Raw genomic sequence first — 49558 nt, 5'->3', positions numbered from 1 at the left:
CCTGGTTGGGGCGATCCGCCCTGAGACGCGGCACCGAGCGCGGTTCCTGCGGCAGCCGTGCACGCCCGCGGCGGTGGCACTGCCCTGCCTGGTGCAGCACCCTATAAAAGCTTGATTCAGAGCCGATAAAGAGGCCCTGATCGGCCAGCGCCGGCACGATCTGTCCCGGCGGCAGCGAGGCGTACTCCGGCTGATTACACGTCAGCAGGATCCGCTGTCGTTCCTCCTCGCTCAGGCGGTGACCCACCAGGCGGTCACTGCCTTTACGGCGATCCACGCCGTCCCCATCACCACCAAAGGCCTTGCGCCAGCGTTTGAGGGTGCGCAGAGAGATCCCGATCTCGCAGCAGGCAGGCACCAGAGCCGCGCCAGCGGCATTGGCCTCGCTGATCAGCTCGATCGCCTTCTGCCGGTGCGCGGCACTGGTCAGCCTTCCGCGTCCTCCGAACAGAAGGCTTCCCACTTTTTTCGCAGCACCAGCAAGGCCGCCATCTCCGCCATGGCCTTCTCCTTGCGCTGTAGCTCTTTCTTGAGAGCCTTGATCTCCCGCTGGTCCTGGGCGCGGAGCTTCTCGAGCTCCTTCTGCTCTTTCAAGGTGAGCACTGGCTTTGCGTTGGCATCCTGGGCAGCCTGCCGCCAACGCTCCACCTGCTCAGGAAACAGCCCCCGCTCCCGGCAGTAGCCACTGAGTTCGGTGGCATTCAGGCCAGCGCTCTCCAGCACCACCGTGAATTTGTCGGCAGCACTCCAGCCCTCTGGTTCCTTCTCGGAAGCCGGCACCACCTCTCCCTGTAACCGCCAAATCTTTCTCCAGTTGTAGAGGGTCACCACGTGAATGCCCAGCTCTTCTGAAATCCGAGCCACGCTCTGGCGGTGCGGCGGGCTCATCCGCCTTCTCACGTCAGCCTTGACGGCCTCGCTGTAACGACGCATTGGTCATGTCCTCAAGCCCCCAGGTGTACTGATCAGAGGGGTGACATCTTTCCTGAAACCGGGGGGTGAAAGCCTTTCTGTGCCGGCCGTTGGACCATGCCCGCTACCCGTACGTCTACCTCGATGCCACCTACCTCCACGGCCGTCTGGGGCAGAACATGCAGGTGGTTTCGCGGGCCGTGGTGGTAGCGATCGGCATCAATGCCCTCGGCTACCGCGAGGTGCTCGGCATTGCCGTGGGTGACAGCGAGGCTGAGGGCTTCTGGCGCCAGTTCCTCAGTTCCCTCAAAGAGCGTGGCCTGACTGGAAATCGGCTGGTGATCTCAGATGCGCACCTGGGGCTGACGGCAGCGATCAGGCGGATGTTCCAGGGCAGTAGCTGGCAGCGCTGCCGGGTGCACTTCTTACGCAACCTGCTGTCTCACGTCCCCAAGGCCGGCCAGGACATGGTGGCCGCCGCCATGAAGGCCGTGTTCGTCATCCAGGCCCCTGAGCAAGTGCGCTCCCACTGGCAGCGGGTCACCGAGATGCTGCGCAAGCAGTTTCCCGGCGCTGTGCCGGTAATGGACGCCGCTCGCGATGACGTGTTGGCCTTCTTGCACTTCCCCCAGGAGCACTGGCGCAAGGTCTGGAGCACCAACCCGCTTGAGCGGCTCAACAAGGAAATCAAACGCCGCACCAACGTGGTCGGGATCTTCCCCAACGACGCTGCGATCGTGCGGTTGGTGGGCAGCCAGCTGCTGGAGCAGCAGGAGGAATGGCAGCTGGAGCGTCGGCGCTTCTTCTCCGAGGCCACCATGGCCAAGATCCCGGAGCCGGAAGAGCCGCTGGAGCTCACCGAAGCTGATCCAGCCAAGAAGGCGGCAGCAACCATCCGCTGAAGCGCACCAGCTCCTCCCTCGATCTACACAGAACACATCGATCGCTGAGTTGCCAATTCAGCGATCAGGGTTCATAGTGGATGAATGGAGCTGCGCAATCAGCTTCCAAGCAGTCATCTCTTGACTGCTCCTGTTCACCCTCCGGAAAGGGTCACAGGACCTCCTGAGTTACACCACTCGGAGGGGCGCTACCCGATCTGGCTTTTTCAGGAGTCCCTAATCATACCTACAGGCAACAACTAAATAATATTGCTGTTACGCCGAAAATTAATTAGCAGAGGCTTCGCTGCAGTTAAACTAGCTGCCATGAGGGCGGAGTCTCAATTTTGAATCCCCATCTCCTGGGAGCCAAGATTTTTTTGTCGGAATTTTTATTAAGGTATGCAGCCCACCAGCTATATGTGCTGTTTGCAAGGATCTGATGGCTGCAGCTGCTCATCAGGAAGAAGTCCTCGCGGTGATCGTCGGTACGTACAACCGTATGATTCAAGCCTGAGAACGGCTCTGGGTTAATGCCCTTAGGGCTATCCGCAAATATCATGTAATGAGCTCCTGAAAAATGGTTATTTAGATATTCAAAGGCTCTCGAGTAATAATCGGCTGGAAGAACATGGCGATAATCTACTGTGCGGAAATGAACAGCAACTGACGTTTTAGAGGAATGAATTTTCTCTAAGATCCTTGCCGATTCAACTGATAGATGTATTGCGTATTCAAGTTCACTTGATAAATGCTTCCATTGGCCTTTAAAGTGATCTTCTGATTGCCAATATCCCCTAAGTTCAATGGCTTTGTTTACATGAACATTCTGTAGGCTCTTGACCTTCTTTTCCAAGAGTACATTCCGATATTGCATTGGCCCGAACTTGTTAATTAGCCTCTTTACTCTTGTATCCTCAAAGTTGCACATTTGGAAGTGCTGAAAATTGACATCAAAAATGTCGAGCGAGTAATTGCGCTGATACCTTAAATCATCTCGAAATCCAGATTCAGTGTCTATGAATAACTTGGTGTTATTTCGATAAGCCAAGGCCTTCCCAGCTGCATACATAAACAGTTGATTGCCAAGACCACCTTCTAGGCAGACATACACCCCCTTTTCAAGCATTCTGTTTCCACTCTGTGAAGAGGCGGGCACCCGCAGACTTATCGACTCTACTATTAATCATATTTATGACATGACCAGCATCAATAGCTGGAATGGAGAAAGACTGGCTGATATCAGCGCAGACTTCGAGGGATCCGATCCCTGCTCCAACAAGACAGATATCTGTCTCTCTGGGGATTTGCAAAAGTATATCATTTTTGTAGTGCTGCCAACTTGTAGCCACATACTCTGAGGGTATGCAAACCGAACTGATCCGCGCTCCGCTGCCACCTTTATTAAACCACTCATTAGCAAGCTTCATGTTAAGGTCAGAGTTCAGTATGCAGATATTCTTGCCTCCACAAGCGCTCAAAAATGTGTTAGAAGTGAGATAAGCATAGATCGCATAAAATGGAACATAATGATCCGGCGTAAGACGAATACCGTGTGAGGACAACAAGCGTATAAAAGAAAGAGCCGAACCAGGCTTTTCTTTAAGCCCCAAAATTTTTTTTAGTGATGGATGGAACTGTAGATTGCCCGGGAAGATTAGCGGAGCTATAAAGCCTTTTGTCTGCACATATTCAAGGGCATGGATGTGTTTCGCCAGCACAGCCTGAATCTCTCGTCGACTTCTGGCTTGCTTGTAGAGACCATTGCAAGCCAGACTTAGCGAATAAAATGCATATTCGCCGTCAGCAAATCTAATAATAGGCAAAGCCTCGCGCATTGCCATCGCCGCGAGGATGCGCTCGTGAAGATATTGAACATTCTCTTGCAGAGATGTCCTTGATGAATGAACAAGACTTATTGTCTCTCGAGCCAACTTGGGCCGTTGTGAGATAATCTTCTGATTAGCCAACCGCTCATCATCAATTGATTCAAAGCAGAAGCCCTCTGAAAGCGCCCTTCTGAGAGCATTGGAGCGGAGGAAACCGCTGAGGATGTCAAGAGCATCCATAGTTTTGTTGGTCATTGATCTGTAGCTAAGAAGGTTTACCGGGACCAATCTTGTGGACTATTTCTCGTAGGATAGATCACTTGGATTTGCCATTAATCCCCGTTTTGTTTGAAATAGTTTTCGTACAACCAATCATTCGCATTGAGGAAAGGCTTTACGCGGTTATAGTTGTCCACAATAGCAGGAAGCCGTCGTTCATATTCTGCAGGTGTGCATAATTGGATGATTTTTTCAATGTCATCCAAGTCAGATGCTTTTAACTGGATGATCCCATCTGGATTGAAAAACTGATCAATCTTGCTGGCTCCTAAATAAATCGGAATTGTCATTGCGGCAAAGCAACTTGTTAGCCGCTCTGTAAAGAATAAAGGCTTAAGATCGTTCTCAATGGCGAATGAAAAACGGTAATCCGTCAACGTTTCACTTAGCTGAACTTGTGTTCCGCCATCAAACGTGCCATAGGTATCAACATGGTCATTCTCCTTGAGCTTTCTGGCGAGTTCAAGCCGAAACTTGTGGAATCTAGTTTGAAATTTTGCAGATGACAGTATAGAAATGCCTTTTGTTTTTCTAAGATAGGCTGTATTTGAAAGCATGCCGCCACCAATCTTGTTGCCATACCAGGCGCTGGCACACCCCGGAAAAAAGCGGGCATTTGGTACAGCCTCAAGAATATCTTCGCTGAACGTAAAAATAAAATTAAACTCTTCCGCTAGGCTCTTGTGGCGGGCAAATAGAGTGTAGTCTTTTGGGACTAAAGCTTCTGATTCCCAAAGTATACCGTAGCGTCTTGCTGGAGTCCCCATTGTCTCCAGCATTGCATTGTGGGTATAGAAGTGGGTATTTAGACCTATATTGTAGCGGTCCCAGATAAAATACTTCGACTGCATGTAGCTTGGGTGGTGTGCCCATTGGGCATCCCGCAGAAAAAAAGTGCGCATTGTCTGGCCTTCTTCATTAAAGATAGAGGGCTCTTCGGAATTAAGATTATGGTTGCTATTGTAGACAGGAAGATATATTCTTTTGTATGGCTTGGAAATGGTCGTTGCCGATGTCCGCTTGCCTCTCAGTCGATCAATTGCGACTTGTCCAAAATTCCATTTCATGGATTATCTCAATTGTTGTTAATTGCAAGAGGCTATCTTAGAGTTCGCTCGCCGCGAACCATGTTGGCGAGTCGGCTACTCCAGTACTTGCGAATGTCCCGCCATGTTTTCCTATTCAGAGTTGCTGGAACACAACTCAGCGCCTGTTTGTAGTAGCTGGGTTGATTTGCTCTCCGCCAAGGCTTTCCTAGTGGGCCTGCATAATGAATAATCTTAGTATTGATCTTGGCACCTTCAAGGTCGTCGATTGAGTAATGATCTGACAGCCATGAGAATTCAGGAGCGCTCCGGACTGACTGCTCCTCGTAAACCGTCTCTAATACGCAATATTCAAATGGCAGCGAATGAATGTGGCTGCAGGTCAGATTTAGTGCGTCTAAGTCGAACATCTTAAGTCTTTTGCCATACCTCTTTGCGGTATTTAAGAGTCTTTCGGTGAGTGTTTCTCTGCGCATCTTGCTCAAGTCCATGAGCAAGAAGCCCGACATGTATACATATTTAGAGTTGTTTTCGGGGAAGTGGTTGTGGCATTTCATCGCAGGGCTATTCACTTCGCCAATGACTGCTCCAATTGGAGCGCCCTTCATGTCTATATCCATCAAAGACGACAAATCGCCCTTGAAGTAGACGTCAATATCTGAATAAATGGCGCGATCGCATTTAGTGAGTAGCTCGGGGATTAAAAATCGATAATAGACGACCTCGGTCCAGCTTCCGCCCCCTGATGGAAGCCCCTTAAACCGGTTATTGTCGATTTTATGAAAAACGACTGTGTGGCGAGTTTCCTTGGCAATGTCAGCGAAAGCTGCGTTTATCTTTGTGCTAAATCCGGGGTGTAATATATGAATCTGATAGGTTGTGTCTTTCTGTGCTGCATCGATAAGACTCCTGATCGCGACAGCGGCTGGACGTAAGACGCGCCTGTCAAATGCAAAGACGATAGGGACTGTTGTTGTGCTCATATCAGACTCTTTAGATTCTCAAGTGACTCAGCATAGATTGACCTGGCTGTTTCGGCAACAGCTTTTTGAAGCGAGTCGTAGTGATCTGGTGTCATCATAATGGCTTTTTCCATTGCGATGAGGAAATCGCTGTTGCCGTCGTAGATGACTGAATTGCTCTCGTTGAGTTTATTGATGGGCGCAAATGACTGTTCTAATATCACTGGCTTGTGAAAGCCAAGTGCCAATTGAAATGTGCCGCTGGTGCCGGTTGTGATGTAGCGTCTGTGGCTTGGGTTGTTCGGGTCAAGCAATGGCAGAAGAAAATCACAGCATTGCATTTGCTCGTAGAGTTCCTGGAATGTTAAGCGGCCTAAGTGGAGGAAATACTGCTGCAAATGTCTGGGAATGGCGCTGGGATTATTTTTGCCGATGACGAGAACGCTAAAGTTGCTGACTCCCTTTTGATGAAGCCCCTCAACGGCGCTGATCAGCAGATCGCTGTTTCTGCGTTTATCTCTGATTGCGCCAACTGTTGCAAAGATTGTGCGCGCTTCTTTTTGATGCTCCCCTAACTCCCCAAAATAGTGAGGATTGACTGGCGTTGTAATTGAGTTCTTGTAGTCTGTTTCCCGCAGTGTGATGATATCACTTGTTAGCGTGCCGAGGTCTGCACCATTTTTGATGTCGTGCTCGACTAGAAGAACCCGTTGGTTTTGGTTGAGTGGAGCAAATAGTCCACTCGCATGATCGTAGTCGGCGTTGGGAGTGAGTTTGCCCACCGTCGTCACGAGGATGCCTGATGAAGAGGCCAACCCATTTTCTTTGAAGAATTTCTGTGTGGCTCTTTTTGATAGCCGGTTGATATGCAGCCTTTCGTGTGTAAAGTTGCAGAAAAGCCCTTCGTCGATCCGCTTAGGCTCAATGAGTACCGATACGTCGTATCCGGTATCGAGCAGGAGTTTGCAGTAGCCCGGAACGACCTCTGCGTGGGATCTCGAGCAAGGTTCCCACACGAAGAATGTGTTTTCGTTGTAATAGGGTTTGGCCGTTTTGCCGCAGAGCAGGTTTAGGAATCGTTGTGCGAACCTTGCCCGGCTGCCTGATTGATTTTTATTCGTTGCTTTTGTTTTCACTGCTGTCTGGGGTTCCCCTTTTTGCTTTTGCCTATGTTGTTGCGACTGTGCATGCACTTTGGTTGAGTGATGTCGGCTGTGATCCACTGCTTGGTCGATCAATAACCATTGCTGATACTCACCCTCCGCTGTTCGCCGCCCTTCTCGATCAAAGCACTGTCGCCACTGGCTGAGCGCAGGCGCCAGCCGCTGCTGCCGATGCTTTCGCCCACGGCGGCGCTGGTGGAGCTACCGCCGAGTTGAAAGATGGCCGACCCGCTCTGGCCGGGCACCTGCACCACGCCCACCAGTTGGGGTGCGCTTCCACCGCCTCCGCCGCTGGAGCTGCTTGCGTCGCCTGTCGCGGCTGGAGCGGGGCTGGTGATCCAGCTGTTGATAGGCACCTGGAGCATGGAGGCCGCGGGGGCGTGGCTCGCGGGCAGGGTGGCCAGTTCTTCCATCCAGGGTTCGCCGCCACCCGGCGGCGGCGGTGGCAGCTCGCCATCCTGGTGCGTTGGCTTTGTGGCTTCTGCCTGGGTGGCAGTTTCAGCGGCGGCCGTGGTGCCGGGTCCTATGGCTCGCAGCCGCTCGATCAGCAGCATGGTGCGTTCCTGGCGGATTGCTTGCTGGCTGTGGTTCCACACTCCCAACACGACTAGGGCCATCCCGGCCATCAGCATCCCCGTGACGCTGGCTCCGGCCAGCAACCAACTCGGCTGGTGGCCGAGCTGGTCGATCCAGCTTCGGAATCGAGGGTTTGCTTGCGTGGTTGGGCCTGGCTTCGGTGGGGTCGTCAGATCCCTTGGCTCGAGGGGGATGTTGGGGGCGTCGCAGACCTTAACCTCGATCGGGTTTTCCGGCTCAAACACGCGGTTAAGCATCTGTTCGGCCTTGAGCTCCCAGTAGGCCCTCGAGGTGGGGATCCCGCGTACCGGACTCACCTAGCGCCCCTGCTCACGTGCTGGCTTTCACGCTACCGAGGCTTTGGGGGCTTGACGAGTCTTGGCGCCTGCGGATCTCCAGCCACAGCATCAGGGCGGTGATATCGGCCGGGCTGACGCCCGGCACCCGTGAGGCCTGGCCCAGGCTGCTCGGCTGCACGGCGGTGAGCTTTTCGCGCGCTTCCTTTGAGAGGGTGCCGATGCTGGCGTAATCGACGCCGGCGGGAATCGGCCGGTGTGCTTGCTTTTTCACCTGGTCGATCTGCTGCTGCTGGCGGGCCAGGTAGCCGCTGTATTTGATGTCGATCTCGGCGCCTTCCCGCACATCGGCCGGCAGCTCGGCATCAGCCAGGCCGTGCTGCACCAGATCGCTGCTGTGGAAGCCGGAGCGGCGGAGCAAGTCGGCCAGGGTGATCGAGCCCCTGATGGACGCGCCGGTGGCGGCTTCCACGGTCGAGGCTGCTGGGTCGCTGCCCTTGAGGCGCACCGTTTCGAGCCGCTGTTTTTCGGCCCCAATGGCCTTCTGTTTGCGGTTGTAGATCTCCCAGCGCCGGTCGTCGATCAGCCCCAGCTCGCGGCCTAGAGGGGTGAGGCGCCGGTCGGCGTTGTCGCCGCGCAGCACCAGCCGGTATTCGCTGCGGCTGGTGAGCACCCGGTAGGGCTCGCGGAGATCCTTGGTGATCAGGTCATCGATCATCGTGCCGATGTAGCTGCCCTCCCGGGGGAAGTGCACCGCGCTCTGGCCGCGCACCTGCCGGGCGGCGTTGAGGCCCGCCACCAGCCCCTGGGCGGCGGCTTCCTCGTAGCCGGTGGTGCCGTTGAGCTGGCCAGCGGCATAGAGCCCCGCCACCCGCTTGGTTTCCAGGCTGGCTTTGAGCTGGGTGGCGGGCAGGTAGTCGTAGTCGACGGCGTAGGCGGGCCGCAGCATCACGCACTGCTCCAGGCCCGGCAGGGTGCGCAGCAGCTCCAGCTGCAGCCGCTCCGGCAGGCCGGTGGAGAAGCCCTGCACGTAGATCTCGGGGGTGTCGCGGCCTTCGGGCTCCAGGAAAATCTGGTGACTCTCCTTGTCGGCAAAGCGCACGATCTTGTCTTCGATCGACGGGCAGTAGCGGGGGCCCTTGCTGTCGATCACACCGCCGTAGATCGGCGTGAGGTGAAGGTTGTCGCGGATCAGCTGGTGGGTGGCGGCGGTGGTGCGGGTGATGTGGCAGCTCATCGGCTCGCCGCTCACCCAGGCCGCCGGATCAAACGAGAAGAAGCGATCGTGGGCATCGCTGGGCTGCTCTTCCAGTTGGTCGAGGGCGATGCTGCGCCGGTCCACCCGAGCGGGGGTGCCGGTCTTGAGGCGGCCCATCTGGAAGCCCAGTGCCTCGAGGGCCTCGGTGAGCCCCTCGGCGGGCTGTTCGCCGGCCCGGCCTGCCGGCATCGACTGGTGCCCTACCCAGATCTGGCCTCCCAGGAAGGTGCCGGTGGTGAGGATCACGGCCGGCGCGGCATAGACGCTGCCGAAATAGGTGCGCACGCCGGTGATCCGGGCGCCACCGTCTGTTCCCCCGTTTTCTGCCCCCTCCACCTCCAGTCCCGTCACCATCGCTTCGCGCAGGGCCAGATTGGGTGTGTGCTGCAGCAGCTGCAGCATCTGGCGGGCGTACTGGCGCTTGTCGGTTTGGGCGCGCAGAGCCCACACGGCTGGGCCGCGGCTGGCGTTGAGCACCCGCTTCTGCAGAGCCGTGGCATCGGCGAGTCGGCCGATCACACCGCCGAGGGCATCCACCTCATGCACCAGCTGGCTCTTGGCCGGCCCGCCCACCGCCGGGTTGCAGGGCTGCCAGGCGATGCGATCGAGATTGAGCGAAAACAGGGCCGTGTTCAGCCCCAGCCGAGCCGCGGTGAGGGCCGCTTCACAGCCGGCGTGGCCGCCGCCCACCACGATCACATCGAAGTGCTCAGTGGGTGTAGCGGTCATGGTCATGCCTTCTATTCAAACCCGGCGTTCGTGCCAGTGCCGTTAGTGCCAGTGGCGGCGCACGTCATCGGCCAGGTAACTCCAGAGCCGAGGATGCAGCGGGTGGCGCAGGATCGTGTGCTGGGGATGGCGCCAGGGGTGCAACACCTCGTCGGGCTTGGGCCTGCCATGGAATTTGAGGATCGTGCTGGCAGCAAGCTCGCGCTGGGCCGCCTCGGGATCGCGCCGGGCCAGTTTGCGCAGCGCCTTGTAGGAGCTCACCAGGCCTTCGGGCCAGTAGGTGAGGGCGGCTGGCGCGGTCTCGCCGAAAACGTGAAAGATGACGTTCTGGTCGCCAGGGAAGACGATGTCGGCGTAGCGCCCCTGCTGCCACGCGTCCCACACTGCCTGGGTGTGGGCGTCGGGCCGGCACCAGAGCACGGAGGAATTGAGGATCGGGTAGTTCCAGTCGCGCACGCCGATCACACTGGCGCTGCTGCTGCGGCCCATCGCGATCAGGGGCTCCAGGCTGGCGCGGATCACCAGGGTGCTGTCGAGAAACAAAAAGGGATCTGTGCCGGTGAGGGTCTGGTCGAACAGGCGCAGTTTGCCGAAAAAGCCCTGCAGGGAGCCGCCCTGCAGATCCCGCACCTCCAGCTGCTGGTGTGCGGCGCCGGGGGGCTCGAAGCGACCTGCTTCCGGACGATCGGTGTAAATGATGAAGCGATGGGCTTCCGGCAGGTGCCGGGCCAGCATCGCGGCCAGCCGGCTCACCCACAGATCGGGGTAGCGGTGGCCGGTTTGCACTGTCAATACCGTGAGCGGCGCCCGGTCTGGTGACATGGATCAGGCAGCCAGGTTGCGGAACCGGGTGAACTGGGGCTCAAACAGCAGTTTCACGGTGCCCACTGGGCCGTTGCGGTGCTTGGTCACGATCACTTCGGTGATGCCCCGGTCGGCGGTTTCGGGGTTGTAGTACTCGTCGCGGTAGATCATCAGCACCAGGTCAGCGTCCTGCTCGATTGAGCCCGATTCGCGTAGGTCACTGAGCATGGGTCGCTTGTTGGTGCGCGATTCGACGCCACGGCTCAGCTGGGAGAGGGCGATCACCGGCACGTTGAGTTCGCGGGCCATGCCCTTGAGGCCCCGGGTGATGCGGGACAGCTCCTGCACCCGGTTGTCGGGGGTGGAGCCCTCCATCAGCTGCAGGTAGTCGATCACGATCAGGCCCAGCTCCTTGCCGGTTTCGGCCATCAGCCGGCGGCAGAGGGAGCGCATCTCCAGCACGCCGGAGTTGGGTTTGTCGTCGAGGAACAGGGGAAGTTGGCCGAGGCTGTTGATGCCCTGGCCCAGCAGGGGCCACTCCTCCTGCTGCAGCCGGCCGGTGCGCAGCCGGCCGCTTTCAATGCCCACCTCCATCGACAGCAGGCGGTAGGTGAGCTGCTCCTTGCTCATCTCCAGCGAGAACACGCACACCGGCAGGGCGTGGATCTGGGCGACGTTCTTGGCGATGTTGAGCACGATCGAGGTTTTGCCCATCGCCGGCCGGCCCGCCACGATGATCAGGTCGCTGCGCTGCAGTCCCTGGGTGATGGCATCGAGGTCGTAGAAGTTGCAGGGGATGCCAGCGACGGCGGTGCCCAGCGAGCGGCTTTCGATCTCGTTGAAGGTGCTGGTGAGGATTTCAGCGGTGGGGGTGAGGCCGGTGCTGGGCTTTTCCTGGCTGATCGCGAAGATCTTTTGCTCGGCCTCATCGAGCACCTGCTCCATCGGCTTGCTCTGGTCGAAGCCCAGGGCGATCACTTCGTTGCCGGAGCGGATCAGCTGGCGCCGCAGAAACTTGTCCATCACCAGGCGGGCCACCTGGTCGATCGAGGCGGTGGAGATCGTGCGCTCCACCAGTTCCACCAGCCTTCCCTGGCCGCCTACCTTCTCGAGGGCACCGGTGTCGGCCAACCAGGCGCACATGGCCGTGAGGTCGGTGGGCTTGCCCTGGCTGTGCAGCATCACCGCTGTGCGGTAGATCTCGCGGTGGGCGGAGAGGTAGAAGGCTTCCGGCTGCAGCACGTCGGCCACGCGGCCGATGGCATCGGGGTCGAGCAGGATTCCGCCCAGCACGGCCTCCTCGGCCTCCAGGTTCTGGGGGGGCACGGAGTCGGGCAGGGCCTCAAAGCGCGCCTCGGCATCGCCGTTGCGCCCGCCCTTGGGACTACCGGCGCGCTCGCGGCCGGGCGGGTTGAGGGGAACGCTCACCATCGGCTTTGGAGGGCAGGAACGCCGGGTTGTCCATCCTGCCGGGTTAGGCGTGGTTTGACCAGCGATTGGGCGCTGCCGCTGGGGTGTTCAGCAAAAAGCCACCCCACGGGTGGGGTGGCTCGGACGCCTAGGAGGCTGGGGGCGTTAGTGGCTGACCACTTCCAGGTTGATCTCGGCGGTGACTTCAGGGTGGAGCTTGACCTGCACCTTGTAGGCGCCGGTGCGGTGGATCTCCGGCACCAGGATGTCGCGGCGATCCACTTCTTTCTTGGTGGCGGCCTCGATGGCTTCTGCCACGTCGCCGTTGGTCACGGTGCCGAACAGCACGTCGTCGCCACCGGTTTGCTTCTTGACGGTGAAGCGGCCGATGGTGTCGAGGGCGGTGCGGAAGGCAACCGCTTCAGCTTTGAGGGCAGCCTGGCGCTCCGCTTCCTTGGCCCGGCGGGCCTCCACCTGGCGCAGCACCGCGGCGGTGACGGGCACGGCCTTGCCGGTGGGCACAAGGAAGTTGCGGGCATAACCCGGGGCCACCTCCACCAGATCCCCGTCCTTACCCAGGCTGAGAACGTCTGCGTTGAGGACCACTTGAACGCGCTTGGCCATGGGGATAACTGACGATTTAACGGGATGCGGCCTCTCAGATTAGATCAGTGTGTGTGGCCCCCCTGTGCCGCCATCTCCCAGCGGTGCCCATGCCCGCTGATGACTGAGGCCGAATCGCTGCGCTGAACAAGCGCTACGCCGATCTCTCCGGCGCTACCGGCGTGAATCCTTCCGTCGTGTCCCCTTGAGCTGCGGGCCCTGGACCTTCAGCTGGAGTGGGGCCACTAGCGCATTAAAGGTGTTCGGGTTTCAGTCCAGTGTGTTTGGCAATCCTGGCGAGCATGCGAGGACCGATTTCCTCCCCATCGTGGAAGGCAAAAACGACGTCGGACCAGCCTTCACGGCACAAGGTTTGATGCGAACCGCTCTGGCGTTTGACCCTCCAGCCAAGGTTCATCAAGGCCGCCAAAACTCTCCTGGCTTTGACCGACGGCCACTGGCTCATGCCGCAGTTGGGACCACGATGCTGATGTCGCGAGGCACAGCTTCCCCATGCTCAAGTTGCTCGGCCAGGGCTCGCAGGGCGAGGGCTTCGGCTTTCGTCATTGCTTCATCTGCTGAGGCCCCGTAAGCGAGCGCGCCTGGCAGCTGAGCAACCTCAGCAAGCCAGCGGCCGTCTGCCTCCCTTTCGACCTCAAGCGTGAACTGCATGGGAATCACCCTTCATCCATGCATTCTATGGAGGTCTCAGCCCCTGCTTCCCGCTCTGGCGGCCGCAGCGGGCAGGCGCACCTGGTGAGCCAGGCCCAGGGCCCGCATCAGCCGGATGTGCTGCCAGGTGAGATCGATCTGTCGGCCGAAGCCGTGGCGGGCCGAATGGGGATAGGCGTGGTGGTTGTTGTGCCAGCCCTCGCCGAAGGTGAGCGCCGCCACCCAGGCGTTGTTGCGGGAGCCGTCGCCGCTGTCGTGGCTCACCTCACCCCAGAGGTGGGTGGCCGAATTCACCAGCCAGGTGCAGTGGTAGACGATCACCAGGCGCAAGGGGATGCCCCACAGCACCAGGCCCCAGCCGCCGGCACCCGTGGCGGTGCCGATCCAGAAGAGCAGGGCGGCCAGGGGGATCTGCAGCAGCAGGAAGTTGTTGTTCAGCCAGCGGTAGTAGGGATCCTTGGCCAGATCGCCGGTGAGGCGGGGCACCGCTCCCATGGCGGGGATGGGGGCAAACATCCAGCCCATGTGGCTCCACCAGAAGCCCTTGAGGCTGGTGTGGTGATCCACGTCGGTATCAGAAAACTTGTGGTGGTGGCGGTGCAGGCCCACCCAGTCGATCGGGCCGTGCTGGCAGCTGAGGGCGCCGCAGGTGGCGAAGAAGCGCTCCAGCCACTGGGGCACCCGGAAGGAGCGGTGGCTCAGCATCCGGTGGTAGCCGATGGTCACGCCCAGGCAGGCGGTAACCCAATAGAGCACCAGGAAGCTGGCCAGGGCGGGCCCACTCCAGAACTGGGGTAGCAGGGCTACCAGGGCCAGCCCGTGGATCACCACCATGAAGCCGATCGTGACCCAGCTGGTGCTTTTCGGCCCCTTGCTGCTGGGCGCTTCGCCGCGGCGGGGCTGGTGCAGGGCCTCGGCCCGCCTTTGCCCGCTGACGCCCTTATTGATGAGGGCAGGCTTGCGGGTGGCCAGGCGATAGGTGGCTGGCTTAACTGGTGCGGCTGGCTTAACTGGCGCGGCCATGCGGACCGACTCCGAACTGATCGCTACAATAGTAGCAATACGGATCCGTATCGCGTGGGATATCGGGAAGATCTCCTCTCCGGCAGGGTTGCGTTCGCCCATCTGATCAAGGTGTGGCACGAGCGCAACGGCTGGTCGCATCGGGTCTTGCCGGCCCTGGCGGAGGCCCTGGATCTGGGCCGGGTCCACAACTCCCAGCTGTCGATGTTGCGCAACGGCAAGTTGGCGTCCCCGGGGCCGGAGGTGTTCCTGGCGCTGGGCCGCATCAACCAGTTGCTCGCCGCTGAGGTGCGGGGGGGCACCCTGGGTGAAGGCCTGCGCCAGCGGCTGGCCGATAGCCCCGAACTGGTGCTGGCTCTGGAAACCTCGGCCCTTCCTGTTCAGGATGAGGGCGCTCCGGTGCTGGGCCCGGGCGAGCTGCTGGAGGTGTTTGTGGGGCTGCGCCAGCCGCCGGTGGCCTTCGACCTGCGCATTACCAGCGACGAGGCAGGGCCGTTGAGTGCGGCGCTGTCCCAGTTGTTCACGGCTGGTCAGCCCTGGCGCCTCTGCCGCGATCAACTGATGGCGGCCTATCCGGTGGAGAAGCGCCAGCGGCGGGAGCGTTTCGCCGAGGTGATGGCCGGCCAGCGAGATTTTTCGGCCGCCGAACTCGACAGCGAACTCCCCGATCTGCGCCGCACCCTGGCCCGGCTCGGGGCGACGGGTGAGGGAGATCTGGGGCCGGATCAGTTTCTGGAGTTGCTGCGCCAGCAGGCGCGGGCCATGGGCGTGGTGGGCGAGACCGGCCGCGGTCAGCTGGATCTGGCGGCGGCGATCCGGCAGCAGTTGCGCGATCCGGGCTGCAGCCTGTTGAGTGGCGGCCTTCAGGACGACCGGTAGCTGGCCACCCGCATCCGCTTGGCCCAGCCCAGAGCCCGCAGCAGCTTGATGTGCTGCCAGGTGATGTCGAATTCAAACCAGCGCAGGCCGTGGCGCGCCGAATGGGGGAAGGCGTGGTGGTTGTTGTGCCAGCCCTCGCCGAAGCTGAGGATCGCCACCCACCAGCAATTGCGGGAGCGGTCGGGGCAGTCGAAGTTGCGGTAGCCGCAGAAGTGGGTGGCGGAATTCACCAGCCAGGTGACGTGATACACGATCACAAGCCGCAGTGGGATCGCCCAGAGCACCAGGCCCAGGCCACCGCCGTGCACCTGGGCAGCGTTGCCATACCAGTAGAGGCCGGCGGCGAGGGGAAGCTGCAGCAGCAGAAACCAGCGGTCGAGCCAGCGGTAGAAGGGGTCGCGCTGCAGGTCGCCGGTGAGCCGCTGCACGTGCTGCAGGGCCGGAATCTCATGCAGCATCCAGGCGCTGTGGGCCCACCACAGGCCGCGGCCGGCGTCGTGGTGGTCGTTGGGTTGGTCGGAATACTTGTGGTGGTGGCGGTGCAGCCCCACCCACTCGATCGGGCCGCTCTGACAGGCCAGGGCTCCCATCAGCACCAGCAGGCGCTCCAGCCATTGGGGGGCGCTGAAGCTGCGGTGGGTCACCAGCCGGTGCAGGCCCAGGGTCACGCCCAGCACGGTCGTCCAATACAGAACGGCCAGCACCACCACGGCCTGCCAGCTCCAGAAGCGCGGCAGCAGGGCAAACACCGCCCCCACGTGCATCGCCAGCATGAAGCCGGTGGTGCCGGTCTTGAATTTGCGTTGCCGCGGCGGCAGGGGATCGCGTGCAGAAACCAGCGACGCACGGATGCGGAGCTCGTCCTGACTGCTGGGGGCTGCGGTGCTGGGGGCTTCGACCTTCAGAACCTGGGCATTCAGGCCTGGCGCTGCACCGTTGGTGTCACGGTTGTGGCGGGCCGGATCAGTACTCAGAACCAACGCATTCTCCGGGTGATGCATGCCCGGTAACGCCTTGGCAATGGCGCCGTGGGACAGCGGCGAGAAATCTAACTGCGCAGTGCCCGGCAACATGGAGCCTGGCCGCATGGCAAGGGGATGACCGACTGGGCTGCAGAACGGGTGGCCGCTGCGGTTGCTGCCACGGCCAGCGCCGCTGCCCGCCACACCGATGCCGTGCAGCCGCGGCTGGCCCGGGTGCTGGAGGCCTTCGCCGCCGAGCGGCTGGGGGTGCAGCACTTTGCGTCGGTGAGCGGCTACGGCCATGGCGACCAGGGCCGGGAGGTGTTGGATCGGGTGGCGGCCCGGGTGCTGCAGGCGGAAGCCGCGGCGGTGCGGCTCCAGTTCGTCAGCGGCACCCACGCCATCGCGGCGGCGCTGTTTGGTGTGCTGCGCCCCGGCGATCGCCTGCTGGCCCTCACCGGCCGCCCCTACGACACCCTTGAGGAAGTGATCGGCATCCGTGGCAGCGGCCAGGGATCCCTGGCGGAGTTCGGCATCACCTACGACGAACTGCCCCTCACCGCGGCGGGCCTTGTGGATGACGCCGGGCTCGAGGCGGCCCTGGCGCCGCCCACCCGCATGGTGCTGATTCAGCGCAGCTGCGGCTACAGCTGGCGGCCGTCGCTGTCGGTGGCGGAGATCGGCAGGCTGTGCGCCCGGGTCAAGGCGCTGCAGCCTGGCTGCGTGGTGTTTGTGGACAACTGCTATGGCGAGCTGGTCGAAGACCAGGAGCCCACGGCGGTGGGTGCCGATCTGATCGCCGGCTCTCTGATCAAAAATCTCGGCGGCACCATCGCCCCCACCGGCGGCTATGTGGCGGGCCGGGCTGAGCTGGTGGAGCAGGCCTGCTGCCGCCTCACCGCCCCGGGCATCGGTGGCGAGGGCGGCACCAGCTTCGACCTCAACCGCCTGTTGTTTCAGGGGCTGTTTCTGGCTCCTCAGATGGTGGCGGAGGCCCTGATCTGCAGTGAGCTGGTGGCCCAGGTGTTCAGCGATCTGGGCTATGCGGTGAACCCCCTGCCCGGTGCACCCCGCAGCGATGTGATCCAGGCGGTGCGGCTGGGCGATCCCGAGCGGCTCAAGGTGGTGTGTCGGGCCTTTCAGGCCGCCTCGCCGGTGGGCGCCTATCTCGATCCGGTGCCGGCGCCGATGCCTGGTTATGCCAGCGATCTGGTGATGGCCGGCGGCACCTTCATCGATGGCAGCACCAGCGAGTGGTCGGCCGATGCACCGCTGCGGGAGCCCTATGTGCTTTTCGCCCAGGGCGGCACCCACCGGGCCCATGCCCAGATCGCCCTGGACCGAGCCCTGCTGGCGCTTCACGGGGTTGGGCTGTTGGATGCACCAACCCTTCGCGAAAGGAGCGTCTGAATTCCGTACAACTTGTACGGAATTGGGGAGCGCTGTGCCAGTGGGTGCAGACCTCGCCGCGCTCGATCGCGCCAGGTCGGACAAACTGGGGCCACTTTCCGTTTCCGCGATGGCGCTCAGCTATCCCGACGATCGCCGCTACGCCGACAGCCACGAAACCGTGTGCCCCGAGGGGGGGCGGCTGCGGCTGGGCCTGAGTGCCTTTGCCATCGACCAGCTCGGCGACATCGTGTTTGTGGAGCTTCCCGAGGTGGGCGCCAGCCTGCAGCAGGGTGTCAGCTTCGGCAGTGTCGAGTCGGTGAAGGCCGTGGAGGATCTGCTGGCGCCGGTGAGCGGCGTTGTGGTGGCCCGCAATGAAGCGGTGTTGGCCAGTCCGGAGGAGTTGCAGAACGACCCCTACGGCGAGGGCTGGCTGCTGATGCTCGAGCCCAGTGATCCCGGCCAGCTCGATGGCTTGATGGATGCGGCCACCTACGCCGCCAAGCTGCAGGGAGCCTGATGGGAGGCACGCTGGACGCAGATCTGTCCTTTGTGGGGCGCCACATCGGCCCCAGTGCCGACGAGCAGCGGCGCATGCTGGCGGAGCTGGGCGCCGCCAGCATCGAAGACCTCTCAGCCCAGGTGGTGCCCGCCGATCTGCTGCTCCCCCCCGAGGTGGCGTTGCAAGGGCTGCCGCAGCCCTGCAGTGAGGCCCAGGCCCTGGCGGAGCTGGCGGCGATTGCCGGCGGCAACACCGTGCTGCGCTCTCTGATCGGTCAGGGTTACTACGCCACCGCCACGCCAGCGGTGATCCAGCGCCAGGTGTTCGAAAATCCCGCCTGGTACACCGCCTACACGCCCTACCAGGCCGAGATCGCGCAGGGGCGCCTTGAGGCCCTGCTCAATTTTCAAACCCTGATCAGCGAGCTCACCGGCTTGCCGATCGCCAATGCCTCCCTGCTGGATGAGGCCACCGCTGCGGCCGAAGCGATGGCGCTGGCGCTGGCGGTGGGACGCCGCAGCCAGGCGCGACGCTTCTGGGTGGATGCCGAGGTGTTTCCCCAAACCCTGGCGGTGCTGCAAACCCGGGCCGAGCCTCTAGGCCTCAGCCTGGAATTGGTGGCGGCCGAGGCCGTGGCCCAGCGGCTGGCTGCCGGTGCCGCTGCGGCCGATGTGGTTCCCGAGGATGTCTTTGGCCTGCTGATCCAGCTGCCGGGCCGGCGCGGTCGCCTCTGGGATCCCCAGCCCCTGTTGTGCGCCGCCGCAGAGCTAGGCGTGATCAGTGCGGTGGGGGTGGATCCCCTGGCCCAAGTGCTGCTGGCGCCGGTGGGCGAGCTGGGGGCCGACATCGCCATTGGCAGCACCCAGCGCCTGGGGGTGCCGATGGGGTTTGGTGGGCCCCATGCCGCGTTCTTCGCCACCCGCGAGGCCTACAAGCGCCAGATCCCCGGACGGCTGGTGGGCCGCTCCGTGGATGCCGAGGGCCGGCCCGCTTTGCGGTTGGCGCTGCAAACCCGCGAGCAGCACATCCGCCGCGACAAAGCCACCAGCAACATCTGCACCGCCCAGGTGTTGCTGGCGGTGATGGCCGGTTTCTACGCCGTGCACCACGGCCCTGAGGGGTTGGAGGCGATCGCCCGCCGCATCCAGGGGCTGCGTCAGGCCCTGGCCGCCGGGCTGGAAGCCCTGGGGCTGCCGTTGCTGGCGGGTGCTGGCTTCGACACGCTGTGGCTGCCGGTGCCGCCAGCCCAGGCCGAGGCGCTGCTGGCGGGCGCCCTGGCGGCGGGCTTCAACCTGCACCAGGCCGAAGGCGGTGTGGGCATCAGCCTCGATGAATGCAGCAACGCTGAGGAGCTGGATCGGCTGCTCGCGGCGCTGGCCTTGGGCGACGGGGGCGCCGCGGCTCAGGCTCGGGTGGACCAGGCCCGGGAGCTGTGCAACAGCACGTTGCACAACCTTGAATGCGCAAACAGCCCTGCATCCGTCTCCGGCATCCCCCTCCGCCAGGGGGCCTGGCTGCAGCAGGAGCCCTTCCAGCGCTACCGCAGCGAAACCGAGCTGCTGCGCTACATCCAGCAATTGGTGGCCCAGGATCTCTCCCTGGTGCACGGGATGATTCCCCTGGGCAGCTGCACCATGAAGCTCAATGCCGCCGCCGAGCTGGCGCCGGTGAGCTGGCCGGCCTTCAGCCAGCTGCACCCCCTGGCGCCGGCTGATCAGACCGCCGGCTATCGGCACCTGGCGGCCGACCTGGAGCGCTGGCTCGCCGCGATCACCGGCTTTGCGGGTGTCTCGCTGCAGCCCAACGCCGGCTCCCAGGGGGAGTACGCCGGCCTGCTGGCGATCCGGGCCTGGCATCGCAGCCGCGGCGACGCCCATCGCACGGTGTGCCTGATCCCCACCAGCGCCCATGGCACCAATCCCGCCAGTGCGGTGATGGCCGGACTGCAGGTGGTGCCGGTGGCCTGCGATGACCAGGGCAACATTGATCTGGCCGACCTGGAGACCAAGGCCGAGGCCCACGCCGAGCGCCTGGCGGCGTTGATGGTCACCTATCCCTCCACCCATGGGGTGTTTGAGCCGGCCATCCGCCGCATCTGCGAGCTGGTGCACGGCCGCGGCGGTCAGGTGTATCTGGATGGCGCCAACCTCAACGCCCAGGTGGGCCTGTGCAAGCCCGGCCTCTACGGGGCTGATGTGTGCCACCTCAACCTGCACAAGACCTTCTGCATTCCCCATGGCGGCGGCGGCCCGGGGGTGGGGCCGATCGCGGTGGCGGAGCATCTGGTGCCCTTTCTGCCCGGAGCTTCAGGCCAGAGCGGGGCTGCGGTGGGTCCGGTGGCGGCGGCACCGCTGGGCAGCGCCAGCATCCTGCCGATCAGCTGGATGTACATCCGCATGATGGGGGGTGCGGGGCTGCGCCAGGCCAGCCAGGTGGCGCTGCTGGCGGCCAACCTGATCGCCGATCGGCTCGAGCCCCACTTTCCGGTGCTCTACCGGGGTGTGGGGGGACGCGTCGCCCACGAGTGCATTCTCGATCTGCGGCCGCTCAAGCGCAGCTGTGGCCTGGAGGTCGATGATCTGGCCAAGCGCCTGATGGACTACGGCTTCCATGCCCCCACCGTGAGTTGGCCCGTGGCGGGCACGGTGATGGTGGAGCCCACCGAAAGTGAGTCGCTGGCTGAGCTCGATCGCTTCTGCGGGGCCATGGTGGCGATTCGCCTGGAGGCGGCAGCGATCGAGGCCGGCGCCGCCGATCCCCTCAACAACCCTCTCAAGCGCGCCCCCCACACCGTGGCCGCCGTGACCGCCGATCACTGGGACCGGCCTTATACGCGCCAGCAGGCGGCGTTTCCCGCTGGAGACGCCCAACGGCAGCGCAAGTTTTGGCCGGCGGCGGCCCGGATTGACAACGCCTTTGGCGACCGTCATCTGGTGTGCACCTGCCCATCAGTTGAGGAACTGGCCCAAGCGGTGCCAACGGCCACTGTTCCGTGATCCCGTTGTGCCTCACACTGTGACAACTTGACGCGGAGTTGGCTGGCGGGGTTGCCAATTTCCGCTTTGCCAACACAATCAGCGCCAGCGCCATTCATTTTGGGGATCATGAAGGGCAGTAACGACGGTTTTGGACCCGGAGGCGACGCCGGTTCGGGCGGGGGCCAAACCCTGAGGGTTGAAGGCACCAACGTGGTGCGGGTTCCGTTCGGTGTGCGCCATGCCCGGCGTGTTCGGCCCCAGCGTCCGGACCACTGGGCCACGCTGGTGCTGCCCTTCCAGGGTCACAGCGACCCCACGCCCCCGCCCCAGGCTGCCTGACTCTGCTCTGGCGTTCAGGCCACGTCGCCCAGGCGCCAATCGATCAGGGCTTTGACATCCTCCAGGGAGCTGGCCGGCGCCCGGAAGGGAAGCACGGGCATGGGGCTGCGCTCCGGTCGCACCAACCAGGTGAGATCGGGCTGGGGAATCAGCACAAAGCCCCGATAGCGCACCGCCACTCTCGCCCCCAGGGGGTGGTGACCGCTGGAGGTGCGGATCGTGGCTTGGCTGGTCATTCGGACGAATCGTGCTCCAGCCATTGGAGCGTCCTTGATGCGCAATCCCGGGTCTCTACCGATTGGTTTCCGTTTTGCCGTTACAGCTCGAAAGGGATCCGCTGTAGCCCCGCCAAGAGCTTGGTATGACTGACCCGGGCGGCGGCTTTCGTTAGGGGATTCAGATGTGACAAAGGGTTGTTTTAGTGTGCTGGGCTACAACAAGTGCAGCCCAGTTGTGCATCCTCAGGCCGCGAGGAGTTCCGGCTCGCGGTAGGGCACGAAGCTGGCCTTGCGGGCTCCACAGATCGGGCAGCGCCAGTCGTCGGGGATGGCCTCAAACGGCGTGCCCGGGGCCAGGCCGGAATCGGGATCGCCCACGGCCGGGTCGTAGATCATCGAGCAGAGCTTGCAGATCCACTTGCCCGCCACCGGCTCGGCCGCTTCGCCGGCCACACCCCTGCCCTGCAGGGCTTCCAGGGCGACGCCGTAGCGCTCGGCGTGATGCTGCTCGATCGGCTCCAGCAGGCCGAAGTTTTTGGCGGCTGTGCGGAAGATGCCGGCGTGCTGCTTCGACTCATCGATCTGCCCGTCGAATTCCGCCTCGGCGCCGGAGTCGCGGTCGGCCCGGGCCTGGGCGGCAAACTGCGGGTACATGGTGGTGTACTCGTAGGTTTCGCCCTCGATCGCCAGCTCCAGGCAGCGGCTCAGCAGGGCCTGCTTCTGCGCGTCGGAGAGACTGGCGGGATCGTCGATCACCAGCTCGGGGTGAAGCAGCCGGAAGTGGGCGAAGGCGTGCTCGGTTTCCTGCGCGGCGGTGTCGCGAAACAGCTTGGCGAGCTCAGCGTTGCCAACCTGTTTGGCCACCTCCGCGAAGAACAGGTATTTGCGGTTGGCCATGCTCTCGCCGCCGAAGGCGGCCTCGAGGTTGGCCTGGGTGCTGGGTTTGGAGAGGTCCATGGGCTGGGAGGGGTCCACTGGCTTGGGGGATGGCGGCTGGCGCTGAGCGTAGCTTATCCGAAGTCGGACCGGCTATGAGTAAGGGCATATGGACGTGGGGGGATGCGCCGCGGGTTGCGCTGGGCGGGCGTGATGGGCTCAGTAGTTGGCGCCGCTGCGGCGTTGGTGCACGGCTGTGGTGCCGCTGCCATCCAGCACGCCACCGTGGCTCGCCTGGGCGTAGAGCAGCCAGTGGTCGCCGCATTCCATCCGCTGCTGCACTGTGGCCTCGAGCCAGCCCAGGGCCTCCGGCAGGATCGGCTGGCCGCTGGGGCTCTCATCGAGCTCCAGGCCGGCGAAGCGGTCGGCCCCTGGCGCAAAGGGCTGCAGAAACTGCTTCATCGGCCCGGTTTCCCGGCCGGAGGCCAGCACGTTGAGGGCGAAGCGATCACCGATGTGGAGCAGCGCCTCCACCGCCCGATCCTTGGCCACGGCCACGGTGAAGCCCGGCGGCGAGAAGCTGGCCTGGCTCACCCAGCTGGCCACCATGGCGCTGCTGAGGCGGCTGCTGCCTTCCCCCTTGCTGGTGGTGAGCACGCACAGGGAGCCCACCACCCGGCCCAGGGCCTGCACGGCAGGGTTGCTGCGGCTTTCGCTGAGGCCGCCGCTGGCGCTGCGCCGTTGGGCCTTGCGCTGCTCGGCCTGCAGCTGGCGGCCGAGGGCGGTGCCAGTTTCCTCGATGGTTTTGAGGGTGGCCGCATCCGGGCTGAATTTCACCTTGATCGGCTCGAAGGCAAAGCGGAAGCCGCCGTCGCGCAGCTTGCTCTCCAGCAGATCCAGGGCTTCGCCGCTCCAGCCGAAGCTGCCGAACACGCCCACCGGCTTGCTGCGGTCGCCCTCGGCTAAAACTGTGCCCAGGGCCGAGACGATCGGCGTGGGGGCATGGCCGCCGAGGGTGGGCGAGCCGATCAGGATCGCGTCGCAGGAGCGGATCGCCGCCAGCAGCTGCTCGGGCGGCGTGAATTCACAGTTGATGCTCTCCACCCTCACGCCGGTGCGACCCACCCCCTGGGCCAGGCCGTCGGCGATGGCGGCAGTGTTGCCGTAGGCGCTGGCAAACAGCAGCGCCACCGACAGCCGCGCCCGCTCCTGGCTCGCCCCCCAGCGGTGGTAGTCGTTGAGCAGGCTGCGCCAGCTCTCGCTGATCGCCGGTCCGTGGCCAGGGGCGATCGTGCGGATGTCGAGCTCTTCGAGCCGTTCCACCACCGCGTCCACCTGCCGGGCCATCGGCGCCATCAGGCAGTCGTAGAAGTAGCGGCGGTCTTCCTCGCTGCTGCTGCGGTTGGCTTCAGCGAAGCTCTCGCTGCAGAGGTGAGCGGCAAAAAATTTGCCGCTCATCAGCAGGCCCGTGGTTTCCTCAAAGGCCATCAGCCCCCCGGGCCAGCGGGGGGTGGGCGTGGGCATCAGGCGCAGCACGTGGCCATCGCCCAGGGCTTGGCTGGTCTCCTGTTTCACCACCTCGATCGGTGGCAGGGCCGGCGGGGGTGGCGGGATCGCCGCCGGGGGGGCGTCGTTGGGGCTGCCGCTGGCAGTGGGTTTGGCCGGTTTCTGCTGGCTCCAGAGTTCCTCCAGCAGGCGGGCGCCGGCGTTGGAGCTCACCAGCAGCGTGTTCGGCCAGCGGGCCGCCAGCTGATGCAGCAGGGCCACCCGGTTGGGGTTGACATCGCCCACCACCACCTTGAGTGGGGCGTCGCTGGGAACCAGGGCGGCCAGCTCCGTCAGGAAGGGCTCGGCGAACGAGGCACCGGGGGGGTGCACCAGCAGCGCCGCTGCCGGAAACAGGAAGCTGTTGGCGGTGGTGCCCCGCTCCAGGCCGTACTCCACCTCAAAGCGCAGCCGGGTGGGGCTGAGCCCCTTGAGGCAGATCAGGCCAGGCTCGAGGGGCAGCTGGATGACGCGTCGGGCGCTGCTGGGGTCGGCCGAACTGCCCATCAGTAGTGGTTCCCCACTTTGCGGTGGTGCACGGCGGTGCTGGCCTCGGTGTCGGCCACGTTGCCCTGCTCCACTTCGGCGTAGATGATCCAGTGATCAGGCCCTTCCATCCGCTGCGTCACGCGGCAGCCCAGGTAGGCCAGGGCATCGCCCAGCACCGGACCGCCGGCGGCGGCGCCTTCGAGGGTGGCTACGCCGGCGAAGCGATCGGCCCCGGGCGGGAAGCGCTTGAGGAAGTGGCGCAGCAACTCTTGGTGGTTGTCCTCCCGCAGGATGTTGAGCACGAAGCGGTCGCCCACCTGCAGCAGCGCTTCGATGGCGCGGTCTTTGGCCACGGCCACGGTGAGGCCGGGCGGTTCGAAGCTGGCCTGGCTCACCCAGCTGGCCACCATGGCCGAGCTGCGGCTGCCTTCGGGTGTGTCCTGGCGGGCGGTCACCACATAGAGGCCACCGCTGAGCCGTCCGAGCGCCTTGTCGAGATCGCCATCGAGGGCCTTCATGGCGGCGATCGTCTTCGCCTTGGTGAGCAACTGGCCCAGGTCGGTGCCGGCTTCCTCGCAGCGTTGATAATCCGGGCCGCCTGGCACCTGGCGGATGCGCAGCGGTTCAAAGGCGGTCTTCTGGCCGAGGCTGCGCAGCTGGTTGGCCACCGTGTCGATCGGCTCATCGTCGCCGCCGAAGGCGTCGTAGCTGCCCACCCACTGCTTCGGCTTGAGGGCGGCCAGCAGGGTGCCGATCGAGGCCTGCAGCTCGGCATCGGGGTTGGTGGGCCAGGTGGGCACCACTACGGCGCTGGCCTCGCCCACCAGGGCGCTGAGCTCCTGGGGGTCGGTGGCGCGCAGATCCACCAGCTGCACCTGGGCGCCGGCCTTGCCGATGCCGCGGGCGATCGCCTGGCTGAGGCGATCGCAGAAGCCGTATTGGCTCAGGTAGCAGACGGCGGCATAGGCCTCGGTGCTGCTGCGGCCTTCACTCCAGGAGCGGTAGTCGTCCAGCCACAGGCCCAGGTGGTGGCGCAGCAGGGGCCCATGGCCCACGGCCACGGTGGTGATCGCCGGCAGGGCAGCCATGCGCTTCATCGCCTGCAGCACGCTGCGGGCGTTGGGGCCCATCAGGCAGTCGTAGTAGAAGCGGAAATCGGGCGCGATCGCCCCCGGATCCTCATCAAAGACGTCGTCGGAGCAGTAGTGCAGGCCGAAGGCATCGCAGGTGTAAAGGATGCCGGTGCCGTGGTCGAACGAGAAGATCGTGTCGGGCCAGTGCAGATTCGGCGCGCTCAGAAACTCGAAGCGGTGCGCCACGCCACTGGCGGGGTTGGTGCCCAGATCCAGCTCCTCGCCGCTCTTCACCGCCCGGCTCTTGAAGGGGCGGTGCACCTGATCCTCCAGAAACTGGATCGCCACCTTCGAGGCGACGATCTCGATGTTCGGATTCAGATCGAGCAGGTGGCCGATCAGGCCGGAGTGGTCGGGCTCGGTGTGGGACACGATCAGGTGATCGATCGCCTTCGGATCGATCTGCTCCTGCAGCAGCGGCAGCCAGCTGCTTTCAAATTTGAGGTGGCTGGTGTCGATCAGGGCAGTGCGCTCGCCCCGCACCAGAAAGCTGTTGTAGGTGGTGCCGTTGCGCAGGCCGAATTCGATGTCGAAGCGGCTGCGATCCCAGTCGAGCGAGCGGATCGTGGTGGTGTCGGGCCCGATCGCCTCGCACTGCAGGGTGAGCCGGGGTTTGGCCGCGACGGCACCAGCCATGGATCCATCAGCAAGTGAAATAACTGTAGGAAGCTTCGCTCAAAAAAAGGCCCGGCACGGGGCCGGGCCTGGGGTCTCGTGTCTCCTGCCGGTGGTCGGGCCCCCGCCCGTTCAACCCTCCACGTGCACCTGCACGGTGGTTTGGGTTTGGGCCTTCGGGGCCGTGATGGTGAGCACGCCGTCGCGGTAGTGGGCTTCGAGGCCATCGCGGTTGATGCCGCCGGGGAAGCGGAAGCTGCGGCTCCAGGTGCCGTAGCGGATCTCGCTGATCAGGGGGGCCGGCTGGGCCTGGTCTGGCTCGCTCTGGGTGGGCTGGCGCCGTTCGGCGCTGATCACCAGGGTGCGGTCGGTGGCCTTGACGTCGATCGAGGCCTTGTCGACCCCCGGCAGTTCCAAGGCGATGGTGTAGGCCTCGGGGCCGTCGTGCACCTCGGCGGCGGGAACCCGCGCGGCCTTCTGCATGTCGGCGTTGTTGAGCTGACGCTCAAGGGTCTTGAACAGATCGGCTTCGAGCAGGTCGCTGCGGAGCAGATCGAAGGGGGATTGGCGAATGGTGAGCATCGGAGGTTCTCCGGAACTCCGCCAATGTGCTGCGGCCTGCTGGGCGCCAACAGGGTGCAGACCGCCCTGCCGGGTACGGCCCTCACGGCCCTGTTCGGTTGGCACCACGGGTTGGTGCGGGCAACCGGCAGCCCCCTAGGTGCCACCAGCGAGTTGCCACCAGCGGCTGAAGGCCGCCGCCTGGCCGCAGGGTTGGCCGCTGCTGTCGCGCAGGGTCCAGAGGCGGGCGCCGTCGATCTGGAAGCGGCGGCCCTGGCTGTCGATGCGAATGCCTCGGTAGCCCGTCAGGGCGTGCTGGGCCTGGGCCTCCACCAGGGCCTGGCTGCGGCTGGCCCGCTCGGCCGGCTCCGCGGTAAGCCGCGACGGCATGCCCACCATCGCGGCCCAGGACCGCTGCCACAGCCGCAGGGCGGCGCGGTTGGCGTAGGTGAGCCGGGGGCCGGGATCGGCGGCGGGTTCGGCGCCGTCGTGGGCCAGCACCACCACCTCGGCGGCGAACAGCTCCTGGGCCATCAACTGGGGCGAGGCATCGGCCGCCAGACCGGCGATCAGCGGCGCGGCGAAGGCCTGCTGGTGGCTGGACACCAGCCGGCCGGCCAGGGCTATGGCGTCCGGCGCCAGCCATGGGGGTGATTCCAGGGATTCAGCCGTCATCACCGTTGACGGGGCCCATCGCCTTGGCCATGGCCAGGGCGGCGATCTGCTGGCCGTGGGCCTTGAGGTGCTCCAGGAAGTGGAGATTGGCCTCGGGGAAGCGGGGCTCTTCGGCCAGGGGCAGGGGGCCGGCGGCATCGAGGCCCGTGTCGCCTTCCAGGGCCGGGGTGATCACCACCAGATCCGAATCCAGGGCTGCGCCGTAGCGCCACCAGCGGCTCGGGTCCTTGATGGCGGCATGCACCGGGTGCGGAACGGCCTCGGCGACCGGCTGCGAGCCCTTGGCGGCTGCAGCCTGCCTGGCCTGTTTCGCCAACGCCCTGCGCCGCCGTTTGGCCAGGTCGGCCAGCAGCTGGGCCCGGGTGCGGCCGCGCATCTGGAACAGCACAAAGGGGTCTTCGCTGAAGCGATCGCCCATCAGGTAGTACACAGCGCTGACGTGCTTGCAGGGGTTGGCCTTGTCGGGGCAGCTGCACTCGCTGCGCACCTCCTGCAACTTGAACGGGAACAGGCGCTTGCCGCTGGCGGCGAAGGCGCGCTCGATGTCCTGGGGCATGACGCCGGCCAGCAGCTGGGCCGACCAGCGGGCCTTCTGGGTGAGGGCATCGAGCACGTAGCCCCAGTCGTCGTCGTTGAGCACGTCGAGCCAGAGCTTCACCTTGTAGGGCTCCTCGCCGGTGCCCTGCACCCGGGCATGCACCCGCCGGCCCTCGAAGCGGATCGAGGTGACATTGCTGGAGCGGGCGTACTCCCAGGCGCGCTCCAGCCGCTTCTTGTAGCGGTAGGAGTTGATCAGCTCCATCCACTGCTCCACCCACCAGGGCTGCTGGGCCAGGCCCTGGTCGCCGAGCTGGGTGTTGATGGTGGTGTGGGGGGAAGATGTCATCCTCAGCAAGCCACTACCAATCAGCTTAGGTCAATGCAGAAACTACAAAAATCTGAAATTACGCAGGTGCTGCTGCGAAGCCAATATTGAGTTCAGGACTAGCGTGTAATCACAGTTGTGTTGTTGATGACGTTCACGCTTGGTGGGCGCACCAATAGCCAGATTGCGAGCCATTGTCGGGCGTTGGCTTCCGCAGTCTTTCTTCTTTCGACCGCCAGCCTATATTGATGCTGTCTTTGCCGCTCTTCTGCGTCAGCTTTTTCTTTCTGGATTCTCGCATATCGCATCTCTGCTTGCCATTGCGCCTGTTGGTATTCATAGGATTTAAGGCTTCTTAGTGATTCGGCCTGAGCGATTCTGGAATTTAGAAATGTTTGGATTTCGAAAGCCCCTTGATAGCCAGAGTAGCGTTTGGAAAAGTTGTTAATGCTCGCAATAGTTCTGTCCAATACTCGGTCTGCCTCTTCAAACATAAGAGAGTCGTAAAGGCCTTGAATTCTATTGAAAGCTCTATCGTATTCTTCGAGGTAGGCAGAAGCGTCTGAGGGGGGCAGCTCAGGGGTTGAGGTGCTAGAGGTATTGAGAGTCGCTACATAGGGAGCGACAAAGCTTAAGTTGTTAGTATTTTCCTGACGTCTGTCTGCAATAAAGATAAAACTTTGTCTTGTATTGAAATCTTTAATGAAGGATATAATCCTAACATTATTAGATTTCTCTGCATCAGTTTTAGATGTTGAAAGACCTGCAAGAACGATGCCCAGCCCCTTGCTGGATTCTGGGGAGAGATTGCTTACCTCATCGCTCAAGGGACCAATTCGCAATATCTCTGAGCGGCTTGCATTCAAAATTAAATTTGAACCATTGTTGGTTAAAGCAGAAATTAGATTTCCAGATTTTAGGAGTGTGCATTTTGTGAAATATGCACCAGTTTCTAGAATGCCACATTTTCCTTCGACTAAATTGCCCGCTTTGGCTGGGAAAACAGCAGTTGCTGAAATGTAGTAACAGCTAATTACGGCAGCCTTGAGCGCCAGCAAGACAGACGGAAGCCGAGATTTAATAAAGTTCGAGAACATCTTTTGTGCGCTCACGCCTCATGTTTTCGCGAGCACTATATGCCGCTAGGCAGCCATTTTTCAAATAAAGTACGCAATCAAGATATTCGGCGACTTGAATCATGGCTCCTCTAATAGCGCGTGAAGCGGGTGTTCGAGAGGTTGTAGATTCACTTGTTGATCGTCCCAGCAAGCCTGAAACTCCGAGTGAGGAGCCTTTTGATTGTTGGGAATTAGAAGAAGTCCCCTCGATTGATCGGGAATAGGCAATTTCCCCTGTTGTTGTATCAACCACACGGATATCTATAGCGACATAGCTTTTCTGTTGCCCACTATTGCTAGAGCTATCGCCAATTAAAAAAGAACTGCCGGAGCTTCTAGAAGAAGTTTCAACATTTTGCTGATAATCACTAATGCTGCCAAGAATATAATATCTTGCTCCTGTCATCATGCCCTTGCTTGGTCCAGTCGCAGGCCGAACGATCCCTGCATCTACAAGCTCCTGCTCATCTAGTACTTGTCGCATTCCTTGCCGCTCAACAACTGTAAAATGACCACTGCTTTGCAATTCATTGGAAAGCATCGTTGTTAAAGTTCTACTCGTAGATGCATTCCACCATGGCAAGCCTGGAACAGTATTAGTGATTTCTTTTACAGCAATAGTGACCGGCCTTCGATTTCCCAGTCCAGATTGAGCAATCGATGGATAGGCTAGTGATGGAGGAGAGCAGAATGCAAGCACACCCAAGGTTGCTGTAAGTTGTGATGCAGAGGAGCGGAAAATAGAGAGAAAAGCCATGATTAAAAAGATTTTGGGGGCTCAGTCAAATTGATATGGATTAGCATTTTAACTCCTCTGGCTTAGGCTTAATTATTTTCCCCTTCTTGTCTTTTTGAGGCGGTGTTGGCTTGGGCTGTACTCTTTTAAGGTAATAAGAAATACAATCTTGATTGCCGCTTAACATGCAAAAGGAGCCTTCGGCAATATCTGCGACCGTGTCATATATTAATTCACGAGTGGCTTTTTCTGGGGGTTTAAAATCACCTCCCCCAGCGCCAGCGAATAGAGCATTGACATTTAAGCTGGTGCCTCCAGTTTCTGTCGTGCGGACCATGCTTGCAGTGAAGCTGCGATCAAACGAGTCAGGAGCTGATGCTTGTGGCTGTGAACCACTTATTGCCTTTGTGCTAGACAGTAATTCCGTTTGTGTTGAGAGAAAACTTTCTGTTTTGCAAGATTTGTTTGTAATTGCAATAAACACAAGCCCGAGCCCGCGTTTCTTTGGCTTGAACGCCTGAAATGTGTAGTTGGTGACGACTGGTTGTATTGTCAGAGCATTTGTGGGCTCTCCTCTGACAAGGCTTGGATTTCGGACATTATTTTCAGTATTGTATGACTGTCCAAGCTCTTCAGATACTGTCTTCTCCTCCCAGGAGTTTCCTCTAATGATTGTTACCCCTGGATAATATCCCATGGCTTCTTCTAGCAGTTTAGCAAGATCATAACTTTGCTTTTCCGACCACCAATCAGGTACATCTTCTGTTTTGAGGCTAAATGGCTTGATATAAACCTCGACATCCTTAACTTTTTCATTGCGATCAATCTTGTATGGACGATCCTTGAGAATGCGAGATCTTGCCTCTTTCAAAGAGATATTTAATATGGATGAGCTTTCTGGGTTTTTGGATTGATTGGCTGCGGATCGTCCTGAAAGCGCCAAGAGGATAATGATTGCGCCTGCAGAGGTAACCGTGAGAGTAGTTGGTTTGATTTTCATGAGAACTATAGCAAGTATGGTTTGTTTGGATTAAAATAAATTCAGTGTTCCCTTGGTATTCATCTTTCTTTTCTCATCCATAGCCTTGTAGGTGCTGAGACAGCTGTCTTTCAGATAAAGGGAGCAATTTAGATATTCAACAATGTTAATCATCGCTGCTCGAACGGCTCGGGAGGCTGGTGTTGTTTCTGATGTTTGATTTTCAGATGCACCGCCTCCCCAGAAACCGAATGACATGCCGAATCGGTCTGCTTTGTGGGTGGATTGGGACGTGCCCTCAATCGTTCTGCTTATTGCTATTTCTCCGGTAGTAGTATCAATAACTCTAAGATCAAATGCAACATAGGTTTCGACGTTCTCTCTGTCGTTCCCAAAGGCAAAAATAAGCACGCGTCCGTCTTGATTTTTTCGCGTGCGATTTACGTTTGGAACAAAATCACTAAGCGACGCAAGAATAATATATTTGGCTCCCGTTATATTCCCCTTTTTGGCCGCGGTCCGTGGATTGACCTCTGTGAGGGCCTGCTCTTCTAGTACGGCATAAAGCTTGTCTCTTTCGACAACCGTAAAATGGCCGGTATTTGAAAGCTCTGTTGCCAGAATCTCGGCTAATCTTATTTGGTAAGATGGCTTAAACCAGCCGACTAGATTTCCTTCGGCATCTCGTCCATCTTCGGCGTATTGTCCAGCCATATTGGTGATTTTTCTCACCGCTATTGAGACAGGGGGCTGGCTTCTTGTGGCTATAGATCGCTCAACTTCGCCCTTCCCTATGTTGAGTGACTCTGCGCTGGCGCTCCCAAGAAAAATGAATGCGCTCGCGGTAAGCGCTTGCAAGGCTGCACGCCCAATAGCGCATTGTGCGAAATTTTTAGTTGCCACTTTGTGCTGTTGGGTTTGTAGTCGGGTGGCCCGACTTGTCCAATTTATCACATGGCATCCTCGGGAATTATGCTGTTTCTGCATAACCTGTTGCTGGTGGAATCGTCCCCTGCGTTGCTTGCCGAGGCCTCTCTTACTCCTCACTGAGGCTGACCAGGTCTTTGAGCTGGCCCACATCGAGGCCGCCGAGCCAGTCTTCGCCGGAGCCGACGATCTCCTCGGCCAGCTTCGACTTCTCCTGGATCATGCGGTCGATCTTCTCCTCCACCGAGCCGCTGGTGATGAACTTGTGCACCAGCACCCGGTTCTGCTGGCCGATGCGGTAGGCGCGGTCGGTGGCCTGGTTTTCCACGGCCGGGTTCCACCAGCGGTCGATGTGGAACACGTGGCTGGCGCGGGTGAGGTTGAGGCCGACGCCACCGGCCTTGAGGGACAGCAGAAACAGCTGGGGGCCGCGGGGGTCGTCCTGGAAGCGGTCGACCATCGCCTGGCGTTCGGTTTTGCTGGTGCTGCCATACAGGAACGGCACCTCCTGGCGCCACTTGCGTTGCAGGTGGGCCTGGAGCAGCAGGCCCCATTCGGCGAACTGGGTGAACAGCAACGCCCGGTCGCCCGCTTCGATCACCTCTTCGAGGATTTCCTCGAGCCGCTGCAGCTTGGCGCTGCGGCTGCTGAAGTTGCCGTTGCCGGCGGCGAGCACGGCGTCGGCGTCTTCCTTGAGCGCCAGGGCCGGGTGGTTGCAGATCTGCTTGAGCTTGGTGAGCAGGGCCAGCACCTGGCCGTGCTTCTGGCCCAGGGGCGCGCGGGCGATGGCGTCGAGGCTCTCGTCGACGGTGCGGTTGTAGAGCTTCTTCTGCTCGGGGGCCAGGCCCACCCACTCGTGCAGCTCCACCTTCTCCGGCAGGTCGGAAATGATCGACTTATCGGTTTTGAGGCGCCGCAGGATGAAGGGCCCGACGCGGGCTTTGAGGTCGCGCATCGAGGCCATGTCGCCGTAGCGCTCGATCGGCAGCCGGTAGCGCTGGCGGAAGAAGGGCTCGTCGCCCAGCACCTTGGGGTTGAGGAAGTCCATCAGCGCCCACAGCTCGCTGACGCGGTTTTCCACCGGCGTGCCGGTCAGGGCGATCCGGAAGCGGCTGCCGCCTTTGCTGAGCCGGCCGGGGCGTGCCAGGTCGCGGGCCGCCTGGCTCTGCTTGGCGCTGGGGTTCTTGATCGCCTGGGCCTCGTCGATCACCATCCCCTGCCAGTCGACGCTCTCCAGCAGTTCGCTGTCGCGTTGCAGCAGGCCATAGCTGGTGAGCACCAGATCGACGCCCTTGAGGGCTTTTTTGAGGGCTTCGGGGCTGGACGGCCGGCGCGGGCCGTAGTGCTCCCGCACCGAGAGCTCCGGCGTGAAGCCGTGGGCCTCCCGCTTCCAGTTGGTGAGCACCGAGGTGGGCGCTACCAGCAGCACCGGCCGCTTCAGTTCCTCTTCGGCCTTGAGGTGCTGCAGGAAGGCCAGCAGCTGGATCGTCTTGCCCAGGCCCATGTCGTCGGCCAGGCAGGCGCCCTGGTCGAAGCGGTGCAGGAAGGCCAGCCAGCCCAGGCCCCGCTCCTGGTAGGGCCGCAATTGCCCGGAGAAGCCCGGCGGTGCGGGCAGGGGATCGGGGGCCTTCTGCTGGTGGTACTGCTCCAGCACCGCCTGCAGCCGCGGACCGGCGTCGAAGCGGTGCACCGGCAGCCGGTGGAAGGTGTCGCCGTCGCTGGCGGTGAGCCGCAGGGCATCGTCGAGGCTGAGGCCTGGATCGGCGCCGCAGAACCGCTCGGCGTTGCGCAGGTCGGCGGGGCGCAGCTCGATCCAGGCGCCCTTGTGCTGCACCAGCGGGCTGCGCTTGGCCTGCAGGCGCTCCAGGTCACGCAGGGTGAGGGTGACCCCACCGATCATGAATTCCCAGCTGAAGCTGAGCGATTCGCCCAGGGTGAAGCCGCGCGATTTCTTCGGCAACTCGGCCGTGATCGACAAGCCCAGCCGGCTCGCCAGGCCGCCGGAGAGGCTGGCGGGCAGCACCACGCCCACGCCCACGTCCCGCAGCTGCGCCGCGCCGGTGCGCACCAGCACGAAGGCCTCGGCCGGGGTGAGCTGCATCGCCTCGGGGGTGGCCGAATCCAGGCCCCGCTGGATCGGTTCAAACACCGTTAAGGCCCGGCCCATGCCCTCCAGCAGCAGCTCGCTGGGCTGGGGCACAGCGATCTCGCCCATCTGCAGGCCCCGATCACCGGCGGCCCACACGGCGGCGGCCGGCACCCGCAGGCTCGGGTCGGCCTCGGCCTGCAAGCCGAAGCGCAGCTCCCAGAGCTCCTCGCCTTCGGCGGGGGTGAACAGCTCCAGGCAGGTGCGGGCCGGCTCCACCTTGCCCGCCACGCCCTCGCGCCAGTGGTGGGTGGCGATGCTGAGGCGCTCGAGCTCCTCCTCGCCCAGGTTGAGGCTGCCGTCGCCCTTGCCCAGGGCCTTCTGCCAGGCCGCCAGCAGCGGATCGAGGCCTTCGGCGCTGGGGCTGAAGCCCGCCCGCAGCTGGCCGTCGAGCAGCGCCTCCAGCAGGCTGGCCACCCGCAGCCGGCCGCTGCCTGGGCGCCGGCAAGCCAAGGCCGGATCGCCCATCGGCCCGGCGGCCAGGGCGCAGGTGGCCACCTGGGGCAGGCCGCTAGCCAGGTCTTCCAGGCGGCGGCGGTCGTCTTCCCGGTTGAGCAGCGGCAGCCAGCGGGCCTTGCCCTCGTCGATCTGGGGCAGCCAGCGGCCCCGGGCAATCAGGCTCAGGGCCCAGCGCTGCAGGTGGCTCCACCAGCGCAGCTCATCGGCCATCTCCGGGTGCTCGCCGGCCAGGGGCAGCTGGCTCAGCCATTCGCCCGCATTGGCCGAATCCAGAGCCCAGCCCTCCACCTGCCAGGGCCACCACTCCAGCTGCTTGGGGATCGGCTCACCGGCCTGGAGCGGCAGGCCGCTCCAGCTGCTGGCGCTGGTGCGGCGGCCCTTGGCGGCCTGGCTGCGGCTGGGCAGGCTCAGGGTGGCCCGGGCCGGACGCAGGGCCTCGGTCCAGAGGCCGTTGTCGTCGAGCCAGGTGGCCAGGTCGTCTTCGTTGAGGGCCAGCGGGTGCTCGGGGGCCTCGAGCTTGGGCACGGCGGGGGTGGCCACACGCCAGGTGTCAGCCCACAGAAACAGGCGGCCACCCGAACCCTCGGGGGGAAACAGCCAGGTGGCGTGCAGCAGACTCATGAACCCGGCCTCAAGGCCGTCGGGCGGGCAGGAGGCGTGGGGCCAGGCGCTGCGCTGAATGCAGCACCAGGGCGCTGCCGATCAGCGGCAGCCAGAGGGGCAGCCACCCGCGAATCAGCTTCATCATCACAGTTGGCAGGCCCATCAGCCCAGTGGGCAGGGTTGCGACGAGCTCCAGGGGGCTGCCGAGGCTGCGAATGCCACACACGGCGCCCACCAATCCGGCCTGCAGATGGCTGTCATCGGGGTCGACCCGCTGCAGGTGAAAAGCCAGCAGGCCATAGAAAAAGCCGCACCCGGCCGAGCGCAAGGCGGGATCGAGGGCGGTGCTCAGCTCAGGACCGAGCCCGGTGGCCAGCAGCTCAAGCAGGCCGGCTACGGCTGCTGCGGCCAGGGCCCAGCCGATCGATTGCAGCCGCAGCTGGGCGCGGGGCTCGCTTTCGGCCACAGACACAGGGATCGGGCGCGGACCAGTGCTGGGCGATCATGCCCTGCTCAGGGTTGTTTTGCTCCGCCATGGCCGCCAATCCCCGCACCGGACTGCCCAAGAGCGGCGCCGAGATCCGTGCGGCCTTTCTCGACTTTTACGAGCAGCGGGGCCACCAACCGATGGCCAGCGCCTCGCTGATTCCCGACGACCCCACGGTGCTGCTCACCATTGCCGGCATGCTGCCGTTCAAGCCGGTGTTCCTAGGGCAGCAGCAGCGGCCGGCGCCGCGGGCCACCAGTTCTCAGAAGTGCATCCGCACCAACGACATCGAAAACGTGGGCCGCACCGCGCGGCATCACACGTTTTTCGAGATGCTCGGCAACTTCTCCTTCGGCGACTACTTCAAGGAGCAGGCGATCCAGTGGGCCTGGGAGCTGAGCACCGGGGTGTTCGGGCTCTCGCCTCGAAATTTGGTGGTGAGCGTCTTCCGCGAAGACGACGAGGCCGAGGCGATCTGGCGCGATGGGGTGGGCGTGAACCCCAAGCGGATCATCCGCATGGATGAGGCCGACAACTTCTGGGCCTCAGGCCCCACCGGCCCCTGCGGCCCCTGCTCGGAGATCTACTACGACTTCAAGCCCGAGCTCGGCAACGACGGCATCGATCTGGAGGACGACAGCCGTTTCATCGAGTTCTACAACCTGGTGTTCATGCAGTACAACCGCGACGCGGAGGGCACCCTCACGCCGCTGGCCAATCGCAACATCGACACCGGCATGGGCCTCGAGCGCATGGCCCAGATCCTGCAGGCGGTGCCGAACAACTATGAAACCGATCTGATCTATCCGCTGATCGAAACGGCGGCGGGGTTGGCGGGGATCGACTACTGCGCCCAGGGCGACAAGGGCCAAACCTCTCTCAAAGTGATCGGCGACCACAGCCGTGCCATCACCCAGCTGATCTGCGACGGCGTGACGGCCAGCAATCTCGGCCGCGGTTACATCCTGCGCCGGCTGTTGCGCCGCGTCGTGCGCCACGGACGGCTCCTCGGCATCGACAAGCCGTTTCTGACGGCGATGGGCGAGGCTTCGATCGCCTTGATGCAGGACGCCTACCCCCAGCTCGTGGAGCGCCGCGAGGTGATCCTGGCGGAGCTGGCGCGCGAGGAGGCCCGCTTCCTGGAAACCCTGGAGCGGGGCGAGAAGCTGCTGGCGGATGTGCTGGCGGCGAAGCCCCGCCAGATCTCCGGCGCCCAGGCCTTCGAGCTCTACGACACCTACGGCTTCCCGCTGGAGCTCACCGAGGAGATCGCTGAGGAGCACGGCCTCACGGTGGATCTGGCGGGCTTTGAGGCGGCGATGGAGGCCCAACGCCAGCGAGCTAAGGCCGCGGCGGTGAGCATCGACCTCACCCTGCAGGAGGCGATTGATCAGGTGGCCTCCGCCGCCGAGGCCACCGCCTTCAAGGGCTACGAGGCCCTGGAGCACCCCAGCTGCGTGCTGGCCCTGGTGGTGAACGGCGAACCGGCGGAGCGCGCGGTGGCCGGCGACAGCGTGCAGCTGGTGCTCGATTCCACCCCCTTCTATGGCGAGGGCGGCGGCCAGGTGGGCGATCGCGGCGTGCTGAGCGGCACCGGCACCGGCGGCGACGGCGTGATCGTGAGCATCGAAGCGGTCTCGCGCAACCGCTCGGTGTTTGTGCACAGCGGCCGGGTGGAGCGCGGCAGCCTGGCGGTGGGCGATCTGCTCAATGCCCAGGTGGATCGGGCCTGCCGTCGCCGCGCCCAGGCCAACCACACGGCCACCCACCTGCTGCAGGCGGCGCTCAAGCAGGTGGTGGATCCCGGCATCGGCCAGGCCGGCTCGCTGGTGGATTTCGACCGCCTGCGCTTCGACTTCCACTGCCCCCGCGCCGTGAACCCCGCAGAGCTCGAGCAGATCGAGGCCCTGATCAACGGCTGGATCAGCGAGGCCCACACCCTGCAGGTGGCGGAGATGGCGATCGAGCAGGCCAAGGCCGCCGGCGCCGTGGCGATGTTCGGTGAGAAGTACGCCGATGTGGTGCGGGTGGTGGACGTGCCCGGCGTGTCGATGGAGCTCTGCGGCGGCACCCACGTGGCCAACACCGCCGAGATCGGCCTGTTCAAGATCGTGGCCGAGAGCGGCGTGGCCGCCGGCATCCGCCGCATTGAGGCGGTGGCGGGCCCGGCGGTGCTGGCCTACCTGAAGGAGCGCGAGGCGGTGGTGAAGCCCTTGGCCGAGCGCTTCAAGGCCCAGCCCGGCGAGATCGTGGAGCGGGTGGGCCAGCTGGCCGATGAGCTCAAGGCCACGCAGAAGGCCCTGGCGGCAGCGCGCGCTGAGCTGGCGGCGGCCAAGGCCGCAGCGCTTGTGGCCCAGGCCCAAGCGGTGGGGGCTGGCGCCGGTGGCGTTCCCTTCCAGCTGATGGTGGCCCGCCTCGATGGCGTGGAGGGCGCCGGGCTGCAGGGGGCGGCGCAGGGCCTGGCCGACCAGCTTGGCGATGGGGCGGCGGTGGTGCTGGGCGGTCTGCCCGATCCCACTGATCTCGGCAAGGTGATCCTGGTGGCGGCCTTCGGCAAGGCGGTGATCGCCGCCGGCCCGAAGGCCGGCGCCTTCATCGGTGGGGTGGCGAAAGCCTGCGGCGGCGGCGGCGGCGGCCGGCCCAACCTGGCCCAGGCTGGTGGGCGCGATGGCGCAGCCCTGGATGGGGCGCTGGCGCAGGCGCGCGCAGAGCTGGAGGCGAAGCTGAGCTGAGCGGCCAGCTGGGGAACTGCTCCCGCCGGCTGGCGTGGCGGCACAGCGTGGGAACTGTGGGGTCAGTTCGTGCTGTGAGGAGCTGCGCCATGGCCAGCACCTTTGTGATTCATGCCCGCCGCGACTGGACCTTCCAGCTGGTGCTGCTGGGCAGCCGGCTGCAGCTGGAGGGCTGGTGCGACGGCGACTCCAACCGCTGCAGTGCCTGGGTGGATCCCACCCAAACGCCGCATGATGTGGCTGATCAGTTGATGCGCCAGCCAAGCTGTTGTTTGTAGGCGCAGAGGACCGATGGGCCGGAGTGTGGTCTGGTGGCTGCCCGCTGTGTTGGCCTTGGTTCCCCTGCCGGGATGGGCCCAGGCCCAGATCCAGCTCTCCTGTGGCGGCGCTGTGGTGGAAGCCCGCGGCAGTGCCGAGTTGAAGCGCCCCACCCAGCGGCTGCGCTTCTCCTTGGCGCTGGAAGCGGAGGAGCCCAGCAGCGATGCGGCCCTCGCCAGCCTGCAACGGCGTTTGGCTGAGGTTCGCCGCCGTCTCCAGGCTCTGCAGGTGAGCAACCTGCAGGTCACCTCGCCGTCCACCTGGAAACGGCCGGCAAGCCGGGGTCTGCCTGAGCTGGTTCAGGCCAGCCTCCAGGTGTCGGGCCAGCTGGCCCCTGCCCTGCTGCAGCCGCTGGTGCGGCAGGTGGGGGGTTTGCTCGGCGTGCGTCTGTCCCCCGTGGCTCCTGAGGCCGATGGGGCCGGCGACCGCTCCGCCCGCCGCCAGTTGTTGCGGGCGGCCTATCAGGACGCGCTCCAGCAGGCCCAGGATGTGGCGGCTGCCATGGGGTTGCGGGTGGTTCAGCCCTTGGAGGTGCAGCTCGATGGCGGGGCACGACCGGTGCCGCTGCGGGCGATGGCGCTGGCGGATGGGTCGGTTCCCCCCTTTGATCCGGCCGAGCTCCCCGGACAAACGGACCGCCTCAGCCTCCAGGCCCGCTTCTGCGCCCGTTAGCTCTGCAGGTAGGTGGTCTGGCGCAGGCTGGCCTCCAGGTGGGCCATCAGGCGGCGGGCGTCGCTGATGCGCAGCTGGCCGCGGCCGATCGCCTCTTCGCTGGCCACCCGCAGCCGCTCCAGCAGCAGCTCCGGGTTGTGCTCCATCGCCTCCAGCACCTCGGCGTTGGTGTCGCCCCGCACCACGTGGTCGAGCTGGTAGCCAGCGCTGGCCTTGAGCCGGAGGTGCACGGCGTTGGTGCTGCCGAACAGGTTGTGCAGGTTGCCCATCACCTCCTGGTAAGCCCCGCCGAGGAACATCCCGATCCAGTAGGGCTCGCCGGCGCGCAGGCTGTGCAGCTCGAGCAGCGGTTTCACCTGGCCCCGCCCGGAGCGCCCGGCCGGATCAATGAAGCGGGCGATCTTGCCGTCGGAATCGCAGGTGAGGTCGGCGAAGCTGCCCAGGCTCTGCGGCCGTTCGTCGAGCCGGTGGATCGGCAGCACCGGAAACAGCTGGTCGATGGCCCAGGTGTCGGGGGCCGAGCGGAACACCGAGAGGTTGGCGTAGTAGGTGGAGGCCAGGGCCGCCGGCAGGGCGCGCAGCTCCTCGGGGATCACGGCTTCGGCCGGCAGCAGGGCCAGCCGCTCGGCGATGGCTTGGCAGCAGGCCCAGGTGAGCTGCTCGGCCAGGCCCCGCTCCGGCAGGCCCAGGTAGCCGAGGCGGAAGGCGGCCAGGGCGTCGTCCTTGAACTTGAGGGCGTCGTTCCAGGCCTCCTGCAGCGCCTCAACGCTGGCTTCCACCGCGACCTCAGTTGCCGTGATCGCGGCGTAGGTGTCGCGCAAGTTACGCAGGATCAGCGCTTCGTCGTTCTGTCGCGGCGGCACGGCTCCGGGCAGGCTGCCGGCGCCGAGCACGTCAAACACCAGCACCGAGAAATGGCTGGCGATGGCGCGGCCGCTTTCGCTCACCAGGGTGGGCACGGGAATGCCGTGGGGCGCGCAGCACTCCTTTACCGTCGCCACCACGTCGTTGGCGTAGTTCTGCAGGGAGTAGTTGGTGGAGGCAGCGCTGGCGGTGCGGCTGCCGTCGTAGTCGATGCCCAGGCCGCCGCCCACATCCAGATAGCCCATCGGCGCCCCCAGCCGGGTGAGCTCGCCGTAGATCTGGCCGGCTTCCTGCAGGGCGTCCTTGAGCACGGCGATGTCGTTGATCTGGCTGCCCACGTGGAAGTGCAGCAGCCGCAGCTCGCCGAGCAGGTTGGCGGCCCGCAGCGCCTGCACCGTGGCGAGCAGGTTGGGCACCGACAGCCCGAATTTGGCCCTTTCGCCCACCGAGCTGCCCCAGCGGCCGGTGCTGCGGGCTGAGAGCTTGGCGCGGATGCCGATCAGGGGAGCGGCGCCCAGCTCCTGGCTGGCGGCGATGATCCGCTCCACCTCGTCGGCCTGCTCGATCACCACCACCGGCTGGCGGCCCAGCCGCCGCGCCAGGATCGCCGTCTCGATGTAGCGCTGGTCCTTGTAGCCGTTGCAGATCAGCAGCGCCTCGGGGTCGTCAATCAGCGAGAGGGCAATCAGCAGCTCCGCCTTGCTGCCGGCCTCGAGGCCGAAATGCCAGCGCTTGCCGCAGGCCACCAGTTCCTCCACCACGTGGCGCTGCTGGTTGCACTTCACCGGAAACACGCCCTGGTAGCGGCCGCCGTAGCCGTATTGAGCGATGGCGCGTTCGAAGGCGCCGTGGATCCGCTCCAGCCGGTCTTCGAGGATGTCGTCGAAGCGGATCAGCAGCGGCAGCGACAGGTCGCGGCCCTGCAATTCCTGCACCAGCTCCACCAGATCGAGGGAGCCGCCGCGGTCGCCGCGGGGCTGCACCATCACGTGGCCGCGATCGCTCGCCGAGAAGTAGGGATCACCCCAGCGATCCAACCCGTAGAGGGCGGCGCTGTCGGCAGCAGTCCAGGTGTCGCTGTTCGTCAGGGTCACCAGAGGGTCTGCACGTGGGGGTAGGTCCTGATTTTGGAGTCTGCACTCACCAGGGGGATCGCCAGCTCGCGGGCCTGGGCCACCAGGAACCGGTCGGCGGGATCGGGATGAAAGGGTTCGGGAAGGTTGGTGGCGGCCACGGCCACCCGGGGCTCCAGGGGGAGCAGCCTGAGTGCAGGGATCGAGCCCAGCAGCTCAAGCCAGCGCTCGCAACTGATGCTGAGGGCAAGCCGCCCGCGACTCACCAGCATGGCCACCTCCCAGCAGCTGATGGCCGACACCAGCAGGCCCGGCTCCAGCGGGTTAGTGCCGGCGTCGTCGATGGCCGCTTTGGCGGCGGGGGATAGGCGATCCAGATCGCCATTCACCCACCAGATCAGGGCATGGGTGTCGAGCAGGATCACGCCAGCGCATCCCAATCGCCTTCGGCGACGGGCGCGAAGGGGTCGTCGTAGTGCAGCACTGCCCCCTGCAGGAGCTGCAGGGGGTCGGACGCTTGGTTGGGGGCGGGGCGATAGGGGCGAACCTCCAGTGCCGGCCGGCCGTGATCGGTCACCACCAGCGGTTGACCACTGGTCTCGATGTCGCGGAACAGCGCCAGCGCATGGGCCTTGAACTGGGATTTGGAGATCCAGCGGGGCGGGGTGGCTCCCGGCATCCATTCAGCCCATAGTCATCTGACCCTAGTCAGAAGCGTGGGTGCTTGCCAAGCGGCAGGCCTGCCGCACACGATGACGCCACCTTTGCTTTTGCACCCTGTGGCCACCGAACGCTCCTTCATTGCCATCAAGCCCGACGGCGTTCAGCGCGGCCTGGTGGGCGAAATCCTGGGGCGCTTCGAGCGCAAGGGCTTCAAGCTGGTGGGCCTCAAGCAGCTCACCCCCAGCCGTGAGCTGGCCGAGAGCCACTACGGCGTGCACCGCGAGCGCCCCTTCTTCGCCGGCCTGGTGGAGTTCATCACCTCCGGCCCGGTGGTGGCGATGGTGTGGGAGGGCGACGGCGTGATCGCCAGCGCCCGCAAACTGATCGGTGCCACCAAGCCCCTGGAGGCCGAACCCGGCACGATCCGCGGCGATCTGGCCGTGAACATCGGTCGCAACGTGATCCACGGCTCCGACGCCCCCGAAACCGCCGAATTCGAGATTGGCCTCTGGTTCAGCCCCGCCGAACTGAGCGACTGGACCCCAGCCGATCAGACCTGGCGCGTCGAGGGCTGAGGCGCCCAGGCCGCTAAGGCGAGAAGCGCCGACAGCTGAAGGCGTCCAGTTGGCGGTGTGCTTCAGCCGACACTTCGCCCTTGATGGCCGCTGCCACCAGCTCGGCGGTGATGGCGGCCAGCAGCACGCCGTTGCGGTGGTGGCCGGTGGCCAGCCATAGCCCCGCAATCGGACTTCTCCCCAGCAGCGGCCCCTCGTCGGGGGTGCAGGGGCGGAAGCCCCACCAGCGCTCCATCGGCGGCCAGGCACTTGCTTCGGGCAGCAGGTCGGCGATGCCGTCCTGCAGCTGGCGCTGGCCCGCAGGCGTCAGCCCCTCGCTGAACCCCGCCTCGGCCTCACTGGTCGCCCCCACCACCAGCAGTCCGTCCTCCCGCGGCACCAGATAGGTGCCTGGGCCAAAAATCACCCGGCCCAGGGCCTGGCGCGGCCCCTGCAGCGACAGCATCTGGCCCTTCACCGGCACAACCGGCAGCACGGGCAACAGCTTGGCGCTCCAGGCGCCGCAGGCGAGCACCGCCCGCTGGGCCGGCAGCCGCTGGGCGTCGCCTTCGGCATTGCGTAGGTGCACCGCCTGGAGAGTGCCGGCCCCGTCGCGCTCGAGGCCCAGCACCTGGGTGCCCTCCTGGAAGGTCACCCCCAGCTCCACGCAGGCCCGCTCCAGGGCCCGCATCAACTGGCGGCGGTTGTCGATCTGGCCGTCTTGGGCAAACAGCAGCCCGGCCTGCCAGCTTGGGCCGATGCCGGGCACCTCCTGTTCCAGGCCGCGGCGATCCAGGGCTTCACCCCAGGCGGCGGTGGGGTAGGCGTCCCGTGCGGCGGCGCTGGGGAAGGGCACCACGATGCCGCAGGGCCGCAGGCCGCAGCGCAGGCCGCTGTCGGCTTCGATCTGCGCTACCCAGGCGGGAATGCGCGCCAGGCTCGCCTGGCCCAGGGCCAGCAGGTCGCCGCTGAGCCCTTCGGCGTGGGGCGCCAGCATGCCCGCCGCCACGAAGCCCGCGGCTTCACTGCGGCGGCGGCTCAGCACCAGCACCGACTCCCCGCGCCGGGCCAGCTGATGGGCCAGGGCCAGGCCCATCAGGCCGCCCCCCAGCACCGTGATGGTTGCCCCCTTGGCTGCAGTCATGGCTGGGCAGGCGCCGCTGGCTCCAGCCCCAGCACCGTGGCCCCGCAGGAGCGCAGGGCAGCGTCAGCGGTGATGAGTAGCAGTGGTTCCTGGCGGCTTTGCACGAGCAGCAGCTGGTCGAAGAGGTCGCTGGGGGCGGCGCTGCTATCCAGCTCGGCCAAGGCCAGCAGGTGCTCATTGAGCAGGGGCAGCCAGTGGAAGTGCTGACGGGTCACCTCCTGCTCCAGGCGGGCCAGGTCGAGCTGCACCCGGCCTTGGCGCTGCTTGAGGGCCAGTTCCCAGAGGCTCACCTGGCTCACGAACACCTCGGCCCCCGGCGCCTGCACGGCGGCGATGGCCCAGGCCGGTAGGCGCGGGTCGTCCGCCAGCCACCAGAGCAGCACCTGGGTGTCGAGCAGCAGGCGTTTCATTGCAGCGGTGCGTCGAAGTTGGCGGCGATGGCAATGGCGTGGCGCATGGCGCCTGGTGCGTGGGCGGCGCTGGGGCTTGGTACCCAGGCGCTGAGGCGGGCGACCGGCTTGCCTGCTCTGGCGATCCAGATCTCCTCGCCCTGCTCCACCTGGAGCAGAAGGCGCGAGAGCTGGGTTTTGGCCTCATGCACATTCACCAGCTGGGGCCGGTTGCTTGGTGTTGGCTCAGGGGGGAATGGCGGGTAGGCCATGGCCGCAGAAACTTCTGGACTTAGTTTTAGCTTAGCTAACCAGCGTCAATCACGATCCGCCCCGGAGCCACCTCGCCCCGTCAAGCCGGCGTCCAGGGGCTCCCCATAGGATCGGCTGAGGCATCGATACAGGCCATGGCAGGCGCGGCAGTAGCCCCAGCATCACGAGCCCCATCCCAGCAGGCTCCTTGGGAAGCCGTGATCGGCCTGGAGACCCACGTGCAGCTGGGCACCGCCAGCAAGATCTTCAGCGGCGCCTCCACGTGCTTCGGCGACGACCCCAACACTCACATCGACCCGGTGGTGTGCGGCCTGCCCGGCACCTTGCCGGTGCTGAATCAGAAGGTGCTCGAGTATGCGGTGAAGGCGGGCCTGGCCCTCAACCTCCACATCGCTGAACACAGCAAATTCGACCGCAAGCAATATTTCTATCCCGACCTGCCCAAGAACTACCAGATCTCCCAATACGACGAGCCGATCGCCGAAGACGGCTGGATCGAAGTGGAGGTGGCCGAAAAAGGCAAGGACACATATCTCAAGCGCATCGGCATTGAGCGCCTGCACATGGAGGAGGACGCCGGCAAGTTGGTGCACGCCGGCAGCGATCGCCTGGCTGGCTCCACCCATTCGCTGGTGGACTACAACCGCGCTGGTGTGGCCCTGGCTGAGATCGTCAGCAAGCCGGATCTGCGCACCGGCCGCGAAGCCGCGGAATACGCCTCGGAGATCCGCCGGATCATGCGCTACCTGGGTGTGAGCGACGGCAACATGCAGGAGGGTTCCCTGCGCTGCGACGTGAACATCTCGGTGCGGCGCGGCCCCGATGCCCCCTTCGGCACGAAGGTGGAGATCAAGAACATGAACTCGTTCTCCGCCATTCAGAAGGCGATCGATTTCGAGATTCAGCGCCAGATCAAGGCCTATGAGGCAGGTGAGCCGGTGGTGCAGGAAACCCGCCTCTGGGATGAGGGCAAGCAGCTCACCAAGAGCATGCGCTCCAAGGAGGGCGCCAGCGACTACCGCTATTTCCCCGATCCGGATCTGGGCCCGATCGAGGTGAGCCCCGCGCAGCGGGAGGCCTGGCGCGCCGAGCTGCCGGAGCTGCCGGCCGCCAAGCGCCACCGCTACGCCGATCAGCTGGGGCTGTCGATCTACGACGCCCGGGTGCTCACCGATGAACGCCCGATGGCGGAGTACTTCGAGGCGGCCGTGGCGGCCGGGGCCGAAGCCAAAGCCGTTTCCAATTGGGTTACCGGCGACATTGCTGCATATGTGAACGCCAACAAGCTCCCGATCGCGGAGTTGCCCCTCCGGCCCGATCAGCTGGCGGAGATGGTGCAGCTGATCGAGGGCGGTGTGATCAGCGGCAAGATCGCCAAGGAGATCCTGCCGGAGCTGTTGGAGCGGGGCGGTTCTGCCAAGGCGATCGTGGAGCAGCGGGGGCTGGGCATGATCAGCGACCCGGCGGCGATCACGGCGAGCGTGGAGGCGCTGCTGGCGGCCCACCCCGAGGAGGTGGAGGCCTTCCGCGGCGGCAAAACCAAGCTGCAGGGCTTTTTTGTCGGCCAGCTGATGAAGCAAACCGGCGGCAAGGCCGATCCCAAGCTCGCCAACCAAATCCTCAGCCAGAAGCTCAAGGGTTGAGCGCCCGCTCCACCTCCTGCTCCAGCTGCTGCGGCCCAACGCGGTTGTTGAGCACCACATCCGCCAGCCCCCGTTTGCGCGCAAGGGGCCATTGGGCGGCGATCCGCGCGCGGGCGTCAGCTTCGCTGAGCTGATCGCGCCCCATCAGCCGTGCCAGCTGCTGGGCCTCCTCGCAGTCCACCAGCCACACCTCGCTGCAGAGCGCTTCGAGGCCCGCCTCAAACAGCAGCGGAATCATCAGTACCACCACCGGCGCCGCAGCCAGGCGCTCCAGCTCGGCCGCAAAGCGCGCCCGCACCAGCGGATGCACCAGCTGCTCCAGCCACTGCCGCTCGGCCCCATCGGCAAACACGATCCGCCCCAGTGCGGCGCGATCGAGCGTGCCGTAGCGCGCCAGCACCGCCTGCGCCCCCGGGCTCCCGGGTGCCAGCGCCTCGCGGGCATAGACATCGGCATCCAGCACCGGCAGCCCCCTCGCCGCCAACAGCTGGCCAACGCTGCTTTTGCCACTGGCGATGCCGCCGGTGAGGCCGATGCGGCGCTGGGGGGTGGAGGCCATCGCATCAGTGTGGTTCAGGATGCAGCCAGTGGCCGCAGCGCCTTGACCCACCCCTGGCACCCCATTCCCGGCGGCATCACGGCCCCTAGAGGCTTCCTCGCGGCGGGGATCACGGCGGGGCTGAAGGCCTCCGGCAAGCCCGACCTCTCCCTGCTGCTGGCCCCCGAGGGCGCCGTATGCGCCGGCACCTTCACCACCTCCCTGGTGCGGGCGGCCTGCGTGGACCTCTGCGCCGAGCGCCTGGCGATCAGCGGCGGCCACGCCCGCGCCGTGCTCACCAATTCCGGCCAGGCCAATGCCTGCACCGGAGAGCACGGCCTGGCTGACAGCCTCACCGCCGCCGCCTCGGTGGCCGAGCGCCTGGGGCTGGCCGCCGGGGCCGTGCTGATCTGCTCCACCGGCGTGATCGGCGTGCCGATCCCGATGCCCACCCTGCTGGCGGGCCTGGATCCGCTGGTGGCGGCCCTCAGCCCGGAGGGTGGCGGGGCGGCGGCCACGGCGATCCTCACCACCGATCTGGTGGACAAGCAGATCGCCCTGGAGGCCGATCTCGGCGGCCGCACCGTGCGCCTCGGCGGCATGGCCAAGGGGTCGGGAATGATCCACCCCACCATGGCCACGATGCTCGGCACCCTCACCTGTGATGCCGGCGTGCCGGCGGATGTGTGGCAGGCGATGGTGCAGCGGGCGGTGGATCGCTCGTTCAATGCGATCACGGTGGACGGCGACACCAGCACCAACGACACGTTCCTGGCCTTTGCAGCCGGCGAGCGCTTAAGCCCCGAGCACTTCGAGGCGCTGGAGGCCGGCCTGACGGCGGTGTCGCAACACCTGGCCAAGGCGATCGCCCGTGACGGCGAGGGCGCCACCTGTTTGATCGAGATGCAGGTGGAGGGCACGGCCGATGACGCCGGCGCCCGCGCCATCGCCCGCACCGTCTGCGGTTCGTCGCTGGTGAAGTGCGCCGTGCACGGCCGCGACCCCAACTGGGGCCGGATCGTGGCCGCCGCCGGCCGCGCCGGTGTGCCCTTTGATCCAAACGCCGTCGCCCTCTGGCTGGGCGAGCACCAGCTGATGGCCGCCGGCCAGCCCCTGGCCTTTGATCGCGTCGCCGCCAGCGGCTACCTCCGCAACGACACGGTGCTGATTCGCCTGGTGGTGGGCGTCGGCCCCGGCTCAGGCGTGGCCTGGGGTTGCGACCTCTCGGATCAATATGTCCGCATTAACGCCGATTACACGACGTAGAAGCAGATCTGTTCTGCTGCAAGGGTTTTGAGGGGTGCTAGAGCGACGCTTACGCAACGCTTACGGAGGAGACAGACGTAAATCCCAGTGCCCATCAGGAAGTCGTTACGTTCAGATCGGGATCTTTTCTTCAGATCCATTGTTAGGCAAGTATTTCTGCCGTAAGCAGAGGTGGTTTCACCCACCCTCAGGGCACCACCCAACCGCCACCTCCTGCCGAGCAACCCACTGAGAGCACCTTTTTGTCAGGTGCTCGCCCTGGGGGATCAGACCCTGATGAATCGGACAGGTAAGAAGGGTGACGCAATGCTTGCCGACCTCGTAACGGAAGTGCTGGCAGGTGATGCAGACAGACCCCGTGCGGGAGGGTTTGAGGACATTCCACTCAAGGAAATCCCATTCCTCAGAGGGGGTCGCAGGTGGCACAGGGCGGACAGCAGGCATCACTGGCGGGCGGATACACCTGTACTACTCGTAATGGGGCGGGAAGGTCAAGGAGTCCATTGAGTCCCTTATCGCCGAGGCAGTCGCCAAGAGCAGGAAACGCCAATGCCCTGCTCAAAAGACCTAACAAGACCAGATGAAGCGCCTGTTGCTACTCGCCCTGACCGCTGTGACGCTGCTTATGGGCACGAGTGCTAGCGCCTGCGAGAAGCACTTGAACGGTCATCAGAACGGATCTGACACCGACCTGGAAGGCAGCAAGAAGTAGAGGTGTAGGTGCCAACAAAACTCCAAAACCTCAGAGGGCAGTATCTGCTGTTCCGATGCCTGGAGACTGGGTTTGTCACGACTGCGCCTGCACTCAGTCGCTACCAACGAGGCAGGGGTATTGACCCCTCACGCAGGGAACTGGTGGGAGAACGACCCGCCAACTGGATCAAAGAAGTCCCCACAAGCACCTGTGAGCATTGCGGAATGGTCGTAAAGGGCAACCAGTGGACGTTCAGGCAGCACCAGCGGACCAAGAGGTGTCAGGCGTCCAGAGGGGCATAAGTCCCCAACTGCTCCTCACAGTCCTGAATGTCCGCCAGCAGGTCCCCCAGAAGCATCCGTACTCTGTAGGATTGCTCAGGGTGCCTTGAGGCATTCAGCGCCAGCACCGTAAGGCGTGTGGTCATCTGCTCCAGAGTGAGCAGGGTGCTCTCAAGGATCTCTGTGGAAAGGGCAGCGGTCGTCAGAGTGGTCATGGTGGCGGATGCGACTGCTCACAGTGTTTCCACAGGCATCCGCTGAAACTATGCACACACCGCATAGCGGGCAAAACCCAGTCCCACAGGCGAGAATGGGCACAAGCGTCCAGACCCAGTGACCGACTCAGCGACCTTCACCACTCACGAAGCAGGCGACGAGGAGGATCTGGGGGACCTGCTGCTCAAGTTGCAGGTCGCCTCGGAAATCAAAATATGGGCACCTTGAAAAATCGCAAGACCGCTTGATAGCGACCGAATTTGAATTATACTAAGGCTCCAAGATTACATGCTTTCCATGGGCCAGCGAGGTTT

The 49558-nt window shown here is 63.8% G+C and carries 48 protein-coding genes and 1 pseudogene; 12 read left to right on the top strand and 37 right to left on the bottom strand.

Annotation, left to right across the window (positions count from 1 at the left end; translation table 11 throughout):
- Window positions 1-463: helix-turn-helix domain-containing protein (locus tag CJZ78_RS14455; RefSeq protein WP_143592841.1), on the bottom strand; the 463-nt coding region annotated here is incomplete at its 3' end.
- Complete coding sequence (locus CJZ78_RS14450) at window positions 427-933, bottom strand: transposase (protein ID WP_143592840.1); 507 nt, start codon at window positions 931-933, stop codon at window positions 427-429. The genes CJZ78_RS14455 and CJZ78_RS14450, both read right to left, overlap by 37 nt.
- Window positions 934-998: 65 nt before the next feature.
- Between CJZ78_RS14450 and CJZ78_RS10505 the strand changes: the two are divergent.
- Window positions 999-1814: pseudogene (locus CJZ78_RS10505) on the top strand (IS256 family transposase); the annotation flags it as partial.
- A gap of 292 nt (window positions 1815-2106) precedes the next feature.
- Here the strand turns inward: CJZ78_RS10505 and CJZ78_RS10500 are convergent.
- The 13 genes from CJZ78_RS10500 to CJZ78_RS10445 all read right to left on the bottom strand — a co-directional run bounded on the left by CJZ78_RS10500 (window position 2107) and on the right by CJZ78_RS10445 (window position 14443).
- A complete protein-coding gene (locus CJZ78_RS10500) occupies window positions 2107-2952 on the bottom strand; it encodes an alpha-1,2-fucosyltransferase (protein WP_143592904.1) in 846 nt (281 codons plus the stop codon).
- Entirely contained in the window at window positions 2915-3877 is a 963-nt protein-coding gene (locus CJZ78_RS13795; RefSeq protein ID WP_143592903.1) for a hypothetical protein, read from the bottom strand. Before CJZ78_RS13795 ends, CJZ78_RS10500 begins: the two co-directional genes overlap by 38 nt.
- Before the next feature lie 77 nt (window positions 3878-3954).
- Window positions 3955-4968 (bottom strand): glycosyltransferase family 10 domain-containing protein, encoded by a 1014-nt coding sequence (locus CJZ78_RS10495; protein WP_094561275.1) that lies wholly within the window; start codon window positions 4966-4968, stop codon window positions 3955-3957.
- 32 nt (window positions 4969-5000) lie between these two features.
- On the bottom strand, window positions 5001-5930 hold the full coding sequence (locus CJZ78_RS10490; RefSeq protein WP_094561274.1) for a glycosyltransferase family 8 protein: 930 nt from the start codon (window positions 5928-5930) through the stop codon (window positions 5001-5003).
- Window positions 5927-7147 (bottom strand): hypothetical protein, encoded by a 1221-nt coding sequence (locus CJZ78_RS13790; RefSeq protein WP_143592902.1) that lies wholly within the window; start codon window positions 7145-7147, stop codon window positions 5927-5929. The genes CJZ78_RS10490 and CJZ78_RS13790 overlap by 4 nt, the downstream gene beginning before the upstream one ends.
- Entirely contained in the window at window positions 7144-7731 is a 588-nt protein-coding gene (locus tag CJZ78_RS10480; RefSeq protein ID WP_143592901.1) for a hypothetical protein, read from the bottom strand. Before CJZ78_RS10480 ends, CJZ78_RS13790 begins: the two co-directional genes overlap by 4 nt.
- A gap of 247 nt (window positions 7732-7978) precedes the next feature.
- On the bottom strand, window positions 7979-9937 hold the full coding sequence (gene mnmG / locus CJZ78_RS10475; RefSeq protein ID WP_094561271.1) for a tRNA uridine-5-carboxymethylaminomethyl(34) synthesis enzyme MnmG: 1959 nt from the start codon (window positions 9935-9937) through the stop codon (window positions 7979-7981).
- Window positions 9938-9973: 36 nt separating this feature from the next.
- A complete protein-coding gene (locus tag CJZ78_RS10470) occupies window positions 9974-10753 on the bottom strand; it encodes a hypothetical protein (RefSeq protein WP_143592900.1) in 780 nt (259 codons plus the stop codon).
- A 3-nt stretch (window positions 10754-10756) separates the two neighbouring features.
- On the bottom strand, window positions 10757-12166 hold the full coding sequence (gene dnaB, locus CJZ78_RS10465; protein ID WP_094561269.1) for a replicative DNA helicase: 1410 nt from the start codon (window positions 12164-12166) through the stop codon (window positions 10757-10759).
- A gap of 144 nt (window positions 12167-12310) precedes the next feature.
- A complete protein-coding gene (rplI, locus tag CJZ78_RS10460; RefSeq protein WP_094561268.1) occupies window positions 12311-12769 on the bottom strand; it encodes a 50S ribosomal protein L9 in 459 nt (152 codons plus the stop codon).
- 232 nt (window positions 12770-13001) lie between these two features.
- Window positions 13002-13214, bottom strand: a complete 213-nt coding sequence (locus CJZ78_RS10455; RefSeq protein WP_094561267.1) for a type II toxin-antitoxin system HicA family toxin — start codon at window positions 13212-13214, stop codon at window positions 13002-13004.
- Window positions 13211-13420: a type II toxin-antitoxin system HicB family antitoxin gene (locus tag CJZ78_RS10450; protein WP_094561266.1), complete on the bottom strand. Its 210-nt coding sequence runs from the start codon at window positions 13418-13420 to the stop codon at window positions 13211-13213. The genes CJZ78_RS10455 and CJZ78_RS10450 overlap by 4 nt, the downstream gene beginning before the upstream one ends.
- A gap of 36 nt (window positions 13421-13456) precedes the next feature.
- Window positions 13457-14443, bottom strand: coding sequence for a fatty acid desaturase (locus tag CJZ78_RS10445; RefSeq protein ID WP_094561265.1), 987 nt, complete (start codon window positions 14441-14443; stop codon window positions 13457-13459).
- Between the two features lie 54 nt (window positions 14444-14497).
- On the opposite strand from CJZ78_RS10445, the gene CJZ78_RS10440 reads away from it, so the two are divergent.
- The gene (locus tag CJZ78_RS10440) at window positions 14498-15322 is read left to right on the top strand and encodes a hypothetical protein (RefSeq protein WP_094561264.1); all 825 of its coding nucleotides are present in this window, start codon (window positions 14498-14500) and stop codon (window positions 15320-15322) included.
- On the opposite strand, the gene CJZ78_RS10435 is transcribed toward CJZ78_RS10440, so the two are convergent.
- A complete protein-coding gene (locus CJZ78_RS10435) occupies window positions 15307-16173 on the bottom strand; it encodes an acyl-CoA desaturase (protein ID WP_369802053.1) in 867 nt (288 codons plus the stop codon). The two genes, CJZ78_RS10440 and CJZ78_RS10435, sit on opposite strands and share 16 nt — an antisense overlap.
- 246 nt (window positions 16174-16419) lie before the next feature.
- On the opposite strand from CJZ78_RS10435, the gene CJZ78_RS10430 reads away from it, so the two are divergent.
- The 4 genes from CJZ78_RS10430 (at window position 16420) to CJZ78_RS10415 (ending at window position 21492) form a co-directional block, all read left to right on the top strand.
- Entirely contained in the window at window positions 16420-17694 is a 1275-nt protein-coding gene (locus CJZ78_RS10430) for a methionine gamma-lyase family protein (protein ID WP_094561263.1), read from the top strand.
- A gap of 109 nt (window positions 17695-17803) precedes the next feature.
- Entirely contained in the window at window positions 17804-18193 is a 390-nt protein-coding gene (gene gcvH, locus CJZ78_RS10425; RefSeq protein WP_094561262.1) for a glycine cleavage system protein GcvH, read from the top strand.
- Window positions 18193-21171, top strand: coding sequence for an aminomethyl-transferring glycine dehydrogenase (gene gcvP / locus CJZ78_RS10420; protein WP_094561261.1), 2979 nt, complete (start codon window positions 18193-18195; stop codon window positions 21169-21171). Before gcvH ends, gcvP begins: the two co-directional genes overlap by 1 nt.
- 108 nt (window positions 21172-21279) lie before the next feature.
- Window positions 21280-21492, top strand: a complete 213-nt coding sequence (locus CJZ78_RS10415; protein ID WP_094561260.1) for a hypothetical protein — start codon at window positions 21280-21282, stop codon at window positions 21490-21492.
- 14 nt (window positions 21493-21506) lie between these two features.
- Here CJZ78_RS10415 and CJZ78_RS10410 read toward each other — a convergent pair whose 3' ends face one another.
- The 13 genes from CJZ78_RS10410 to CJZ78_RS10360 form a co-directional block, all read right to left on the bottom strand.
- Window positions 21507-21728: a hypothetical protein gene (locus CJZ78_RS10410; RefSeq protein ID WP_094561259.1), complete on the bottom strand. Its 222-nt coding sequence runs from the start codon at window positions 21726-21728 to the stop codon at window positions 21507-21509.
- Window positions 21729-21953: 225 nt separating this feature from the next.
- Window positions 21954-22667 (bottom strand): rubrerythrin family protein, encoded by a 714-nt coding sequence (locus CJZ78_RS14760; protein ID WP_094561258.1) that lies wholly within the window; start codon window positions 22665-22667, stop codon window positions 21954-21956.
- A 138-nt stretch (window positions 22668-22805) separates the two neighbouring features.
- Window positions 22806-24638 (bottom strand): diflavin flavoprotein, encoded by a 1833-nt coding sequence (locus tag CJZ78_RS10400; RefSeq protein ID WP_094561257.1) that lies wholly within the window; start codon window positions 24636-24638, stop codon window positions 22806-22808.
- Entirely contained in the window at window positions 24638-26389 is a 1752-nt protein-coding gene (locus tag CJZ78_RS10395) for a diflavin flavoprotein (protein WP_094561256.1), read from the bottom strand. The genes CJZ78_RS10400 and CJZ78_RS10395 overlap by 1 nt, the downstream gene beginning before the upstream one ends.
- 111 nt (window positions 26390-26500) lie before the next feature.
- Complete coding sequence (locus CJZ78_RS10390; RefSeq protein ID WP_094561255.1) at window positions 26501-26950, bottom strand: Hsp20/alpha crystallin family protein; 450 nt, start codon at window positions 26948-26950, stop codon at window positions 26501-26503.
- Between the two features lie 135 nt (window positions 26951-27085).
- Window positions 27086-27604, bottom strand: coding sequence for an MEKHLA domain-containing protein (locus tag CJZ78_RS10385; RefSeq protein WP_094561254.1), 519 nt, complete (start codon window positions 27602-27604; stop codon window positions 27086-27088).
- Window positions 27594-28490: an SWIM zinc finger family protein gene (locus tag CJZ78_RS10380; RefSeq protein WP_094561253.1), complete on the bottom strand. Its 897-nt coding sequence runs from the start codon at window positions 28488-28490 to the stop codon at window positions 27594-27596. The genes CJZ78_RS10385 and CJZ78_RS10380 overlap by 11 nt, the downstream gene beginning before the upstream one ends.
- A gap of 98 nt (window positions 28491-28588) precedes the next feature.
- Window positions 28589-29527, bottom strand: coding sequence for a hypothetical protein (locus tag CJZ78_RS13785; RefSeq protein WP_143592899.1), 939 nt, complete (start codon window positions 29525-29527; stop codon window positions 28589-28591).
- 19 nt (window positions 29528-29546) lie between these two features.
- Window positions 29547-30344 carry a CsgG/HfaB family protein gene (locus CJZ78_RS10375; RefSeq protein ID WP_094561252.1) on the bottom strand — a complete coding sequence of 266 codons (798 nt, stop codon included), beginning with the start codon at window positions 30342-30344 and terminating at the stop codon, window positions 29547-29549.
- Between the two features lie 40 nt (window positions 30345-30384).
- Entirely contained in the window at window positions 30385-31323 is a 939-nt protein-coding gene (locus tag CJZ78_RS13780; protein ID WP_143592898.1) for a hypothetical protein, read from the bottom strand.
- 30 nt (window positions 31324-31353) lie between these two features.
- On the bottom strand, window positions 31354-32160 hold the full coding sequence (locus tag CJZ78_RS10370) for a CsgG/HfaB family protein (RefSeq protein ID WP_158217069.1): 807 nt from the start codon (window positions 32158-32160) through the stop codon (window positions 31354-31356).
- 178 nt (window positions 32161-32338) lie between these two features.
- Window positions 32339-35455, bottom strand: a complete 3117-nt coding sequence (locus CJZ78_RS10365) for a DEAD/DEAH box helicase (protein ID WP_094561251.1) — start codon at window positions 35453-35455, stop codon at window positions 32339-32341.
- Window positions 35456-35465: 10 nt separating this feature from the next.
- Window positions 35466-35909, bottom strand: a complete 444-nt coding sequence (locus tag CJZ78_RS10360) for a hypothetical protein (RefSeq protein ID WP_233128682.1) — start codon at window positions 35907-35909, stop codon at window positions 35466-35468.
- A gap of 62 nt (window positions 35910-35971) precedes the next feature.
- Between CJZ78_RS10360 and alaS the strand changes: the two genes are divergently transcribed.
- The 3 genes from alaS to CJZ78_RS10345 all read left to right on the top strand — a co-directional run bounded on the left by alaS (window position 35972) and on the right by CJZ78_RS10345 (window position 39646).
- A complete protein-coding gene (alaS, locus tag CJZ78_RS10355) occupies window positions 35972-38656 on the top strand; it encodes an alanine--tRNA ligase (protein WP_233128680.1) in 2685 nt (894 codons plus the stop codon).
- Between the two features lie 89 nt (window positions 38657-38745).
- Entirely contained in the window at window positions 38746-38934 is a 189-nt protein-coding gene (locus tag CJZ78_RS10350; RefSeq protein WP_094561248.1) for a hypothetical protein, read from the top strand.
- Between the two features lie 46 nt (window positions 38935-38980).
- The gene (locus tag CJZ78_RS10345; protein WP_369802052.1) at window positions 38981-39646 is read left to right on the top strand and encodes an SIMPL domain-containing protein; all 666 of its coding nucleotides are present in this window, start codon (window positions 38981-38983) and stop codon (window positions 39644-39646) included.
- Here CJZ78_RS10345 and speA read toward each other — a convergent pair.
- From speA to CJZ78_RS10330, 3 genes are read right to left on the bottom strand one after another with little or no spacing between them, the layout of a single operon-like run.
- Window positions 39643-41607, bottom strand: coding sequence for a biosynthetic arginine decarboxylase (gene speA, locus CJZ78_RS10340; protein WP_233128685.1), 1965 nt, complete (start codon window positions 41605-41607; stop codon window positions 39643-39645). The genes CJZ78_RS10345 and speA overlap by 4 nt on opposite strands.
- Window positions 41601-42008 carry a type II toxin-antitoxin system VapC family toxin gene (locus CJZ78_RS10335; RefSeq protein WP_094561246.1) on the bottom strand — a complete coding sequence of 136 codons (408 nt, stop codon included), beginning with the start codon at window positions 42006-42008 and terminating at the stop codon, window positions 41601-41603. Before CJZ78_RS10335 ends, speA begins: the two co-directional genes overlap by 7 nt.
- Window positions 42005-42262 carry a type II toxin-antitoxin system Phd/YefM family antitoxin gene (locus tag CJZ78_RS10330; protein WP_094561245.1) on the bottom strand — a complete coding sequence of 86 codons (258 nt, stop codon included), beginning with the start codon at window positions 42260-42262 and terminating at the stop codon, window positions 42005-42007. The genes CJZ78_RS10335 and CJZ78_RS10330 overlap by 4 nt, the downstream gene beginning before the upstream one ends.
- 100 nt (window positions 42263-42362) lie before the next feature.
- On the opposite strand from CJZ78_RS10330, the gene ndk reads away from it, so the two are divergent.
- Window positions 42363-42821 carry a nucleoside-diphosphate kinase gene (gene ndk / locus CJZ78_RS10325; protein ID WP_094561244.1) on the top strand — a complete coding sequence of 153 codons (459 nt, stop codon included), beginning with the start codon at window positions 42363-42365 and terminating at the stop codon, window positions 42819-42821.
- A 13-nt stretch (window positions 42822-42834) separates the two neighbouring features.
- On the opposite strand, the gene CJZ78_RS10320 is transcribed toward ndk, so the two are convergent.
- The 3 genes from CJZ78_RS10320 to CJZ78_RS10310 are packed head-to-tail and all read right to left on the bottom strand — an operon-like array spanning window position 42835 to window position 44605.
- Window positions 42835-43944: an FAD-dependent oxidoreductase gene (locus CJZ78_RS10320; RefSeq protein WP_094561243.1), complete on the bottom strand. Its 1110-nt coding sequence runs from the start codon at window positions 43942-43944 to the stop codon at window positions 42835-42837.
- Entirely contained in the window at window positions 43941-44354 is a 414-nt protein-coding gene (locus tag CJZ78_RS10315; protein ID WP_094561242.1) for a type II toxin-antitoxin system VapC family toxin, read from the bottom strand. The genes CJZ78_RS10320 and CJZ78_RS10315 overlap by 4 nt, the downstream gene beginning before the upstream one ends.
- Complete coding sequence (locus CJZ78_RS10310; RefSeq protein WP_094561241.1) at window positions 44351-44605, bottom strand: type II toxin-antitoxin system Phd/YefM family antitoxin; 255 nt, start codon at window positions 44603-44605, stop codon at window positions 44351-44353. Before CJZ78_RS10310 ends, CJZ78_RS10315 begins: the two co-directional genes overlap by 4 nt.
- A gap of 135 nt (window positions 44606-44740) precedes the next feature.
- Between CJZ78_RS10310 and gatB the strand changes: the two genes are divergently transcribed.
- Window positions 44741-46249: an Asp-tRNA(Asn)/Glu-tRNA(Gln) amidotransferase subunit GatB gene (gene gatB, locus CJZ78_RS10305; protein ID WP_094561240.1), complete on the top strand. Its 1509-nt coding sequence runs from the start codon at window positions 44741-44743 to the stop codon at window positions 46247-46249.
- Here the strand turns inward: gatB and coaE are convergent.
- Complete coding sequence (coaE, locus tag CJZ78_RS10300) at window positions 46239-46808, bottom strand: dephospho-CoA kinase (RefSeq protein ID WP_094561239.1); 570 nt, start codon at window positions 46806-46808, stop codon at window positions 46239-46241. The two genes, gatB and coaE, sit on opposite strands and share 11 nt — an antisense overlap.
- A 3-nt stretch (window positions 46809-46811) precedes the next feature.
- Between coaE and argJ the strand changes: the two genes are divergently transcribed.
- Window positions 46812-48053, top strand: coding sequence for a bifunctional glutamate N-acetyltransferase/amino-acid acetyltransferase ArgJ (argJ, locus tag CJZ78_RS10295; RefSeq protein WP_369802051.1), 1242 nt, complete (start codon window positions 46812-46814; stop codon window positions 48051-48053).
- Window positions 48054-49027: 974 nt separating this feature from the next.
- Here the strand turns inward: argJ and CJZ78_RS10285 are convergent.
- Complete coding sequence (locus tag CJZ78_RS10285) at window positions 49028-49243, bottom strand: hypothetical protein (RefSeq protein WP_094561237.1); 216 nt, start codon at window positions 49241-49243, stop codon at window positions 49028-49030.
- Between the last annotated feature and the right edge of the window lie 315 nt (window positions 49244-49558).

Source organism: Synechococcus sp. 8F6 (assembly GCF_002252665.1).
Lineage (GTDB): Bacteria > Cyanobacteriota > Cyanobacteriia > PCC-6307 > Cyanobiaceae > Cyanobium_A.
Note: the sequence above shows the minus strand (reverse complement) of the source record. Positions and strands in the feature narration are given on the sequence as shown.

Bases quoted from the DNA above. Each gene is read 5' to 3' on its own strand.
- CJZ78_RS14450 (WP_143592840.1), bottom strand. From the start codon at position 933: ATGCGTCGTTACAGCGAGGCCGTCAAGGCTGACGTGAGAAGGCGGATG.
- CJZ78_RS13795 (WP_143592903.1), bottom strand. From the start codon at position 3,877: ATGACCAACAAAACTATGGATGCTCTTGACATCCTCAGCGGTTTCCTC.
- CJZ78_RS10495 (WP_094561275.1), bottom strand. From the start codon at position 4,968: ATGAAATGGAATTTTGGACAAGTCGCAATTGATCGACTGAGAGGCAAG.
- CJZ78_RS10490 (WP_094561274.1), bottom strand. From the start codon at position 5,930: ATGAGCACAACAACAGTCCCTATCGTCTTTGCATTTGACAGGCGCGTC.
- mnmG (WP_094561271.1), bottom strand. From the start codon at position 9,937: ATGACCATGACCGCTACACCCACTGAGCACTTCGATGTGATCGTGGTG.
- CJZ78_RS10470 (WP_143592900.1), bottom strand. From the start codon at position 10,753: ATGTCACCAGACCGGGCGCCGCTCACGGTATTGACAGTGCAAACCGGC.
- dnaB (WP_094561269.1), bottom strand. From the start codon at position 12,166: ATGGTGAGCGTTCCCCTCAACCCGCCCGGCCGCGAGCGCGCCGGTAGT.
- rplI (WP_094561268.1), bottom strand. From the start codon at position 12,769: ATGGCCAAGCGCGTTCAAGTGGTCCTCAACGCAGACGTTCTCAGCCTG.
- CJZ78_RS10455 (WP_094561267.1), bottom strand. From the start codon at position 13,214: ATGAGCCAGTGGCCGTCGGTCAAAGCCAGGAGAGTTTTGGCGGCCTTG.
- CJZ78_RS10450 (WP_094561266.1), bottom strand. From the start codon at position 13,420: ATGCAGTTCACGCTTGAGGTCGAAAGGGAGGCAGACGGCCGCTGGCTT.
- CJZ78_RS10445 (WP_094561265.1), bottom strand. From the start codon at position 14,443: ATGGCCGCGCCAGTTAAGCCAGCCGCACCAGTTAAGCCAGCCACCTAT.
- CJZ78_RS10430 (WP_094561263.1), top strand. From the start codon at position 16,420: ATGACCGACTGGGCTGCAGAACGGGTGGCCGCTGCGGTTGCTGCCACG.
- gcvH (WP_094561262.1), top strand. From the start codon at position 17,804: ATGGCGCTCAGCTATCCCGACGATCGCCGCTACGCCGACAGCCACGAA.
- gcvP (WP_094561261.1), top strand. From the start codon at position 18,193: ATGGGAGGCACGCTGGACGCAGATCTGTCCTTTGTGGGGCGCCACATC.
- CJZ78_RS10415 (WP_094561260.1), top strand. From the start codon at position 21,280: ATGAAGGGCAGTAACGACGGTTTTGGACCCGGAGGCGACGCCGGTTCG.
- CJZ78_RS10410 (WP_094561259.1), bottom strand. From the start codon at position 21,728: ATGACCAGCCAAGCCACGATCCGCACCTCCAGCGGTCACCACCCCCTG.
- CJZ78_RS14760 (WP_094561258.1), bottom strand. From the start codon at position 22,667: ATGGACCTCTCCAAACCCAGCACCCAGGCCAACCTCGAGGCCGCCTTC.
- CJZ78_RS10400 (WP_094561257.1), bottom strand. From the start codon at position 24,638: ATGGGCAGTTCGGCCGACCCCAGCAGCGCCCGACGCGTCATCCAGCTG.
- CJZ78_RS10395 (WP_094561256.1), bottom strand. From the start codon at position 26,389: ATGGCTGGTGCCGTCGCGGCCAAACCCCGGCTCACCCTGCAGTGCGAG.
- CJZ78_RS10390 (WP_094561255.1), bottom strand. From the start codon at position 26,950: ATGCTCACCATTCGCCAATCCCCCTTCGATCTGCTCCGCAGCGACCTG.
- CJZ78_RS10385 (WP_094561254.1), bottom strand. From the start codon at position 27,604: ATGACGGCTGAATCCCTGGAATCACCCCCATGGCTGGCGCCGGACGCC.
- CJZ78_RS10380 (WP_094561253.1), bottom strand. From the start codon at position 28,490: ATGACATCTTCCCCCCACACCACCATCAACACCCAGCTCGGCGACCAG.
- CJZ78_RS10375 (WP_094561252.1), bottom strand. From the start codon at position 30,344: ATGGCTTTTCTCTCTATTTTCCGCTCCTCTGCATCACAACTTACAGCA.
- CJZ78_RS13780 (WP_143592898.1), bottom strand. From the start codon at position 31,323: ATGAAAATCAAACCAACTACTCTCACGGTTACCTCTGCAGGCGCAATC.
- CJZ78_RS10365 (WP_094561251.1), bottom strand. From the start codon at position 35,455: ATGAGTCTGCTGCACGCCACCTGGCTGTTTCCCCCCGAGGGTTCGGGT.
- alaS (WP_233128680.1), top strand. From the start codon at position 35,972: ATGGCCGCCAATCCCCGCACCGGACTGCCCAAGAGCGGCGCCGAGATC.
- CJZ78_RS10350 (WP_094561248.1), top strand. From the start codon at position 38,746: ATGGCCAGCACCTTTGTGATTCATGCCCGCCGCGACTGGACCTTCCAG.
- CJZ78_RS10330 (WP_094561245.1), bottom strand. From the start codon at position 42,262: ATGCCGGGAGCCACCCCGCCCCGCTGGATCTCCAAATCCCAGTTCAAG.
- CJZ78_RS10320 (WP_094561243.1), bottom strand. From the start codon at position 43,944: ATGACTGCAGCCAAGGGGGCAACCATCACGGTGCTGGGGGGCGGCCTG.
- CJZ78_RS10315 (WP_094561242.1), bottom strand. From the start codon at position 44,354: ATGAAACGCCTGCTGCTCGACACCCAGGTGCTGCTCTGGTGGCTGGCG.
- CJZ78_RS10310 (WP_094561241.1), bottom strand. From the start codon at position 44,605: ATGGCCTACCCGCCATTCCCCCCTGAGCCAACACCAAGCAACCGGCCC.
- gatB (WP_094561240.1), top strand. From the start codon at position 44,741: ATGGCAGGCGCGGCAGTAGCCCCAGCATCACGAGCCCCATCCCAGCAG.
- coaE (WP_094561239.1), bottom strand. From the start codon at position 46,808: ATGGCCTCCACCCCCCAGCGCCGCATCGGCCTCACCGGCGGCATCGCC.
- CJZ78_RS10285 (WP_094561237.1), bottom strand. From the start codon at position 49,243: ATGACCACTCTGACGACCGCTGCCCTTTCCACAGAGATCCTTGAGAGC.